This is a genomic window from Mycobacterium sp. FW102-FHT13B02, assembly GCF_058790275.1.
This window is the reverse complement of the sequence record NZ_JBYTCM010000006.1, coordinates 222346-280016: the sequence shown is the minus strand read 5'-3', so window position 1 is coordinate 280016 and position 57671 is coordinate 222346. Positions and strand designations below refer to the sequence as shown.

Annotated in this window: 27 protein-coding genes (2 of these 27 only partly in view); 11 read left to right on the top strand and 16 right to left on the bottom strand. The window is 68.1% G+C overall.

Features of this window, described 5'->3' with window-relative positions:
• A protein-coding gene (locus AC3WTE_RS13390) for a non-ribosomal peptide synthase/polyketide synthase (protein WP_492438105.1) crosses the window boundary here: on the top strand, nt 1–21029 show its 3' portion. The gene continues 10099 nt to the left of window position 1, outside the view; the window shows 21029 of its 31128 coding nt (coding positions 10100–31128); its start codon lies off the left edge, out of view; the stop codon is at nt 21027–21029.
• On the top strand, nt 21026–24019 hold the full coding sequence (locus AC3WTE_RS13385) for an MMPL/RND family transporter (protein ID WP_492438103.1): 2994 nt from the start codon (nt 21026–21028) through the stop codon (nt 24017–24019). Before AC3WTE_RS13390 ends, AC3WTE_RS13385 begins: the two co-directional genes overlap by 4 nt.
• Nucleotides 24020–24080: 61 nt before the next feature.
• On the opposite strand, the gene AC3WTE_RS13380 is transcribed toward AC3WTE_RS13385, so the two are convergent.
• The 3 genes from AC3WTE_RS13380 to AC3WTE_RS13370 are packed head-to-tail and all read right to left on the bottom strand — an operon-like array spanning nt 24081 to nt 26715.
• Entirely contained in the window at nt 24081–24866 is a 786-nt protein-coding gene (locus AC3WTE_RS13380; RefSeq protein ID WP_492438101.1) for a GntR family transcriptional regulator, read from the bottom strand.
• 24 nt (nt 24867–24890) lie between these two features.
• Entirely contained in the window at nt 24891–25667 is a 777-nt protein-coding gene (gene fabG, locus AC3WTE_RS13375) for a 3-oxoacyl-ACP reductase FabG (RefSeq protein ID WP_492438099.1), read from the bottom strand.
• Between the two features lie 19 nt (nt 25668–25686).
• Complete coding sequence (locus AC3WTE_RS13370) at nt 25687–26715, bottom strand: phosphotransferase enzyme family protein (RefSeq protein ID WP_492438097.1); 1029 nt, start codon at nt 26713–26715, stop codon at nt 25687–25689.
• Nucleotides 26716–27056: 341 nt separating this feature from the next.
• On the opposite strand from AC3WTE_RS13370, the gene AC3WTE_RS13365 reads away from it, so the two are divergent.
• From AC3WTE_RS13365 to AC3WTE_RS13345, 5 genes are read left to right on the top strand one after another with little or no spacing between them, the layout of a single operon-like run.
• Nucleotides 27057–28637 carry an APC family permease gene (locus tag AC3WTE_RS13365; RefSeq protein ID WP_492438095.1) on the top strand — a complete coding sequence of 527 codons (1581 nt, stop codon included), beginning with the start codon at nt 27057–27059 and terminating at the stop codon, nt 28635–28637.
• 50 nt (nt 28638–28687) lie between these two features.
• Nucleotides 28688–30013, top strand: a complete 1326-nt coding sequence (locus AC3WTE_RS13360) for an aspartate aminotransferase family protein (protein WP_492438093.1) — start codon at nt 28688–28690, stop codon at nt 30011–30013.
• Nucleotides 30010–31902, top strand: coding sequence for an AMP-binding protein (locus AC3WTE_RS13355; protein WP_492438091.1), 1893 nt, complete (start codon nt 30010–30012; stop codon nt 31900–31902). Before AC3WTE_RS13360 ends, AC3WTE_RS13355 begins: the two co-directional genes overlap by 4 nt.
• A gap of 30 nt (nt 31903–31932) precedes the next feature.
• Nucleotides 31933–32673 carry a GAP family protein gene (locus tag AC3WTE_RS13350; RefSeq protein ID WP_492438090.1) on the top strand — a complete coding sequence of 247 codons (741 nt, stop codon included), beginning with the start codon at nt 31933–31935 and terminating at the stop codon, nt 32671–32673.
• 35 nt (nt 32674–32708) lie between these two features.
• Nucleotides 32709–33608 (top strand): metal-dependent hydrolase, encoded by a 900-nt coding sequence (locus tag AC3WTE_RS13345; protein WP_492438088.1) that lies wholly within the window; start codon nt 32709–32711, stop codon nt 33606–33608.
• Here AC3WTE_RS13345 and AC3WTE_RS13340 read toward each other — a convergent pair.
• The 8 genes from AC3WTE_RS13340 to AC3WTE_RS13305 form a co-directional block, all read right to left on the bottom strand.
• Nucleotides 33602–42982, bottom strand: coding sequence for an SDR family NAD(P)-dependent oxidoreductase (locus AC3WTE_RS13340; RefSeq protein ID WP_492438086.1), 9381 nt, complete (start codon nt 42980–42982; stop codon nt 33602–33604). The genes AC3WTE_RS13345 and AC3WTE_RS13340 overlap by 7 nt on opposite strands.
• Nucleotides 42979–43509, bottom strand: a complete 531-nt coding sequence (locus tag AC3WTE_RS13335; RefSeq protein WP_492438084.1) for a chorismate--pyruvate lyase family protein — start codon at nt 43507–43509, stop codon at nt 42979–42981. The genes AC3WTE_RS13340 and AC3WTE_RS13335 overlap by 4 nt, the downstream gene beginning before the upstream one ends.
• A 74-nt stretch (nt 43510–43583) precedes the next feature.
• Nucleotides 43584–43757, bottom strand: coding sequence for a hypothetical protein (locus AC3WTE_RS13330; protein ID WP_492438082.1), 174 nt, complete (start codon nt 43755–43757; stop codon nt 43584–43586).
• Nucleotides 43758–43984: 227 nt separating this feature from the next.
• Nucleotides 43985–44725: a type 1 glutamine amidotransferase gene (locus AC3WTE_RS13325; RefSeq protein ID WP_492438080.1), complete on the bottom strand. Its 741-nt coding sequence runs from the start codon at nt 44723–44725 to the stop codon at nt 43985–43987.
• Entirely contained in the window at nt 44722–45948 is a 1227-nt protein-coding gene (locus AC3WTE_RS13320; RefSeq protein WP_492438078.1) for a Mur ligase family protein, read from the bottom strand. The genes AC3WTE_RS13325 and AC3WTE_RS13320 overlap by 4 nt, the downstream gene beginning before the upstream one ends.
• A gap of 56 nt (nt 45949–46004) precedes the next feature.
• Nucleotides 46005–47084: an SDR family oxidoreductase gene (locus tag AC3WTE_RS13315; RefSeq protein ID WP_492438076.1), complete on the bottom strand. Its 1080-nt coding sequence runs from the start codon at nt 47082–47084 to the stop codon at nt 46005–46007.
• A 4-nt stretch (nt 47085–47088) separates the two neighbouring features.
• Entirely contained in the window at nt 47089–47922 is an 834-nt protein-coding gene (locus tag AC3WTE_RS13310) for an SDR family NAD(P)-dependent oxidoreductase (RefSeq protein WP_492438074.1), read from the bottom strand.
• Complete coding sequence (locus tag AC3WTE_RS13305; RefSeq protein ID WP_492438072.1) at nt 47919–48818, bottom strand: alpha/beta hydrolase; 900 nt, start codon at nt 48816–48818, stop codon at nt 47919–47921. Before AC3WTE_RS13305 ends, AC3WTE_RS13310 begins: the two co-directional genes overlap by 4 nt.
• Before the next feature lie 85 nt (nt 48819–48903).
• Between AC3WTE_RS13305 and AC3WTE_RS13300 the strand changes: the two genes are divergently transcribed.
• From AC3WTE_RS13300 to AC3WTE_RS13290, 3 genes are all read left to right on the top strand, one after another.
• The gene (locus AC3WTE_RS13300) at nt 48904–49509 is read left to right on the top strand and encodes a TetR/AcrR family transcriptional regulator (protein ID WP_492438283.1); all 606 of its coding nucleotides are present in this window, start codon (nt 48904–48906) and stop codon (nt 49507–49509) included.
• Nucleotides 49510–49589: 80 nt separating this feature from the next.
• Nucleotides 49590–50588, top strand: a complete 999-nt coding sequence (locus tag AC3WTE_RS13295; RefSeq protein ID WP_492438070.1) for a DEDDh family exonuclease — start codon at nt 49590–49592, stop codon at nt 50586–50588.
• 109 nt (nt 50589–50697) lie between these two features.
• Nucleotides 50698–52098 carry an HNH endonuclease signature motif containing protein gene (locus AC3WTE_RS13290; RefSeq protein ID WP_492438068.1) on the top strand — a complete coding sequence of 467 codons (1401 nt, stop codon included), beginning with the start codon at nt 50698–50700 and terminating at the stop codon, nt 52096–52098.
• 97 nt (nt 52099–52195) lie between these two features.
• On the opposite strand, the gene AC3WTE_RS13285 is transcribed toward AC3WTE_RS13290, so the two are convergent.
• From AC3WTE_RS13285 to AC3WTE_RS13265, 5 genes are all read right to left on the bottom strand, one after another.
• Nucleotides 52196–53647 (bottom strand): carotenoid oxygenase family protein, encoded by a 1452-nt coding sequence (locus tag AC3WTE_RS13285; protein WP_492438066.1) that lies wholly within the window; start codon nt 53645–53647, stop codon nt 52196–52198.
• 99 nt (nt 53648–53746) lie between these two features.
• Nucleotides 53747–55027: a hypothetical protein gene (locus AC3WTE_RS13280; protein ID WP_492438281.1), complete on the bottom strand. Its 1281-nt coding sequence runs from the start codon at nt 55025–55027 to the stop codon at nt 53747–53749.
• Nucleotides 55028–55047: 20 nt separating this feature from the next.
• Nucleotides 55048–55458, bottom strand: coding sequence for a hypothetical protein (locus tag AC3WTE_RS13275; protein ID WP_492438064.1), 411 nt, complete (start codon nt 55456–55458; stop codon nt 55048–55050).
• Nucleotides 55455–55655, bottom strand: coding sequence for a hypothetical protein (locus tag AC3WTE_RS13270; RefSeq protein WP_492438062.1), 201 nt, complete (start codon nt 55653–55655; stop codon nt 55455–55457). Before AC3WTE_RS13270 ends, AC3WTE_RS13275 begins: the two co-directional genes overlap by 4 nt.
• On the bottom strand, nt 55652–57487 hold the full coding sequence (locus tag AC3WTE_RS13265) for a hypothetical protein (RefSeq protein WP_492438060.1): 1836 nt from the start codon (nt 57485–57487) through the stop codon (nt 55652–55654). Before AC3WTE_RS13265 ends, AC3WTE_RS13270 begins: the two co-directional genes overlap by 4 nt.
• Nucleotides 57488–57625: 138 nt before the next feature.
• Between AC3WTE_RS13265 and AC3WTE_RS13260 the strand changes: the two genes are divergently transcribed.
• On the top strand, nt 57626–57671 hold the 5' end (the start) of the coding sequence (locus AC3WTE_RS13260; RefSeq protein WP_492438058.1) for a TetR/AcrR family transcriptional regulator. The gene runs 620 nt beyond the window's last position; the window shows 46 of its 666 coding nt (coding positions 1–46); it begins with the start codon at nt 57626–57628; the stop codon falls past the right edge of the window.

The following is a 57671-nucleotide window of genomic DNA, read 5'->3' as shown; positions in this document are numbered from 1 at the left end:
GCACCGACATCTTCGACGCCGAGAGCATCCAGGCGCTCGTCGGCCGGTTCGAGCGAATGGTGTTGGCGTTCAGCACCGATCCGGAGCAGCGGCTGTCGTCGGTGGATCTGCTCGACGAGGTCGAGCAGGCCCGGCTGGACCGCTGGGGCAACCGGGCGGTGCTCGGTCAGCCGTCAGCGGTGACGACTGTGCCGGAGGTGTTCGCCGCTCAGACTGCCCGCACCCCGGATGCGGTCGCGGTGGTCTGCGGCGCCCGGTCCCTGACCTACCGGGAGCTCGACGAGGCCTCGAACCGGTTGGCAAATCTGCTCACGGAGCAGGGTGCCGGGCCGGGACAGATTGTCGCGCTGCTGTTTTCGCGTTCGGCGGAAGCGATCGTGGCGATCCTCGCCGTACAGAAGTCCGGCGCGGCTTATCTGCCGTTCGATCCCGCACTGCCTGCGGCGCGTATCGAGTTCATGCTCGGCGACGCCGCGCCGATTGCCGTGGTGACCTCCGGTGACCTGACGGACCGCTTCGCTGGATTCGGCGGCGCGGTCATCGACGTGGCCGATCCCAGGGTCGCGACGCAGCCGAGCTCCCCGCCACCGGGGCCCGCGCCCGACGACATGGCGCACCTGATCTACACCTCGGGCACTACCGGGGTGCCGAAAGGCGTTGCGGTCACGCAGTACAACGTCGTTCAGCTGTTCCAGGGCCTGGAGATCGGGATCGACCTGTCGCCGGATGCCGGGGCGATCGGAGCGACGGGAGATGTGCAGGTGTGGACGCAGTTCCACTCCTACGCGTTCGACTTCTCGGTGTGGGAGATCTGGGGTGCGCTGCTGCACGGCGGACGCCTGGTGGTGGTTCCCGACGCGGTGGCCCGTTCCGCCGACGACTTCCACGACCTCCTGGTCCGCGAACAGGTCACCGTGCTCACCCAAACCCCTTCGGCCGCAGCGGTGTTGGCGACCGAAGGGCTGGATGCCGCCGCCCTGGTCATCGGCGCCGAGGCCTGCCCGCCCGAGATGGTCAACCGCTGGGCACCGAACCGCACGATGGTCAACGTCTACGGCCCGACCGAGACGACCATGTGGCTGTGCAAGAGCCTGCCGCTGACCGCGGGTTCCGGTGCACCGCCGATCGGGTCGCCCACAGCAGGCGCCGCGTTCTTCGTCCTCGATGATTCGCTGCGCCCCGTTCCGCCGGGAGTGGTCGGTGAGCTGTACCTCGCCGGGCGGGGCGTCGGAATCGGCTACTGGCGCCGGTCCGGCCTGACCGCAACCCGTTTCATGGCCTGCCCGTTCGGTGCGCCCGGCACGCGCATGTACCGCACGGGTGACCTGGTGTCGTGGCGCCCCGATGGACAGCTGGACTACTTCGGCCGGGCCGACGAGCAGGTCAAGGTCCGCGGCTACCGCATCGAATTGGGCGACGTCCGTTCGGCACTGGCCGAACTGCCCGGGGTCGAACATGCGGCGGTGATCGCCCGCGAAGACCGGCCCGGCGACAAGCGCCTCGTCGGCTACATCGTCGGCACCGCGGACCCGGCCGAGGCGCGCACCGCGCTGGCGCACCGGCTGCCGGGCTACATGGTCCCAGCCGCCGTCATCGCCGTGCCGGCACTGCCGGTCACGGTCAACGGCAAGCTGGACACCCGTGCGCTGCCCGCCCCGGACTACCAGGACTCCGCGCGGTACCGCGCCCCGTCGGGGGCCGTCGAGGAAACCCTGACGGCCATCTACGCGGAGCTCCTCGGTGTCGAGCGGGTCGGTGTGGACGATTCGTTCTTCGATCTCGGTGGAGATTCGTTGTCCACCATGCGGTTGATCGCCGGGATCAACGCGGCGCTCGATGCCGAGTTGCCGGTGCGCACCGTCTTCGAGGCACCCACCGTGGCTCAGCTCGCGGCGCGGATCGGGGACGGCGCAGCGCGGCGCGAGGCGCTGGTGGCCATTCCCGCGGCAGAGCGGCCAGAACCGATCCCGCTGTCGTACGCCCAGAACCGGCTGTGGTTCGTCGACCAATTGCAGGGTGCCTCAGCGCTTTACAACATGCCGGTGATGCTGCGGCTGCAGGGGCAGCTCGATGCCGATGCGCTACATGCGGCGCTGACCGACGTGGTCGGCCGGCACGAGAGTCTGCGTACCGTGTTCACCGCGACCGACGGCACGCCGCACCAGGTGATCGTGCCCGCCGACGAGGTGGAGCTCGGCTGGGATGTGGTGGATGCCGAAGGGTGGACCGACGAGCAACGGGCCGCCGCCGTACGTGCGGCCGCACAGTATGCGTTCGATCTGGCCACCGAAATCCCGGTGCGCGCCAGCCTGTTCCGCCTCGGTGACGACGAGCACCTGTTGGTGGCCGTGGTGCATCACATCGCCGCGGACGGTTGGTCGTTGCAGCCGCTGGTCACCGATCTGGGCACGGCGTACGTCAGCCGGCGCGCGGGAGCAGCGCCGGGCTGGGCTCCGCTCGCGGTGCAGTACGTCGACTACACCCTGTGGCAGCGTAGGCAGCTCGGCGAACTCGAGGCACCCGACAGCGAGGTCTCGGCCCAGCTGGGTTACTGGGCGGACGCGCTGGCCGGCCTTCCCGACCGGATCGACCTGCCGACCGACCGGCCCTACCCCGCGGTGGCCGACCTGGCGGGTGCCACGATCGAAGTCGACTGGCCCGCCGAGTTGCAGCAGCAGATCGCGCGCGTCGCACGTGAGCACAACGCGACCAGCTTCATGGTGGTGCAGGCCGCGCTGGCCGTCATGCTGGCCAAGCTGGGCGCCAGTTCCGATGTGGCCATCGGCTTCCCGATCGCCGGGCGGCGCGACCCCGCGCTGGACGACCTGGTGGGCTTCTTCGTCAACACCCTGGTGTTGCGCGTCGACCTGGCCGGAAACCCCACTGTCGAAGAGCTTTTGGCGCAGGTGCGGGCCCGCAGCCTCGCTGCCTACGAGCATCAGGACGTGCCCTTCGAGGTGCTGGTCGAGCGCCTGAATCCCGCACGCTCGCTGTCCCACCACCCGCTGGTGCAGGTCATGCTGGGCTGGCAGAACCTGCCGTGGCAGCACGTCGACAGTACGGCCGGCCTGGCATTGGGCGACCTGACCGTCACTCCGCTGCCCGTGGAAACCCAGGCCGCGCGCATGGACCTGGCGTTCTCGCTGTCCGAACGCTGGACGGCCACAGGCGAACCCGCGGGCATCGGCGGCATCGTCGAATTCCGCACCGACGTGTTCGATGCGGCGAGCGTCGAAGCGTTGGTGCAGCGGATGCAGGGCGTGCTGGCGGCCATCACCGCCGATTCCACGCGGGCGCTGTCGACGGTCGACCTGCTGACTGCCGACGAGCGGGCGCGGGTCGAGGCGAACGGGCATCGTGACGTCCTGAGGCGGCCGCCGGACCAGCCGTCGATTCCCGAGTTGTTCGCCACCCACGTCCGTTTGGGCCCCGACGCGGTGGCGATCACCGACGCGGGCGCACCAGCCAGTACGGACGCTCGCGCATCGATGACGTACGCGGAACTGGACGCGGCCTCGAACCGGGTGGCCCACCTGCTGACCGGGCACGGTGTCGGTCCGGGTTCTGTTGTGGCGCTGTTGCTTTCCCGCTCGGCCGATGCCATCGTCGCGATGCTGGGTGTGCTCAAGGCCGGTGCCGCATACCTGCCGATCGACGTTTCGTGGCCGTCGTCGCGCATCGAGTTCGTCCTCGACGACGCGGCGCCGGTAGCGGCGATCAGTACCGACCCGGATCTGTTGGCCGGCTTCAGCGGCGCGGTCATCGCCGTCGATGATGCTGCCGGACAAGCGGATTCAGCGCTGCCGATGCCGAATGCCGAATCACTTGCCTACCTGATCTACACCTCGGGTACCACCGGCGCGCCCAAGGGCGTCGGACTCACCCACGCCAATGTGACCCAGCTGCTCGGCGCTCTCGACACGCGACTGCCCGCCGCCGGCGCGTGGAGCCATGCCCACTCGCTGGCGTTCGACGTGTCGGTGTGGGAGATCTTCGGCGCGCTGCTCCGCGGCGGCAGGGTCGTGGTGATCGGTGACGCGGTTGCCCGGTCATCGGCGGATCTGCATCAGGTCCTGGTGGCCGAAGGCGTCAGTGTCCTGACCCAAACCCCAACGGCCGCAGCCGTATTGTCACCGGCCGGACTGGAGCGCGCGGCGCTCGTCGCGGTTGGTGAAGCCTGCCCGCCCGAGGTGGTCCAGCGCTGGGCGACTGACGGGCGGCTGATGGTCAACGCCTACGGACCGACCGAGACGACGATGTGCGTCGCGATCAGCGCGCCGCTGACCACCGATTCGGCGTCGGAATCTGCGGTGGTGCCGATCGGTTCGCCGGTGGGGGGCGCAGCGCTGTTCGTGCTCGACGCCTCGTTGCGGCCGGTGCCGCCCGGCGTGATCGGTGAACTCTACGTCGCCGGTTCCGGGCTGGGTGTCGGCTATCTGCGTCGCGCTGGGCTGAGCGCCGCACGCTTCGTGGCGTGCCCGTTCGGGGCGCCGGGGCAACGGATGTACCGCACCGGTGACCTGGTGCGGTGGGGCGCCGACGGGCAGTTGACCTACCTGGGCCGGGCGGACGAACAGGTCAAGATCCGCGGCTATCGCATCGAACTCGGTGACGTGCAAACGGCGCTGGCGGCACTGGACGGTGTGCAGCAGGCCGTGGTGATCGCCCGCGAGGACCGGCCGGGCGACAAGCGCCTGGTCGGTTACGTGACCGGGACCGTTGACCCCGCCGCGGCGCGAGCTGAACTGGCGCAGCGACTTCCGGCCTACATGGTGCCCGCGGCGATCGTGACGCTGGACCGGTTGCCGTTGACGGCCAACGGCAAGCTGGACACGCGTGCCCTGCCCGCACCCGATTATGTGGCCGGCGACTACCGGGCACCGGCGACTGCGGTCGAGGAAATTCTGGCCGGCATCTTCGCGAATCTGCTGGGACACAGCCGCGTCGGCGTGGACGATTCCTTCTTCGATCTCGGCGGTGACAGCATCGCGGCGATGCGTTTGATCGCGGCGATCAACGCCGCGCTCGACACGGACCTGGCGGTACGCACGGTCTTCGAGGCACCGACCATCGCCGAGCTGGCCCCGCGGATCGGGGCATCCGCAACGCGGCGGGAGCCGCTGGCGGCGAGCGAGCGGCCGGACGTCATCCCGTTGTCGTTCGCGCAGAATCGGTTGTGGTTCCTCGAACAACTGCAGGGTCCGTCCGCCACCTACAATCTCTCCACGGTGCTGCGGCTCGCCGGACACCTGGACGCCGAGGCGCTGCACGCCGCGCTGGTCGACGTGGTGGTCCGGCACGAGGCGCTGCGGACGGTGTTCGTCGCGCCCGACGGCGTACCACAGCAGGTGGTGCTCCCGGCATCTTCGGCCGACATCGGTTGGGAGAGCACCGATGCCACCGGCTGGGCGGCGGACCGGCTGGACGCCGCCGTGGACACCGCGGCGCGATACGCCTTCGACATCGCCACCGAGATTCCCTTGCGGGCCAGCCTGTTCCGGGTTGCCGCCGACGAACACGTCTTGGTCGCCGCCGTCCACCACATCGCAGCCGACGGCTGGTCGATCACGCCGCTGGCGCGTGACCTGGGCGTGGCCTACGCGAGTCGCTGCGCCGGACAGGCACCGCAGTGGCCGGATCTGCCGGTGCAGTACGTGGACTACACGCTGTGGCAGCGTGTGCAATTCGGTGATCTGCGCGATGGCGACAGCCCGATCGCGGCGCAGCTCGGCTACTGGCAGGAGGCGTTGGCGGGGTTGCCGGAACGGCTGCAACTGCCCACCGACCGGCCCTACCCGCTGGTGGCGGACCAGCACGGTGCCACCGTCGCCATCGACTGGCCGGCCGAGCTGCAGCAGCAGATCGCGCACGTGGCGCGTGAACACCACGCCACCGGATTCATGGTGGTGCAGGCGGCGCTGTTGGCGTTGCTCGCCAAGGTCAGCGCGAGTTCCGATGTCGCCGTGGGCTTCCCGATCGCGGGTCGGACCGACCCGGCACTCGACGAGCTCGTCGGCTTCTTCGTCAACACCCTGGTGCTGCGCGTCGAACTGTCCGGTGATCCGACGTTCGCCGACCTGCTGGCGCAGGTGCAGCAGCGCAGCCTCGCGGCCTACGAGAACCAAGACGTGCCGTTCGAGGTGCTGGTCGAGCGGCTCAACCCCACACGGAGCCTGACGCACCACCCCTTGGTGCAGGTACTGCTGGCCTGGCAGAACCTGCCCGGACAACAGGGACGTGGCACCGGGCTCACCCTCGGCGACCTGGAGGTGACACCGGTCCCGGTCGACACTCAGACCGCGCGCATGGACCTGACGTTCTCGCTCGGTGAGCGCTGGACCGATGACGGCGCACCCGCCGGCATCGCAGGTACCGTCGAATATCGCACCGACGTTTTCGACGCCGCCACCATCGAGGCATTGGTCGATCGGTTGCAGCGAGTACTGACCGCCGTCAGCGCGGACCCGACAGTGCCGGTGTCCGCGGTCGAGATACTCGACGACACCGAGCGCGCGCGTATCGATGCCATCGGCAACCGGGCGGCATTGGCCCGGCGCACTCACGACGTTGCCATCCCAGAACTGTTCGCCGCGGTGGCAGGGCGCACCCCGGATGCGGTCGCGGTCAGTTGCGCCGGCCGCACCCTGACCTATCGGGAACTCGACGAGCACGCGGACCGGTTGGGGCATCTGCTCGCCGCACACGGCGCCGCACCGGGACAGACTGTGGCACTTCTGCTTCCGCGGTCTGCCGAGGCCATCGTGGCGATCCTGGCGGTGCTCAAGACCGGGGCGGCGTACGTTCCGCTCGATCCGGCGTTGCCGGCGGCCCGTATCGAGTTCGTTCTGGGCGATGCCACACCGGTCGCGGTGATCACCGCGGACGACCTGGGGGACCGGGTCTCCGGTCTGGACATCCCCGTCATCGATGTGGACGATGCTGCCGACGCGGCCCGGCCCGACACCGCACTGACGGGACCGAGCGCGGGCGACATCGCCTATCTGATCTACACCTCGGGTACCACCGGCGTGCCCAAAGGCGTTGCGGTCGCGCACCGCAACGTGACCCAGCTGATCGGCGCCCCCGACTCCGGCCTGCCGACATCCGGTGTCTGGAGCCAGTGGCACTCGCTGGCGTTCGACGTCTCGGTGTGGGAGATTTTCGGCGCCCTGCTGAACGGCGGCCGGTTGGTCGTCGTGCCCGAATCGGTGGCGCGGGCGCCCGAGGACCTGCATGCGCTGGTGGCCGCGGAGCAGGTCACCGTGCTGAGCCTGACTCCCTCTGCGGCCGGCGCGCTTTCGCCCGCCGGGCTGGACGGCGTCACGCTCGTGGTGGCGGGTGAGGCGTGCCCCACCGAATTGGTCGACCGCTGGGGATCCGGCCGCGTCATGATCAACGCCTACGGCCCGACGGAAGCCACGATCTATGCCGCGATCAGCGCGCCACTGACGCCCGGACAGCCGACGGTGCCGATCGGTTCGCCGGTGCCGGGCGGCTCGACCTTCGTGCTGGACAGCCACCTACGGCCGGTCCCGATCGGTGTCATCGGTGAGCTCTACCTCGCCGGTGGCGGCGTCGCCGCCGGATATCTGCGCCGCGGTGGGCTGACCGCCTCGCGCTTCGTGGCCTGCCCGTTCGGTGGGCCCGGCGCCCGCATGTACCGCACCGGGGACCTGGTGCGGTGGCGCGCCGACGGGCAGCTGGACTATCTCGGCCGGGCCGACGACCAGGTCAAGATTCGCGGCTACCGCATCGAATTGGGCGACATCCAAGGAGCTTTGGCCGACCTCTGCGGGGTGGACCAGGCCGCCGTGATTGCCCGCGAAGACCGGCCGGGGGACAAGCGCCTGGTCGGCTATGTCACCGGATCGGCCGATCCGGCGGCGATCCGCGCCGCGCTGGCAGATCGATTGCCGGCGTACATGATTCCCGCCGCGGTCCTCGTGGTGCCGGAACTGCCGTTGACGGCCAACGGCAAGCTCGACGTCCGCGCACTGCCGGCACCGGAGTACGCCGCCGGTGACTACCGCGCACCGGCCAATGCGATCGAGGAGATTCTCGCCAGCATCTACGCCGCCGTGCTCGGCGTCGAGCGCGTCGGTGTCGACGACTCGTTCTTCGACCTCGGCGGCGACAGCATTTCGTCGATGCAGGTGGTCACGCGAGCGCGGGCGGCGGGTCTGACCTGCCGGACCAAGGACCTGTTCGTCGAGCAGACCGTCGCCCGGCTGGCCCGGGTGGTCGGGGTCAGCGAGAATTCAGGCGGCGAAGCCGATTCGGGCGTCGGTCCGCTGCCGGCCACCCCGATCATCGAATGGCTGCGCGGCGTCGACGGCCCCACCGACCAGTTCAACCAGACGGTCCTGGTGCAGGCTCCCGCCAACGCCTCTGCGGCCGACGCGGCAATCTTGTTGCAGGCCTTGCTGGATCGCCATGCGACCCTGCGGATGCGCGTCGAGGAAGACGGTCATGGCGGCTGGGCGCTGGCTACCGCGGAGCCCGGCACCGTGGCTGCCCACCGCTGCCTGCACACCTCAGACACCTGGTCCGACGACGCGCTGGCGGCGGCCCGCGCGCACCTGGACCCTGCTGCCGGGGTGATGCTCAGCGCGCTGTGGGTGTCGGATACCCGGCAACTCGCGGTGATCATCCACCACCTGGCCGTGGATGCGGTGTCGTGGCGAATCCTGTTGGAAGACTTGAATATCGCATGGATGCAGCACCAGGCCGGACAGCCCATCGTGCTGCCGTCGGGCGGTACGTCGTTCCGGCGCTGGGCGGAACTGCTCGCTGAGCACGCGCGGGACGCGGACGTCGTCGAGCACGAGGTCACATGGCAGCGCGTCGAGCAGGCTGCGACCCTGTTGCCCGCGGTGCAGCCCGCTGCCGACACGTTTGCCGCTGCGGGGCACCTGGCCGCCGAGCTGGACGCCGATACCACTGCGACGCTGCTGGGCGCCGTCCCGGCCGCCTTCCATACCGGCATCAACGACATTCTGGTGATCGGATTCGCGTTGGCGCTGGCGGAGTTCGCCGGTGCGTACGGCAGGCCGATGGGGATCGACGTCGAGGGGCATGGGCGCCACGAAGAACTCGGCTCCGGTGTGGACCTGACCCGGACGGTCGGCTGGTTCACCACCAAGTCCCCGGTGTCGATCGCTCTCGGTGACATCACGTGGGCGCAGGTGACCGCCGGTGACGCGGCGCTGGGGGCTGTCGTCAAGGACGCCAAGGAGCAGCTCCGCGCGCTACCGCACCCGCTGACGTACGGACTGCTGCGGTACCTGAGTACCGATGCGATGGTGGCCGGGCCGGATCCGGCCATCGGATTCAACTACCTTGGGCGCCAAGGCGGTACCGCCGAACTCACCGAGGACCTCTGGCGAGTCGGGGATTCGTCCACTGCGGTGACAACGGGGGCCATGGCGATTCCCATGCCGCTGATGCACACGCTGGAACTGGGCGCCGGTGCCGTGGACACTGCGGACGGCCCACGGCTGCAGGCAAATTGGACCTGGGCGCCGTCGGCACTCGACCGGGAACAGGTGACCCGGTTGAGCCGGCTGTGGTTCGAGGCGCTGTCCGGCATTTGTGCCCACGTCTGCGGCGGTGGGGGCGGACTCACGCCGTCCGACATTGCGCCGGCTCGCCTGAGCCAGCAGCAGCTCGACGAGTTGGCGCAGCATCACGGCGTTGCGGACGTGCTGCCGCTCACCCCCGTGCAAGAGGGCTTGCTCTTTCATGCCGCCACGGCGCAGGGCAGTGACGGCCTCTATGCCGGGCAGCTGGACATCGGGATCAGTGGGCAGCTCGACGTCGACCGGCTGCACGACGCGGTGCGTGCCGTGGTCGCCCGGCACCCGCATCTGGTGGCGAACTTCCACCCGCGGTTCGGCCAGCCCGTACAGGTCATCCCGTCCGATCCCGTAACCGCTTGGCGTTACCTGGAACTCGACGGCGAAGCCGGGCTCACAGACATCTGTGCCGCCGAGCGCGCCGCCGTGTGCGACCTCACCACCGGCCCGGTGTTCCGTGCCGCCCTGATCCGGGTCGCACCCGGTCGGTACCGGTTCGTGCTGACGAACCACCACATCGTGCTCGACGGCTGGTCGATGCCGATCCTCCTGGCGGAGATCTTCGCGGGCTATCACGGCCACCGGCTGCCCTCGGCGACGCCGTACCGCAACTACGTGAGCTGGCTGGTGGACCGGGACCACGACGCGGCGACAGCGGCCTGGGGCGAAGTGCTCCGCGGCATCGACACGCCCACGCTGGTCGGACCCACCGGCCGCACCGAGTCGGGGCCGCGGCGCGTCGAGACGGTGACGTTGCCCGCCGAACTCGCTACGGCGGTGCACGAATTGGCGCGCGCGCGGCACACCACGGTCAACACCGTGCTGCAGGCGGCGTACGCCCAGCTGCTGTGCTGGCTGACCGGCAGCCATGACGTGGTGTTCGGCACCACGGTCTCCGGCAGGCCCGCGGAGGTCTCGGGTGTCGAATCCATGGTCGGCCTGTTCATCAACACCGTGCCGGTCCGCGCCCACCTCACCGCGACGACGACAGCGGCCGAGCTGCTCGATCAGCTGCAGGGCGGCTACAACGCCACGCTGGACCACCAGCACTTGGCGCTCAATGAGATTCATCGCATCACCGGCCAGGACCAGCTGTTCGACACCCTGTTCGCGTTCGAGAACTACCCCGTCGACACCGCGGCGCTGTCGAGCGACGCCGAGCTGGCGATCACCGATGTCGCGACCCATGAATCCACGCACTATCCACTGACCGTGCAGGCGCAGCCGGGCCGTGAACTGACGATCCGCGCCGAGTACGACACCACGGTGTTCGGTGCGGCCGATATCGCGGCGATGATCGAGCGGCTGCAGACAGTGCTGGCCGCCATGACCACCGATCCGGGACGGCCACTGTCAGGGATCGATGCCCTCGAGCCCGGCGAGCAGATCACCGTGGATCAGTGGAGTGGCCGGGCCGCCCTGGCGGAATCCGTTGCCGGGGAAACGGTTCCGGGTCTTTTCGCCGGCCAGGTGACGCGGACGCCCGATGCGGTGGCGCTGACCTACCAGGCGTCGTCGTGGACCTATCGCGAACTGGACGAAGCCTCTGGCCGGTTGGCGCATGCGCTGGCAGCCGAGGGCGCCGGCCCGGGACGGGCTGTGGCGCTGGTGTTCCCGCGTTCGGCCGACGCCGTCATGGCGATTCTGGCGGTGCTCAAGACCGGGGCGGCGTACCTGCCGATCGATCCGGCGCTGCCCACGGAACGCATCGAGTTCATGCTCGCCGACGCGGCACCGGTGGCGGTGCTCACGACCTCGGACCTGGCCGGCGAGATATCGGGACTGGGCGTGCCGGTGCTGGACGTCGTGGACGTGGCCCACCGCCGAAATGGCTTCGCGACAGCACTTCTCGGGCCACACCCCGACGACATCGCCCACATCATCTACACGTCCGGCACCACCGGGCTGCCCAAGGGTGTCGCGGTCACCCACCGCAACGTGACACAGCTGTTCGCCGGCCTCGACATCGGGGTGCCGTTGGCGCCCGGGCAGGTCTGGACCCAGTTCCACTCCTACTCGTTCGACTTCTCGGTGTGGGAAATCTGGGCCGCGCTGCTGCACGGCGGGCGCCTGGTGGTGGTGCCCGATGCGGTGGTCCGCTCGGCAGATGAGTTCCACGCCTTGCTCGTTCGCGAGGGCGTCACGGTGCTGGCGCAGACGCCGTCCGCGGTGAGCGTGTTGTCGCCGGAGGGCCTGGAGTCGATGGCGCTGCTGATCGGCGCCGAGGCGTGCCCGCCGGAGTTGGTCGATCGATGGGCGCCGGGGCGCGTGATGCTCAACGTCTACGGCCCGACAGAGACGACCATGTGGGTGTCCAAGAGCACGCCGCTGGCAGTGGGTGCCGGTGCGCCACCGATCGGTTCGCCGGTCCCGGGTGCGGCGCTGTTCGTGCTCGACGACTGGCTGCGGCCTGTGCGGCCCGGTGCCATCGGCGAACTGTATGTGGCCGGCCGCGGCGTCGGGGTCGGCTACTGGGGCCGATCAGCCTTGACCGCAACACGTTTCATGGCGTGCCCGTTCGGTGCGCCGGGAACGCGGATGTACCGCACCGGTGACCTGGCGAGCTGGGGCCCTGACGGGCAGCTGCGCTACCTCGGGCGCGCCGACGAACAGGTCAAGATCCGCGGCCACCGCATCGAATTGGGTGAAGTGCGTTCGGCGCTGGCGACCGTCGACGGTGTCGAACAGGCTGTGGTGATCACCCGTGAGGACCAGACCGGCGGCAAGCGCCTGGTGGGATACGTCGTCGGGTCTGCGGATCCGGCCGAAGTGCGCGCGGCGCTGGCGCAGCGCCTGCCGGGCTACATGGTCCCGGCAGCGGTTGTGGGCCTCGACGAGCTGCCTGTCACCGTCAACGGCAAGCTCGATACCCGGGCGCTGCCGGAGCCGGAATACGTTGCCGGCGTGTACAGGGCACCGGGCAGCCTGACCGAGGAGATCCTGGCCGGCGTCTTCGCGCAGGTGCTCGGGGTCGAGCGGGTCGGTGTCGAGGACTCGTTCTTCGACCTCGGCGGCGACTCGCTGTCGACGATGCGACTGGTCGCGGCGATCAATTCCGCACTGGACGTAGACCTTCCGGTGCGCGCCGTGTTCGAGGCGCCCACCGTTGCCCAGCTGGCGCCGCGGATCGCCGCGGGCGAGCGTGGCCTGCGACCTCTGACCGTGGCGGAGCGTCCCGACGTGGTGCCGTTGTCATTCGCGCAGAACCGGTTGTGGCTTGTCGACCAGGTACAGGGACCCTCACCGGTCTACAACATGGCCACGGCCCTGCGACTGGTCGGGAGCCTGGACGTCGAGGCCCTCGGTGCGGCGCTGGCCGATGTGGTCGGTCGGCACGAGATCCTGCGCACGCTGCTCGTCGCACCGGACGGCATGCCGCAGCAGGTGGTGCTTCCCGTGGCACAAGCAGATTTCGGCTGGGACGTCATCGATGCGACCGGGTGGTCGGGGAGCCGACTGCAGGACGCCCTCGAAGTGGCCGCACGTGGCACATTCGACCTCGCCACCGATATCCCGCTGCGGGCGCGACTGTTCCGCGTCGCCGATGACGAGCATGTCCTGGTGGCCGTTGTGCACCACATTGCCGCAGACGGTTGGTCGCTGCGACCACTGGTCGCCGATCTGGGCGTGGCCTATGCCAATCGGTGTGCCGGTCAGGCGCCGGACTGGGCGCCGTTGCCGGTGCAGTACATCGACTACACGCTGTGGCAGCGCGCCCAATTCGGCCGGCTGGACGACAGTTCGAGCCGGGTGGCCGCTCAACTGGCGTACTGGGAGGACGCGCTGGCCGGGCTGCCCGAACGCGTGCAGCTGCCGACCGACCGGCCCTACCCGCTGGTCGCCGATATGGCCGGCGCGACCGTGCCCGTGCAGTGGCCGGCCGAGTTGCAGGAGCAGGTGGCCCGGCTGGCCCGCGAGCACAATGCGACGACCTTCATGGTGGTGCAGGCCGCGCTGCTGACGCTGCTCGCGAAAGTCAGTGCGAATGCCGATGTCGCCGTGGGCTTCCCGATTGCCGGACGACGCGATCCGGCGCTCGACGACCTGGTCGGCTTCTTCGTCAACACCTTGGTGCTGCGCGCCGACCTGACCGGTGATCCGTCGTTCGCCGAGCTGCTGAACCAGGTCCGGACCCGCAGCCTCGAGGCCTTCGAGCACCAGGACGTGCCGTTCGAGGTGCTGGTGGAACGGCTCAACCCCGCCCGTAGCCTCACCCACCACCCGCTGGTGCAGGTCATGCTGTCGTGGCAGAACTTCACCGGTCTGACCGATCCGGCTGCCGGTTCCGGGTTGAAGGGTGTTGAGGTCTCGTCCATCCCCCTGGGTACCCAGTCCGCCCGCATGGACCTGACATTCTCGCTGTCCGAACGCTGGACCGAGACAGGGCAATCCGCGGGCATCGGCGGCGAGGTCGAGTTCCGCACCGACGTGTTCGACGCCGAAACCGTTGCGGCCCTCATCAACCGGATGGAACTGCTGCTGACGGCGATGACTGCCGACCCGCAGCGGTCGCTGTCGTCGGTCAGTCTGGTCGATGACGCCGAGCAGACCCGCCTCGACGAGCTCGGCCACCGGGCGGTGTTGACCGGGCCCGTCGGTACCTGCGAGTCGCTGCCCGAATTGTTCGCCGCCCAGGTCGCTCGCACGCCGGATGCCGGGGCACTCACGTGGGCGGGCCGGACTCTGACGTACGCGGAACTGGATGCGGCGGCAAATCAGTTGGCACACCGCTTGATCGGCCATGGCGCGGGTCCGGGGCAGACGGTGGCCCTGCTGTTCCACCGGTCGGCCGAGGCCATCGTCTCGATCCTCGCGGTCCTCAAAACCGGCGCGGCGTACCTGCCGATCGACCCGGCGCTACCGGATGCGCGTGTCGACTTCATGCTCGGCGACGCCATGCCGGTCGCTGCCGTCAGCACCGGTGATCTGGTCGAGCGGTTGACCGGATTCGGCGGCCCGGTGCTCGATGTGGCCGGCACCGGCATCGAAAACCAGTCCACCACAACGCCTCCGGCGCCGCAGGCGGGCGACATCGCCTACCTGATCTACACCTCCGGTACGACTGGCGTGCCCAAGGGCGTGGCCATCACACACCGGAACGTCGTCGGACTGCTGGGACAACTGAAAGACCAACTGCCTACCGCACGCGTATGGAGCCAATGGCACTCACTGGCGTTCGACGTGTCGGTATGGGAAATCTTCGGGGCGCTGCTGCACGGCGGACGTCTGGTCGTGGTGTCCGAGACGGTGGCCCGATCGCCGGAGGAACTGCACGAGCTGCTGGTGGCCGAAGGCGTCACGATGCTGACGCAGACACCTTCTGCCGCACTGATGTTGTCGCCGGCGGGCCTGGAGTCGACGTCGCTGGTGGTGGCCGGTGAGGCGTGCCCGACTGAACTTGCCGACCGCTGGGCGACCGACACGATCGCGGCGGCCCGCGTCATGATCAATGCCTACGGCCCGACCGAGGCCACGATCTACGCGGCGGTGAGCGCACCACTGAAGTCGGGATCACCCGCCGTGCCGATCGGTACCCCGGCTTCGGGTGCGGCGGCATTCGTCCTGGACGAGCGGCTGCGGCCGGTGCCGCTCGGCGTGGTCGGTGAGCTGTACGTGGCGGGGTCGGGCGTTGCGGCGGGGTACGTGCGGCGCGGTGGACTGACCGCTGCGCGCTTCGTGGCGTGCCCGTTCGGCGCACCGGGACAACGCATGTACCGCACAGGCGACCTCGTCCGGTGGGGCGCCGATGGCCAGTTGCAGTACCTCGGCCGCGCTGACGAACAGGTCAAGATTCGCGGCTACCGCATCGAATTGGGCGATGTGCAAACGGCATTGGCCGGTCTGGACGGCGTCCGGGAGGCCGCGGTGATCGTGCGCGAGGACCGCCCCGGCGACAAGCGGCTGGTCGGCTACATCACCGGCACCGCGGACCCGGCCGCGGCCCGTACCGCGGTGGCCAAACACCTTCCGGCGTATATGGTTCCGGCTGCGGTGGTGGCTATCGAGACGCTGCCGCTGACGCCCAACGGCAAGTTGGACCGGCGCGCGTTGCCGGCGCCCACGTACGGCAGCGCCGACCAGTACCGGGCTCCGGCTACTCCGGTCGAGGAGACGCTGGCGGCGGTCTTCGCCGATGTGCTCGGGGTCGAACGGGTCGGCGTCGACGATTCGTTCTTCGAACTGGGCGGCGACAGCATCATGTCGATGCAGGTGGTGGCCCGGGCCCGGGCGGCAGGGCTGACGTGCCGCCCGCGTGACGTCTTCGTCGAGCAGACGGTGGCCCGGCTGGCCTTGGTGGTCGGAACCGTCAGTGACGCAACCGATGTCATCGACGAGGGCATCGGCCCGGTTACCGCCACCCCGATCATGCGGTGGCTGGCGAACGTGGACGGCCCGACGGGCCAGTTCAACCAGACCATGGTAGTGCAGGCCCCGGCGGGCGTCACCGAGGCCAGTGTGGCAATGCTGTTGCAGGCCTTGCTGGACCGGCACGCCATGCTGCGGCTCCAGGTCGACGGCGGGGCGAGCGAAGCGACGGGAAATGGGACCGAATGGTCGATGCAGGTGCCCGACGCGGGCGCCGTCGACGCCAGGGACCGCCTGCGTACCGTTGACGAACTGACCGAAGACGCGGTGCGCGCGGCACGTTCGCGGTTGAACCCGGCGGCCGGCGTGATGCTCAGCGCTCTGTGGGTGGCGCCCGCCCGCCAGCTGGTGCTGATCATCCACCACCTGGCCGTGGACGGCGTGTCCTGGCGAATCCTGTTGGAAGACTTGAACGTCGCGTGGTTGCAGTCCCGCGCGGGGCAGCCGGTCGAGCTACCCGCGAGCGGCACGTCGTTCCAGCGTTGGGCTCAGGTCCTTGCCGAGCACGCCGCAGCCCCCGAGGTCATCGCGCAGGCGGACATCTGGCGACAGGTGGCGGCGACGCCTGCGCTGTTGCCGGCCGTCCAGCCGGAGCGGGACACCTTCGCCACCGCCGGGCAGTTGTCGGTGACGCTCGATGACGTCGACACCGTGGAGACGCTGCTGCGGGAGGCGCCGGCGGCGTTCCATACCGGCATCAACGACGTCCTGCTGATCGGATTCGCCTTGGCGGTGGCCGAATTCACGGGCCGCGGTGGCGCGATCGGCATCGACGTGGAGGGCCACGGACGGCACGACGAAATCGCCGACAACATCGACTTGTCGCGCACCGTCGGCTGGTTCACCACCAAGTACCCCGTGGCCGTCACCACCGGTGAGCTGCCTTGGGCACTGGTGGCGTCCGGCGATGCGGCGCTGGGTGCGGTGATCAAGGACGTCAAGGAGCAACTGCGGGCGCTGCCCGAAGGGCTCACGTACGGTCTACTGCGCTACCTGAACGGCGACGTCGATCTCGAAACACCCGACCCGGCAATCGGATTCAACTATCTGGGGCGCCTCGGCGGTGGACCGGAATTGTCCGAGGAGCTGTGGCAGGTCAGCCGGGACGGCTCCGCCGCGGCCGAGACCACCGGGGTGGCGACCGCGGTGCCGATGCCGCTGATGCACACCGTCGAGCTCAACGCGGGCACTATCGACACCGACGCCGGTCCGCAGCTGCACGCCAACTGGACATGGGCCCGGTCAGCGCTCGACGGTGAGCAGGTCGAACGACTCAGCCGGTTGTGGTTCGAAGCGCTGACCGGCATCTGCGCACTGGTCCGGGCGGGCGGTGGCGGTCTGACCCCGTCGGATATCGCACCGGCCACGTTGAGCCAGAAGCAGATTGATGAGCTGCAGTGCCGGCAGCCGATCGCCGACATTCTGCCGGTGACCCCGCTGCAGCAGGGCCTGCTGTTCCACGCCGCGCAGTCCGAGGCCGACGCCGACCTGTATGCGGTGCAGCTGGATCTGACGCTGGCCGGCCCGCTCGACCCGGGCCGACTGCGCGACGCCGTGCAGATGGTGGCCGAGCGGCACCCGAATCTCGCGGCACGCTTCCACGCCGAACTCGGTGTGCAGGTCATCCCGACGACGCCGGAAATCTCCTGGCAGGTCGTCGATCTGACCGCGGTAGGCGGAACGGATGCCGAGGTCAAGCGCATCTGTGCGGCGGAACGCGCCGCGGTCTGCGAGCTGGCCGACCAACCGGCATTCCGGGTCACGTTGATCCGCATCGACGAACACCGGCACCGGCTGGTGCTGACCAACCACCACGTCGTGATGGATGGCTGGTCGCTGCCGATCCTGCTGCGGGAGATTTTCGCCGGCTATCACGGGTACCGGCTGCCCGCCGCCGTGCCGTACCGGCGCTTCGTCACGTGGCTGGCCGAGCGTGACCTCGATGGGGCGCGTGCCGCATGGTCCGAGGTGCTGTCCGGATTCGACACCCCGACCCTCGTCGCGCCCCGACCGGGCACCGGTGGCCGCGGCGTGAAGTCCGTTGGGCTGTCGGCGCAGACGACGCACGCCGTCGGCGAGCTGGCACGCTCGAGCCACACCACCGTCAATGTCGTGCTGCAGGCCGCCTATGCCCAGCTGCTCATGCAGCTGACCGGCCGGCACGACGTGGTGTTCGGGACCGCGGTGTCGGGTCGCCCGACCGACGTGGCCGGGGCGGACGAGATGGTGGGCCTGATGATCAACACTGTGCCGGTGCGGGCCACCGCGACCGCAGCGACCACTGCGACGGACCTGCTCGACCAGATGCAGAGTGCCCACAACCGGACCCTCGACCACCAGCACCTCGCATTGTCCGAGATGCACCGGATCACGGGCCAGGACAGGCTCTTCGACACGCTGTTCGCGTACGAGAACTATCCCTTGGGCGCCGCCGCATCAGGGGGCGTCGGGGAACTGACCATCACCGAGTTCAGCAGCCACGAGCAGAACCACTACCCGTTGACGGTGCAGGCCATGCCGGGCGAGGAACTGGGCCTGCGCGTCGAATACGACACCGATGTGTTCGACGCGGCAGCCATCGACGCGCTGGTCGGCCGGTTCGAGCGGGTGCTCGTGGCGATGACCGCCACCCCCGCCGCGCGCCTGTCGTCGCTGGATCTTCTTGCTGCCGAAGAGCACTCGCGGTTGGACCGGATGGGCAACCGGGCGGCCGTGGCCGGTTCTGTCGCACCGGCGTCGATCCCGGAGCTCTTCGCCGTCCAGGCCGACCGCACTCCGGGGGCCACCGCGCTGACCGGACCGGACGGCTCGCTGACCTATCGTGACCTCGACGCGGCCTCGAACCGGTTGGCGCGCCTGCTGATCGAGCACGGCGCCGCGCCAGGACACACGGTCGCACTCGTGTTCCCGCGGTCGGTCGAGGCGGTCGTGACGATCCTGGCAGTCCTCAAGACCGGTGCGGCCTACCTCCCGATCGATCCGGCACTGCCGGGCGAGCGGCTGGCGTTTGTGCTGTCCGACGCGGCGCCGACCGTCGCGGTCACCACAGCAGACCTCGCGGACCGGCTCGCCGGATTCGACGGCCCGGTCGTCGTCGACAACACGGGCGAAAACCAGCCCGCGACAAGACTTCCGCTGCCCGATCCCGACAGCGTCGCGTACCTGATCTACACCTCCGGGACCACCGGGATGCCCAAGGGCGTTGCGGTGGCGCACCGCAACGCCGCCCGGCAGTTCGGCGTTCCACTCGCGGGCCTGCCGGCCGATCCGGTGTGGACACAGTGCCACTCGTACGCGTTCGACTTCTCGGTGTGGGAAATCTGGGGTGCGCTGTTGCACGGCGGCCGGCTGGTGATCGTGCCGGAAGCGGTCACCGCCGCTCCGGTCGAGTTCCAGCGGCTACTCGTGGCCGAACACATCAACGTGCTCACGCAAACACCCTCTGCCGCGGGGGTTTTGACCCCTGAGGAGCTGGCGCCGCTGGCGTTGCTGGTCGGCGGCGAGGCCTGCCCGGCCGAGCTGGTCAACCGGTGGACGTCGTGCGGGCACACCATGATCAACGCCTACGGTCCCACCGAGACCACGGTCTATGCCGCGATGACCGACCCGCTCACGGTGGGACAAGGTTCGGTGCCCATCGGCGTACCGGTGCCCGGTACGGCACTGTTCGTGCTGGACGGCTGGTTGCGCCCCGTACCGGAGGGCGTCGTCGGTGAGCTGTACGTCGCGGGCGATGGCGTGAGCGTCGGCTATGCCGGCCGCCCGGGGCTGACCGCTGACCGGTTCGTGGCCTGCCCGCTGCGGGCAGCGGGGGAGCGGATGTACCGGACCGGGGACCTGGTGCGGTGGGACGCCGACGGTCGCCTGCATTACGTCGGCCGGGCCGACGAGCAGGTCAAGATTCGCGGCTTCCGCATCGAACTCGGTGAAGTACAAGCGGCTTTGGCGACGCTCGACGGCGTGGACCAGGCGGCCGTGATCGCGCGCGAGGACCGTACCGGCGACAAGCGTCTGGTCGGCTACCTCACCGGCACCGCCGATCCCGCGGAGCTACGCACCCGGTTGGCCGACGTGCTGCCCGCGCACGCCGTCCCGGCTGCCATCGTCGTCGTGCCGGAGCTGCCCATGACGGTCAACGGCAAGCTCGACGTCCGCGCCCTGCCCGCGCCCGAGTACCGGGCCGGCACCTACCGCGCCCCGGGCACAGCCACCGAAGCCGCACTGGCGGCGGTCTACGGCGCGGTTCTGGGGATCGAACGCGTCGGGGTCGACGAGTCGTTCTTCGACCTCGGCGGCGACAGCATCTCGGCGATGCGCCTTGTCGCTGCAGTCCGCGCGGAGCTCGGGACCGAGCTGTCGGTCTCGACCGTGTTCGAGGCGCCGACGGTGCAGGAGCTCAGTGTGCGCCTGACGACGGACGGCGCATCCGCGGTGCAGATCGCGCCGGTGCAGGTTCTCAAGACCGGTACGGGCGTCCCACTGTTCTGCCTGCATGCGGTCAGCGGCGTCAGTTGGCCGTACCAGGTGCTCGGCGGCTACGTCGACGGCCCGATCATCGGCATCCAGCAGGCCGAGCCGGATGCGCCGCAGTCCATCAACGAGATGGCTGCGACGTACGCCGACCGCATTCAGAGTGCACAGCCGTCGGGCTCGTACCGCCTCCTGGGCTGGTCGTTCGGTGGCGTGGTGGCGCATGCGGTCGCCGTCGAGTTGCAGCGGCGCGGGGCCGTCGTCGACCGGCTGGTGCTGCTCGACGCCGAGCCGAGCCTGCGCGTCGCCAATCAGGCCGTGGACAGGGATCAGCTGACCGGCATGCTCGACGACGGGCTGGCCGACCTGTTGGTGCGCAACTTCGACATCAACGTCGCGCTGCACCGCGGGCACGAGGCCGGGCAGTTCGACGGTGATGTCGTGGTGGTCGCGGCCGCCCGGGACGACGCCGAGCGCGGTGCCTTCCTGGACCAGAGCTGGCGCCCGCATGTGGCCGGCGACATCACGGTCCACACGGTGGCGTGTGGGCACCATGAGATGCTCACTGTCGAAGCGCTTGCCGCGTACGGCGGGCATCTGGGCGGTGAGGCACGGTGAAAGTTCGTTCGGGCAAGGGTGTGTTCGCCGGGGCCTTCGAGCTGCTGGCGCGGGTGGTGCTGCGCCGGCCGTGGGCGGTGATCGGCGCCTGGCTGCTACTCGTCGTGGCGTTGTCGGTAGCGGTCCCACCGCTGATGAAACTGGCCAGCGACCGTAACCAGGAACTGCTGCCGAGCAACTCGGCGGTGATGGCCGCGACGCGCGACATGACGGCGGCGTTCCACGAACCCGGAATCCAGAACATCGCGTTGGTGGTTCTCACCGACGAGAACGGCCTCACCAAAGCCGACGAAGACGTCTACCGCACCCTGGTCGACAGCCTGCACCGCGACACTGCCGACGTCGTGATGGTCCAGGACTTCATCTCCCAGCCGCCGATGCGAGAGGTGTTGGCCAGCAAGGACAACAAGGCCTGGTTCATCCCGGTCGGGATCCGCGGTGAGCTCGGGTCACCGGAATCCAGCGAGTCGTACAAGCGCGTCGTCGGCATCGTCGACCACACCGTCGGTCAAGACACCGCAGGCTCGACGCTCAAGTACTACATGACGGGCCTGACCGCGACCGTAGCCGAACGCGAACAACTCGGGTTGCGCGATCTCCGGGTCATCGAGACCGCCACCATCGGCATGGTGCTGCTGATTCTCTTTGTGGTGTACCGCAATATCGTCACCATCCTGGTGCCGCTGGCGACCATCACCGTGTCGCAGGCCGCTGCGACGCAGGGCGTGGCAGCCCTGGCGACGTGGGGACTGCCCATTTCGCAGCAGACCGTCGTCTTCATGAGCGCCATGATGATCGGCGCCGGCGTGGACTACGCCGTCTTCCTGATCAGCCGCTACCACGAATATCTGAGGCAGGGACTGGATTCCGACGACGCGGTGGCACGGGCGCTGACCGCCATCGGCAAGGTGATCGCGGCGTCCGCCGCCACCGTCGCGGTGACATTCCTGGGCATGAGTTTCACCAGCCTCAAGGTCTTTTCGACGACCGGCCCGGCGCTGGCCGTCACGATCGCGATCGCATTCCTGTCGTCGATCACACTGCTGCCGGCGATCCTGACGCTCGTCGGACGGCGCGGTTGGGCCAGGCCCCGGAAAGAATTGACCAGCCGCTTCTGGCACCGGTCCGGGATCAACATCGTCCGCCACCCGGTGCGACACCTGGTCGGCAGCCTGGTGGTGCTGATCGCCCTGGCGGCCGGGGTGGCCTGGCTGCACACCAGCTACGACGCCCGCACCGCGCTACCGGCGACGGCCGAGAGCAACATCGGCATGGCGGCCATCGAGCGGCATTTCCCCGCGAGTGTGACTGCCCCGCAATACCTCTTCATCCAGTCGCCGCACGATCTGCGGACGACGAAGGGTCTGGCCGACCTCGAGCAGATGGCGCAGCGCGTCGCGCAGTTGCCCGACATCGCGGCCGTCCGCGGCGTCACCCGGCCCACCGGTGCCCCGCTGGAACAGGCCACGCTGAGTTTCCAGGCCGGCGAGATCGGCGACAAACTCGCCGAGGCCACCAACAAGATCAACGGCAGCGTGGATCAGCGACAGGCCCTGGTCGGCGGGGCCGGCAAGCTCGCCGACAGCCTCGCGACCGTGCGTACCCAGCTGACCAAGACCATGGGGGTGATGGACAGCCTGAACAAGAGCATGGCGAGCATCAAAGACCAGCTGGAGAGCTCTCAGGAATTCCAGGACGCGCAGCGGCAGATGGACAGCGTGCGCAATTCCGGTGATGTGCCGAACATCCCGCCCCGGTCGGGCAGTCAGAACTTCCAGGACATGGTCGCGATGGCCGATGCCCTGCTGGAACAGCGGAAGAACAACCCCAACTGCGACACCGATCCCGACTGTGCGGGGCAGCGGGACCAGCTGCAACGGCTGTCGGACGGCCTGCACAAGATGCAGCCGTCGTTGGACGCGGCAGCCAAAGCCCTTCGCTCCCTTGGCGGCAACGGCAGCGGCAGCGGTAGCGGTAGCGCGGGCGGGATGAAGCAGAACATGGCCTCCTTGCAGGAGGGCGCCAACGCACTGGCCGAGGGCAGCCGGAAGATCGCCGAAGGGCTGCGTGTTCTGGACGACCAGACCAAGCAGCTCGGTGAAGGCCTGTCGCACGCCTCGGCGTTCCTGTTGGCGATGAAGTTGCACGCGTCCGAGCCGGGCTCGGCGGGCTTCTACATCTCGCCGGAAATCCTGGACAACGACAAATTCAAGGACCTGGCCCGGGTTTTCATGTCGCCGGACGGGCATTCGGCGCGGTACCTCGTCGAGTCCAAGCTCAACCCGTACGACACCAAGGCCATGGACCAGGTGAAGGCGATCCTCGCGGCAGCGCAAGGCGCGCAGGCCAATACGTCGCTGGCCGACGCCAAGATCGCGATGTCGGGCATGACTCCGTACTACGCGGAACTGCGCGACTACTTCAACAAAGACCTGCGGTACATCGTGCTGATGACCGTCGTTGTGGTCTTCCTGATCCTGGTGCTGTTGCTGCGGGCCGTCGTCGCACCGCTGTATCTCGTTGGCACCGTGATTCTTTCGTGCCTGTCGTCGCTCGGCATCGGCGTCATCGTGCTGCAGATCCTCGGCGGCCAGCCGATGGCGGCGAGCACACCGGGCATGGCGTTCATCGTGCTGGTGGCGGTGGGCGCGGACTACAACATGCTGCTGATCTCCCGGATCCGCGACGAGTCTCCACACGGCATCCGGTCCGGCGTCATCCGCACCGTCCGAAGCACCGGCAGTGTGATCACCTCTGCCGGAATGATTTTCGCCGCGCCGATGTTCGCCATGCTGTTCAGCAGCATCGGCTCCATGGTGCAGGGCGGGTTCATCATCGGCGTCGGCTTGCTGATCGACACCCTGATCGTCCGCACCGTCACGGTGCCGGCGCTCGCCGTGCTGGTCGGCAAGTACAACTGGTGGCCATCGAGGTACAAGAGCGGGTCGAGTCGGCGCCCGGCGCCCGCCGTGAGTACCGTGAACGCCTAGCGGCCAGTTATGAGACGTCGCGTTTCTGTGATTTCTGCGCGGTGACCGGCCACCCGGCGGCTTACGCCGTGACGGTGAGCTCGACGCGGCCGTCGGTACCCAGACTTTCCCGCTCGGTCAGCGCGGAGGTCTTGGCGACAAGCCGGACGCGGTCGGCGCGGAACAGGTCTTCGGAGTATTCGAAGGGCCGGCCGGTGGCATCGGAGGCGACGCGCGTCATTGCCAGCAGGGGGGTGCGCGTGGGGATTTCGAGCCAGGCGGCTTCCCGGGGGTTGGCGCTGACGACCTCGATGCTCTCGACCGACGTCACGGGTCTGAGGTCGTAGCGGACGGCGAGAATGTCGTACAGCGAGCCGCCGAGAGGCTGCTCCAGCAGGTCGGGCACCCGGTCGGCGGGGAAGTGCGCGCAGTCGACCGACAGCGGGAAGCCGTCGGCGTAGCGCAGCCGCTGCACGACGACGAGCTCGGTGTCCGGCTCGACCCCCAGGCGCTGTGCCTCGATGGCGGTGGCGCCGCGCAGGGCCGTGGAGAGCACGCGGCTGCGCGTGGTGGAGTGCCCGCCCTGCCTGAGCCGGTTCGGCAGGCCGGACAGCTCGGCGACGTTGCGTTCCACGAGCACGGTCTTGATGAACGTGCCGCCCGCGCGCCCGCTGCGTCGCTCGAGGATCCCGGCGCGGCTCAGCGGCACCAGGGCACTGCGCAGCGTTGCACGGGACACTGCGAACTGCTCGGCCATCTCGCGTTCGGAGCCGAGGCGGTCACCCGGGCGAAGCGTGCCGGCGTCGAGCATGCTGACGATGCGGCGCCGCACATCCTCGGCTACCGGGCCGCCCTCGGACTCGTCCATGTGGTTCACCGTACCGACCTACCGTCACCCGGCGAGAGCGTCCAGGGATTCGGGGAGGATTTGCCCGCCGTCGACGACGATGGCCTGCCCGGTGAGATAGCGGGCCTCGTCGGTGGCCAGGAAGGCGGCGAGGTGGCCGATGTCTTCGGGAGTGCCCAGCGTCCCGGCCGGGATGGAGCGCGCCATGCCGGCGATGTAGTCCTCGCCCATCTCCTGCAGTCCCTCGGTGAGGATGTTCCCGGGCAGGATGGCGTTGACGGTGATTCGCTTGGCCGCGAGTTCGATTGCGGCCGTGCGCATGAAGCCCAGCTGGGCGGCCTTGGAGGCCCCGTAGTGCGACCAGCCGGGGAAGCCGGTGATCGGACCGGTGATCGACGACGTGATGACGATGCGTCCGGCGCCGCTGCGCGTCAGCGCCTCGAGGCAGGCCTGCACGCTGTAGACGGTGCCCTTGACGTTGACGTCGAGCACTGTGGACAGGTCGTCGGGCGTCATGGTTGCCAGGGGTGCCTCGGGGAAGATGCCGGCGTTGGCACACAGCACGTCGATACCGCCGAAGGCATCGACGGCGGCCTCGGCCATGGCCTGACAGGACCGAGGATCGGCGACGTCGACGGAGACGCCGATGACCTTGCCGGGCCCGAGCCCGTCGAGGCCGGCGACCGCGGTTTCAAGGTCGTGCAGCGACCGGGCCGCGACGGCGACGTTGGCGCCCGCGGTGGCGAAGACGGCGGCGATGCCGTAACCGATGCCCTTGGTGGCTCCGGTGACGACGACGTTCTTGTCGGCGAGATTGAACATGAGGCGCGTGTCCTGTCGGTCAGTGGGTGAGGGTCGGAGCGGCGGCAGGAACCTCTACCCGGAACCACGACGGGTCGGTGAGGTAGGCCTGTGCCAATTGTGCAGTGCCAGCGGCGTATCGATGCCCGAGTGTCTGTGCCGGTCCCGATTCTGGATGGCTGCCGATCCAGGCCGTCAGCATCAGCCGGCGCAGCATGACGAACGTGGGGATCTCGGCGAGGTCGGCGGCGGGGATGTCCCGGACACTGCGGTAGCCGGCGAGCCATTCGTCGATGATGCGCGCGGCGTCGGGGGTGTCCTCGATGAACGACACCACGGCACCGAGATCGGCGAGGTACCAGGACCAGCCGCAGTCGTCGAAGTCGATGACGGTGATCTTGCCGTCGTGGACCATCAGATTCGACATCCGCAGGTCGGCATGGACCAGCCCGAAGCGATCGGGCCCCATGCCGTACTCGGTGAGCCGCTCGATGACCTTGCGTTCGGCCTCTTCGATGATGGCGGCGTCCGCGGCGCTGAGCGCCGGGGCATCACGCCAGTTGCCCCAGCGACCGGCGGCGCCGAGCATCGTGTCCAGATCCCAGCGGAACCGCGTGAAGGTCTCGGGTCGCTGCCAGCGCTGGACGTGCTCGTGGAGCGTCGCGGTGATGGCGCCCAGCTCACTGAAGCTGATGTCCGAGGCGTCGTCCTCGGCGATGGTGCCCTCGACGAAGGTGAACATGTCGACCAGGCAGACGTCGTCGCCAATCCGGGCCTCCACCACGCGCCGGCCGTCGGGAGCGGGAATCACCTGAGGCGTCGTGATGGCGGAGTCGGACCGCAGGCTCTCCATCCAGTCGAGTTCGGATTCGATGGCCGCCAGCGAGTGGTAGCCGGGCCGGTGCACGCGCAGGACGTGGCGCCCGGTCTCCGATTCCACCAGGAAGGTGCCGTTCTCCGAGTAGCTCAAGAGCGTCACGGTCGCCGACTCGAGCTGGTAATGCGGCAGCGCGACGCGGGCGAAGCGTTCGTAGTCGGCTAGGGCTAGGTCGCGGGCCATGTCGCTCATTGTGGCTCTCCTGAACTGCGGTGTGGGCACGGTCACGTTTTGGTCTGGTCTGTTGTACCCCATGTCGGAACGAAAGTGAACCAAATCTGAAAATTGGTAACACCGGTTTTACGCTGTGGAAATGCTGGGAGCGCGACGGCGGTTCCGTCACGAGTGCGCAGGTAGTGAAGGTATTGACCCGATCGGACCGGTCTGGTAGCAATAGCGCTGTGCCGATGGCCTGGGGGTCCATTGGTCCAATGAATAGCTCAACCACTGCTCGATAGAGCAGACCAAATAAATCAAAAACCGGCCACCGTCGGCCGGGCCCATCTCCCATCAGATCGGATCGGTTAGCACCCATGAGTGAGATCGACGATTACCCACGAACCGCCCCACCGACTTCGGTGCCGCCCGGCAGCGGCCCCGGTGTGCAGCGGCTCAAGCCCAACGCCGTCGGCTTGATCGGTGTGCTGTTCATGGCGGTGGCCACCGCGGCTCCGATCACTGCGATGGTCGGCAATGTGCCCATCGCCGTCGGGTCCGGCAACGGCGCCGCCGCTCCTGCGGGCTACCTCATCGCCACCATCGTGCTGGGGCTCTTCGCCGTCGGCTATGCGGCGATGTCGAAGCACATCACCGCAACCGGAGCGTTCTACGGCTACATCTCCCACGGTCTCGGCAGGGTCGTCGGACTGTCGGCCGGGTTCCTGACCGCGATGGCCTACATGGTGTTCGAAGCCGCACTGGTCGGCATCTTCTCGTTCTTCTCCAGAGATCTGTTCGTCTCACTGTTCAACGTGCATCTGCCGTGGGTGTTGTTCGCGGTGGTGATGATCGTGGTGAACGCGGTCCTGACCTACTTCGACGTCAACCTGGCAGCGAAAGTGCTTGGCGTGCTGTTGATTACCGAGATCGTCATGCTGACTTTGATGGCCGGCTCGGTCGTCGTCACCGGCGGCGGCCCGGAGGGCTGGTCGTTCGGATCGCTCAACCCGGTCAACGGGCTGAAGGGACTGGACGCCGTCGTCCCGAATCTGAGCGGTGGCGGCACCGTCGTCGCCGTGGGCTCCGCCGGCGTCGGCTTGTTCTTCGCTTTCTGGTCTTGGGTCGGTTTCGAATCCAGCGCCATGTACGGCGAAGAGTCCAAGAACCCGAAGAAGATCATCCCCATCGCCATCATGTCGTCGGTGCTGGGCATCGGCGCCTTCTACGTCGTGGTGTCGTGGCTGGCGATCGTGGGCACTGGTCCCACCAAATCCATTGCCCTGGCGCAGAATACGAACACCGCCAGCGAGATCTTCATGATTCCGGTGCGCGACCATCTCGGCGGCTGGGCCGTGACGTTGTTCCAGATTCTGTTGACCACCGGCTCTTACGCGTGTGGCATGGCTTTCCACAACTGCGCAGCCCGCTACATCTACGCGATCGGCCGCGAAGACGTGCTGCCGGGCACCGCGAAGACGGTCGGTCGGTCACACAGCGTCCACGGTTCCCCGCATGTCGCCGGCTTCGTCCAGAGCGCAGCCGCCTTGGTGATCGTGCTGTGGTTCGCGGGCACCGGCCGCGATCCCTACGGTGACCTGTATGGCGTCATCGCGCTGCTGGGCACCGCGGCCATTCTGATCGTGCAGGCCTTGGCCGCGTTCTCCGTCGTCTCGTATTTCCATGTGCGCAAGCAACATCCGGAGACCGCGCACTGGTTCCGCACCTTGGTTGCCCCCGGGCTCGGCGGCATCGGCATGCTCTACGTCATCTACCTGCTGATCAAGAACGCCTCGTTCGCGGCGGGTACGGCGAAGGACGACATCGTGTTCGCCTCGATTCCCTGGATCGTCGGTGGTACCGGCCTCGCCGGCATCGTCGTGGCCCTCGTGCTGCGGGCCCGGTCGCCGCAGCGCTACGAACGGCTGGGCCGCGTCGTACTCGACGACGAACGCTGATAACCCGCCCGGACCCAGCGTCGATCGCTTCTATCGCAAGGACAACAAAGATGGCTTTCTCCACAATCATGGACTCCAACAGCTATACCGGCGGGGGAGAACTCGACCCCACCACCGATGCCATGGTCGAAAAGCGGCGATCGACGCTGGGCCCGTCCTACCGGCTCTTCTACAACCGGCCCGTCCACCTGGTGAGGGGCAGTGGTGCGCACTTATTTGATGCCGAGGGCAACAAGTACCTCGATGCCTACAACAACGTGGCGAGCGTCGGGCACTGCAACCCCCGCGTCGTCGAGGCCGTGACGCGCCAGATGGCGGAGCTGAACACCCACACCCGCTATCTGCACGGCGGCATCCTCGACTACTCCGAGCAGCTGCTCGCGACGTTCCCAGCCGAGATCTCGTCGATCATGTACACCTGCACGGGATCTGAGGCCAACGACCTCGCCGTGCGGGTTGCCGAGCAGTACAGCGGTGGTACCGGGGTCATCGTCACCGAGGAGGCCTACCACGGCAACAGCGCGCTGATCTCGGCGATGTCGCCCTCGCTGGGCGTCGGGGTGCCGCTGGGCACCAACGTCCGCACGGTGCCCGCGCCGGACTCCTACCGCATCGATCCGGCGCAACTGGGCCGCTGGTTCGCCGACCAGGTCAGCGCCGCGATCGCCGATCTCGAACGGCACGGGCACAAATTCAGTGCGCTGCTGCTGGATTCGATCTTCTCGTCCGACGGCATCTACGTCGACCCGTCGGTGCTGGGGCCGGCGGTCGAGGTGGTGCACCGTGCCGGCGGCGTGTTCATCGCCGACGAGGTCCAGCCGGGCTTCTCCCGTACCGGCGAGGCGATGTGGGGATTCCAGCGGCACGGCGTCGTACCCGATCTGGTGACCATGGGCAAGCCCATGGGCAACGGCATCCCGGTTGCCGCGATGGCCGCTCGCCCGGAGATTCTCGACGCCTTCGCGCGGGAAACCCCGTATTTCAACACCTTCGGCGGAAACCCGGTGTCGATGGCGGCCGCGCAGGCCGTCCTGGACGTCATCGTGGGCGACGGGCTCGCCGAACATGCCGTCGCCGTGGGCGATCAATGGCGATCTGAGCTCCGCACCTTGGCCAAGGACTACCCGTTCCTCGGCGACATCCGTGGCACCGGGCTGTACACCGGAATCGAGATCGTCACCGATCCGACGACCAAGGAGCACGACAGGGCCGCCGCCCAGCGCGTCGTCGACATGATGCGGGATAACCGCGTTCTGATCTCCGTCTGCGGCGGACATGGCAACATTCTCAAAGTGCGTCCTCCTCTGGTGTTCTCGATGTCCGACCTGGACTGGTTCATGACGGTGTTCGCGGCCGTCGTCAAGGAGCTCGCGTGAGCGCTTATCGCGAAGCGTTCGACGCCGCGGCCCAGCGGCCCGACGAGTTCTGGCTGACGGCCGCGCAGGCCATCGACTGGACCGTCCCGCCGACCCGCGCCCTGGACGATGCAGACGTTTCATCGGCGCCGCACTACCGCTGGTTTCCCGACGGGCAGCTCAACACCTGCTACAACGCCCTCGACCGGCATGTCGAGGCCGGCAACGGGGACCGCACCGCGCTGATCTATGACTCGGCGATGGTCGGTGTGCAACAGTCCTTCACCTACGCCGAACTCCTCGATCGCGTGGCGGGCTTCGCCGGAGTGCTTGCCGCACAAGGGGTCACCAAGGGTGACCGCGTGGTGATCTATCTGCCGATGATCCCCGAAGCGGTCATCGCGATGCTGGCGTGCGCCCGAATCGGCGCCGTGCACTCGGTGGTCTTCGGCGGGTTCGCGGCCAATGAGCTTGCCGCGCGCATCGACGACGCCCAGCCGGTGGCCCTGCTGACCGCCTCGGGTGGTCTGGAGCCGGGACGCACCGTCGAGTACCTGTCCGCCGTCGCCAAAGCACTGACGCTGACCAGCGCCGCGCCGGCCACGGTGATCGTCAAGAACCGCGGCGAGATCGCCGGCGACGCCACCGATTATCCGGGCTATCTGGACTGGGATGAGCTGGTGGCGGCTGCCGAACCCGTCGCCGCCGTACCCGTGGCCGCCACCGACCCCCTGTACATCCTCTACACCTCGGGCACCACCGGTAAGCCGAAGGGCGTCGTGCGTGACAACGGTGGGCATGCCGTCGCGCTGTCCTGGTCCATGAAGAACGTCTATGACATCAGCGCCGGCCAGGTGATGTGGACCGCCTCGGACATCGGATGGGTCGTCGGCAGCTCGTACATCGTCTACGGTCCACTGATCGCCGGTGCCACCACAGTGCTCTACGAAGGCAAGCCCGTGGGCACCCCCGACGCCGGTGCCTTCTGGCGGGTCATCGAACAGCACAAGGTCGACGCGCTGTTCACCGCACCGACCGCGCTGCGCGCCATCCGCAAGGCCGACCCGAACGCGGCAATGCTTGCCGGACATGACATTTCGACGCTGCGCAACCTCTTCGTCGCCGGTGAACGGCTGGACCCCGACACCTACGAGTGGGCGTCGACCGTCCTGCAGCGCCCCGTGGTCGACCACTGGTGGCAGACCGAAACCGGTTGGGCCATCTGTGCCAACCTGCGCGGGCTCGAACCGATGGCCATCAAAGCCGGCTCGCCGACCGTCCCCGTGCCCGGCTACCGCGTCGACATCGTCGACGCCTCCGGCAACCCCGTCGCGGCCGGAATCGAAGGCAACATCGTCATCAAGCTGCCGCTGCCGCCGGGCACCCTGGCCGGGCTGTGGCAGAACGATACGGGATTCGTGCGGTCCTACCTGTCCGCGTTCCCCGGTTACTACCTGACGGGCGACTTCGGTTACGTCGACGACGACGGATACCTGACGGTGCTGGGGCGCACCGACGACGTGATCAACGTTGCGGGCCATCGGCTTTCGACCGGGAGCATCGAGGCGGTCATCGCCGGGCACCGGGCCATTGCCGAGTGCGCCGTCATCGGCATCCACGACGACCTCAAGGGACAACGCCCCAGTGGCTACGTCGTATTGAAATCAGGGCAGTCCGTCGACCCTGACGTGCTGCAGCAGGAACTCGCGGGGATGGTCCGGGATCAGATCGGCGCCGTCGCCACCTTCCGTGATGTCACGGTCGTGGGCGCCCTGCCCAAGACCCGGTCGGGGAAGATCCTGCGAAAGACCATGCGGCAGATCGCCGAAGGAGCCGACTACGTCGTCCCGTCGACCATCGAGGACAGCTCGGTGATCGACGCGCTGATCCCGGTGCTGCGGCCGAGCTAGCGCCCGGCGACGCCGGGTAAGTTGGCGGCAATGTGGGGTTCTGTGGCGGTACTGGCGCTGCCTATCGCGTTCGATCCGGTGCGCCTCGGCGTCAATTTGTTGCTGATCTCGCGGCCGCGCCCGGCGCAGAACCTGCTGGTCTACTGGGTCGGCTGTGTGACCGCGAGCGTCATGCTGCTGTTGCTCCCGCTGCTGGCGCTGCACTTCACCGATCTTGCGTGGGTGCACGATCTGGCCAACCCGCGGACCACCGCCAGCGCGACCATGCGGCACATCCAGGTGGTCGTCGGCGTGCTGCTGCTGACCATCGCGGCGGTGACGGCAGTGCGGTTGGTGACCCGCCGGCGCACGCCGGATGCGGACGTCTCACCCATTTCGAAGTTGTTGCAGCGGGACCCGGACGCGCCGCCGCGGGGCGGATTGCTGGGACGCGCGCAAAGAGCCTGGGAGAGCGGGGCGCTGTGGGTCGCCGCCGTGATCGGTTTCTGGGCCGGCCCCAACCCGTCACTGGTGCTGTTCGCCCTCACGACCATCCTGGCGTCGGGTGCCGCGATCGGCACGCAGCTCGGCGTCGCGATGGTATTCATCGTGGTGAGCCTCGCCGTGGTTGAGGTGGTGCTGCTCTGCAACGTCGTCACCCCGACGAAAACCCAAGCGGCGCTGCGGAATGTGCACGACTGGGTGCGCGGCTACCGGCAGCAGATCGTGGTGGCCATCGTGACGCTCGTCGGCCTGGCGTTCGTGGCCCAGGGCGCCGGCCTGTTGGCGTAGGGTTGAACCCGGCTCCAACTGGGAAAAGAGTGGGGATGACTGATCACGAGGTCCACCACGACGGGTACCCGACACAGCGCAGAAAAGTTCGCTTCGACTGGTCGGATACCCCGCTGCACTGGGTTCCCGGAGATCCGTTCTCCACGCACATGCTGAACGTGTTGCATCTGATGTTGCCGGCAGGCGAGCGTTGGTTCATTCAGGTCGTCAACGAGGCGGAACCGCTCGTGGACGATCCCGAGATGAAAGCCGCGATAAAGCCGTTCGTGCAGCAGGAGGGCTGGCACGCCCAGGCGCACCAGATGGTTCTTCAGCATCTGGCGCAGCAGGGCATCGACACCACGCCGTTCACCGGCACGATGGAAGAGGAACTGCCCGCGGTGGGTGACAAGCAGTCGCGATTGCCGCGGGCACTGCAGCGCTGGTCGCTGTACCAGCGCCTGGCGGTTGCCGCGGCATTGGAACCCTTCAACGCGGCACTGGGCCAGTGGACCATCCAGAACCGCGGCCTCGACTACGCGGGCGCCGATCCGACGATGCTCGACCTGCTGCGCTGGCATGGCGCGGAGGAAATCGAGCACCGGGCGCTGGTGTTCGACATCTACCAGTATCTGTGCGGCAACTACGTCATGCGGGCGTTGACCATGCTGCTGACCGCGCCCGGCTTCCTGTTCACCTGGTACCGGGGCCTGCGGTACCTGATGGATACCGACCCGACCATCTCGGCGAAGCCACGCTGGCGCGACTGGTTGCGGGCCTCCAGGCAGTACCGGGTGCCGGGTCCGTGGCTGCTCATGGTGACGGTGCCGTTGCGCTACATCCGGCCCGGCTATCACCCCAACACCGAGGCATCGACGCAGATGGCGCTGGATTACCTGGCGTATTCACCGGTGGCGCGGGCCGCGCGGGAACGGGCCGAAGCCGCGGGTCAGTAGTCGAGCTGCGCCTTCAGGCCGAACTCCGCGAGGGTGCCGGATACGATGCCCCGCAGCTCATCTCGGGTGTTGGGCCGCCCTGGAAGATACGCAGAGATCCTGATCGACATCTTCCCGGCCGCCCGGCCCGAGGACAGGAACATCTGCCCGCCCATGGCCTCCAGCAAGCCCTTCGTGATGTCGGGCTCGACCGATCGCATGGACAGGTAGGCGGCATCGGTGCCGTCGGGCCGGTTCACCGCCGGCGGCACGTCGCCGACGTTGGAGCACGTGACCGGAAGGATGGTGCCGCCTGCTGCCATCGCGGCGATTTTCCGGACCGCCCACTTCGGCGTGATCGCCGCCAGTGCGGTCGGCGCCAGCGACTCGTCGTCGGGATTCTCGATGGTCTCCAGGGTGGCGCGGGTGATCTTCGCGCGGATGTCGCCGAGGTCCTTGGCCACATGCGTCGGGTCGACCACGACGTCGGCGCTCGTCAGCGCGTTGGCGCGGGTATCGCCGTCGGTCCGGCGCGACAGCACGAACCGTAGGGTGACCGTACCGTCCCCCTGGACGCGCCCGGTGGCCACCGCGAGTCGGCACGCGATACCGGCTATGAGCGAGTTACTACTGCCACCAAGGCTTTTCGCGCGAGCGTCCCACTCGTTCAGGTCGATCTGTGCGGTGAGTCCTGGTACGTCGACGGTCTGATCGGCATCGGTCCTGCTCGAGGCAGCCGGTGCCGCTTTGGCGGGCGTGCCGAGTTCGCCCCGTTCGCCCCGTTCGCGTCGGGCCATTCGAGCCACGGCGGCCACGGCGCGTGCCATGTCGGGCAGATCCTTGACCGTCTGCCGCAGATCCTCACGCAGTGCGCGGCCGCGCGGGCGTGCTCCCGCGGGCAGATAACCCAGGTCGGGTGTCTTGCCCTCGACAGCGTCGGCGACCGCCTGCCCGAAGGCGATGGCGTCGACGATGAGATGCGAAGCCACGAGACTGACAGCCGTCGCACCACCCTCGAGCGGCAGCACACCGAGATGCCATCCGGGGCCCTGCTCGGGATCGAGGGGCAACCGGACGCGTTCGTCGGACCACGCGCTCACCGCAGCGCGCGGCCGCGGCGTGGTGGCGAAATCGATGTCCTGCGACGCCGGAGGCAAGACCCAGCGATCCCGCGCGAACGGCAGCGACGACCGCTCGATTCTGCGGCCCAGCAATCCCGATCCGAGATTGCGGTGAAACCGCCGCAACGCATCGACGTCGACGGCCCGGTCGTAGATCCAGGTCATCTGCAGGATCGTGCCGTGACTCGCGCGAAGTGCGAGGAACGCGGTCTGGTCCAGGTAGGCGAGCCGGTCGTCCACCGGGGCACCGGCACCCGGGCCGACGTGCGCCACCGCCGGCGCCGTCGGAGCAGGGGTCTCGGTGAGCGATCCGGCAAGGTGATCGGCGAGCGCCCGGGGGCTCGGATGGTCGAAGATCAGGGTCGGCGGCAGAGCCAGCCCGGTCGCGGTTTTGAGGCGGTTGCGTAGTTCGACCGCCGTCAGCGAGTCAAACCCCAAATCCTCGAACGCGGCATCGCGGTCAATGTCCTCGGACGTGGGGTGGCCCTGGACCGCCGCCGCGTGCGAACACACCAGCGCGGTCAGCAGCTCGTGTTGTTCGCCCCGGGACAACGCCTTCAGGCGCTGGGTCAGCGCCGACGTCGACCCGCCGGCATCGGTGGGATTGGTGGGGTTGGTGGTCAACCGCCGCCGCGGGCTGCGCACCAGCCCGCTGAACAACACCGGCAGACCACCGCTGCGCGCCTTGGCATTGAGCGCTGTCCGGTTCAGGAGCGCCGTCACCGCGCTGGGGTGACCGATCGTCAGCGCGTCGTCGAACAACGTCAGGGCCTGCCCGGGGTTCATCGGAACGAGCCCGCTACTGCTGATCCGAGCCAGGTCCCGATCGTTCAGATGAGCCGTCATACCGCTGGGCTGCTCCCACAGCCCCCACGCCAGGGACGTGCCGGGCAATCCCAGGGCTTTCCGGTGCGCGGCGAAACCGTCCAAGAACGCATTCGCTGCTGCGTAGTTGCCCTGACCCGGTGCACCCACGGTGCCGGCGATCGAGGAACACAGCACGAACATCGACAAATCCAGCTCACGGGTGGCTACGTGGAGGTTCCATGCCGCGTCGACCTTGGCGCGCAGCACTGTCGTGAGCCTGTCGGGGGTCAGTGACGCGATCACCGCGTCGTCGAGCACCCCGGCGGCATGGATCACTCCACGCAATGGCGGGCAGCGCTGTGCCACGTGCGCCACCAGCGCTGCGACCGCGGCCATATCAGCCACGTCGCAGGCCAGCACGTGCACTTCGGTGCCGGCCTGTGCCAATTCGGCGGCCAGCGCGGCGACCCCGTCGGCACGGTCGCCGCGTCGACTAGCCAGTACCAGGTGGCGGACCCCGTAGGCGCGGACCAGATGGCGGGCCAGGTGTGCGCCGACCAATCCGGTGGCACCGGTGATCAGCACCGTGCCGTCGCCGAGCCGATCAGCCAGCGCTGTCGGCATGGTCAAGACCACCTTGCCGATATGGCGCGCCTGACTGATGAACCGGTAGGCCTCCACTGCGCAGCGGACGTCCCACGTGGTGACAGGAAGCGGCTGCAGTTGCCCGGTTTCGAAGAGCTTCGTCAACTCGCACAGCATTGCCTGCAGCCGCTGTGGTCCGGCCTCGGAGAGGTCGAACGCCTGGTACCGAACACCGGGATGGGTTGCGGCAACCGCTTCCGCGTCGCGGATGTCGGTCTTGCCCATCTCGATGAAACGCCCACCGCGGACCAACAACCGCAGTGACGCATCGACGAACTCACCGGCCAACGAGTCCAGCACCACGTCGACTCCGCGGCCGCCGGTGGTGGCCAGGAATCTGGCCTCGAAGTCGACCGAGCGGGAATCGCCGATGTGGTCTTCGTCAAAACCCATGGCGCGCAACGTGGTCCACTTGCCAGGGCTCGCGGTGACAAAGACTTCCGCCCCGAAGTGGCGAGCCAGTTGCACGGCAGCCATGCCCACCCCGCCCGTCCCCGCGTGCACGAGCACCGACTCCCCGGCACAGACCCCGGCCAAATCCGTCAACGCGTACAGGGCGGTCAGGAACGCCACCGGCGCGCCCGCGGCCTGCTCGAGCGACCAGCCCTGCGGCACCGTCGTCAGCAACTGCCCGTCGACCACCGCCACCGGGCCCGTGCCGGCCAGCACCCCCATCACGGCGTCGCCGACTGCGACGCCGGTGGCGCCGGGACCGGTCTCGACCACTACTCCGGCGCCCTCTGCACCCAGCACCGGGGCATGGCCGGGATACATGCCCAACGCCGCCATCACGTCGCGGAAGTTGACCCCGACCGCCGCCACTGCCACCCGGACCTGGCCGGCTTGCAGCGGTGCTTCGGCCTCGGGGCAGGGCCGGATCACCAGATTTTCCAGCGTTCCGCCGCTGCCGACCGCGAGCTGCCACGCCGATTCACCTGACGGTGGCGCCAAAAGTGCAGGGGCAGAGGCCAACCGGGCGGCGTGCACCTTGCCGGCCCGCACCAGCAATTGTGGCTCGCCGGCAGCGACCAGCGCGGCCACATCCAGCGTCGCGTCCGAGTCGAGCAGCACGATCCGGCCCGGGTTCTCGGCCTGCGCCGAACGCACCAGACCCCACACCGCCGCGGCCGCCAGATCGCTGACATCCGTCCCGGGCAATCCCACCGCGCCGCGGGTCGAGACCACCAGCGTGCCGGCCCGGTCCTCGGCCAACCAGTGCTGCAGCACCTCGAGGGCGGCGCGGGTGGCGTCATGCACTGCGCCCACCACGTCGTCACGGCCAGACTCGCACTCCCACACCACCACCGCGTCGTGGTCTGCCGCAGCACCGGACCGGAAGTCTGCCCAGGACCGCGTCGCATGCGGCAGAGCGCCATCAATAGTGTTGTGGTCCAACGATATCGGAGTCCAGATCACTTCCAGTGGCCCGTGATCGGGGCCACCGGCAGCGGTGGGCAATCGGCCGGCGCTCATCGGACGGGTGACCAGCGAGCGCACCGTCAGCACCGGCGAACCGGCACTGTCGGCCACTTCCACAGATATCTCGTCGTGTCCCAGTGCCGTGATGCGGGCCCGTACCCGCCCGGCACCGCCGGCATGCAGTGACACCCCGCGCCACGAAAACGGCAGCACCGTCTGCGTGGTGTCGATGGCCAGTCCCATGACGTGCAGCACCGCATCCAAGACAGCTGGATGGATTCCCATCTCATCGCCCGGCATTCCGATCTCGGCGGGTGCGGCGACTTCGGCGAAGAGGTCGGTGCCGCGTCGCCAGATCGCGACCAATCCTTGGAACGCCGGTCCGTACCCGTATCCGCGCTCCGCCAGCCGCGCGTAGCCGTCGGTGATGTCTACGCGCTCCGCCCCGGGCGGCGGCCACACCGACAGGTCCGCCGAAGGCTCCACGGCAGTGACCATCAGGGTGCCCTCAGCGTGCAGCAACCACTCCGCCTCGGATTCGTCGCGACGTGAGTACACCGAGACCGGGCGGCTCCCCGTCTCCGCGGCGGCGCCCACCACCACCTGAAGCCGGGCCCCGGCGTCTTCGTCCAGGACCAGCGGCGCGGCCAGCACCAACTCCTCGATGGCTCCGCAACCCACCTCATCGGCGGCCCGGATGGCCAGCTCCACAAAACCGGTCCCGGGAAACAGGATCACACCGCCCACCATGTGATCGGCCAGCCATGGTTGATCCGCCGGCGACAGCCGACCGGTCAGGACCACTCCGCCGGAGTCAGGCCGCTCGACGACCACGCTCAGCAACGGATGGTGTGCGTCACCCAGACCCAGATCGGCGGTGTCCCCAGGGCCGGTGGCGGCCGGTACCGACCAGAAGCGGCGCCGCTGAAATGCGTAGGTAGGCAATTCGATCCGGCGTCCACCCGATCCGGCGAGAGCCGCCGGCCACTGCACTGCCATACCGGTGGTGAACAGCCGGGCGGCGCCGCTCATCAGTGCATCCAACTCCGGGCGACCTTTGCCGAGTAGCGACACCACGACCGGCTCGGCCGGTGACAACGACTGTTCGATGGACGCAGTCAGGCCGCTACCGGGACCGACCTCGACGAAGTGGGTGACTCCATGTGCCTGCAGATTCCGGACGCTGTCGGCGAAACGAACGGGCCGGCGAATGTGCTCTACCCAGTACTGCGCCGAGCCGAAGCCACCGTCGGCGTCCACCGGCTGCGCCGTCACATTCGAGACCAGCGCAATCTGGGGCTCCCGCACCTGGACCCCGGCGGCAACCCGCGCGAACTCGTCGAGCATCGGTTCCATCAACGGTGAGTGGAATGCATGCGAGACCGCGAGCGGGTGCACCCGGCGGCCCTGGGCGGCCAGCCGCTGCGCGGTTGCGGTCACGGCGCTCCGCACACCCGAGATCACCACCGACTCGGGAGCATTGATCGCCGCGATCGCCGCTCCCTCTGCCAACAGCGGCGCCACGTCGTCTGCAGCGGCGCTCACCGCAGTCATCGCGCCACCTGAGGGCAGAGCCTGCATCAGACGTCCCCGCGTCGCCACCAGGAGCGCGGCGTCGGGCAGCGTCAACGCTCCGGCGACGTACGCTGCCGAAAACTCGCCCACCGAATGCCCCATGACGAAGTCCGGCGTCACACCCCAGCTCCGCAGCACCGCGAACGACGCGACCTCCACGGCGAACAGCGCCGGCTGCGCGAATTCCGTCAGATCGAGCAGACCGCTGTCGGAATCCCAGAGCACCTGGCGTAGCGGCAACCGCAGATGCCGATCCAGCTCATCGGCCACTGCGTCAAAAGTCTTGGCGTACACCGGCAATTGGTCATACAACTGCCGGCCCATCCCGAACTGTTGGGACCCCTGCCCGGGGAACACCACCACTGACTTTCCCACCGGCCCCGCGCGACCGGTCACCACGGCCGCGTCCGGCTCGCCGGCGGCCAACCGCGCCAGTCCCGCGGTGAGCGCCTGACGATCGGCGCCCAGCACCACCGCTCGATGCTCGAACGTCGAACGCAGGGCCAGCGAATACGCCACATCGACCGGCTCGAGCCGCGGATCAGCGCGCAGATGGGCCGACAACCGGGCCGCCTGTGCCGTCAGCGCCTCGGCTGACTTGCCCGAAATCACCCATGGGAGCACCGGCGGATCTCCCTGGGCCACAGGGGCGGTCTCCGGCTCGTCGACCGGGCCCTGCTCCAAGATCACATGCGCATTGGTGCCGCTGATCCCGAACGACGACACACCCGCCCGCCGCGGACGCCCATCCTGCGGCCAAGCCCGCGCCTCGGTCAGCACCGATACCGCGCCGCGGTCCCAATCGACTCGCGGGGAGGGCACGTCCACGTGCAGCGTCGCCGGCATCAGGCCATGGCGCATCGCCTGCACCATCTTGATCACGCCGGCCACGCCTGCGGCGGCCTGGGTATGCCCCATGTTCGATTTGATCGAGCCCACCCACAACGGCCGGCCAGGCGGGCGCTCTTGTCCGTAGGCAGCCAAAAGTGCTTGCGCTTCAATGGGATCGCCCAACGTGGTGCCCGTGCCGTGCCCCTCCACCACGTCCACGTCGGCGGCGGTCAACCTGGCGCTGGTCAGTGCTGCCCGAATGACCCGCTGCTGGGACGGCCCGTTGGGCGCGGTCAGGCCGTTGGAGGCGCCATCCTGGTTGACCGCACTACCGCGCACCACCGCCAACACCGAATGCCCCAACCGGCGGGCATCGGACAACCGTTCCAGCACCAGCACCCCGGCGCCCTCGCCCCACGCCGTCCCATCGGCGCCTCCCGCAAAGGCCTTACACCGGCCATCGGGAGCCAGCCCCCGCTGCCGGCTGAACCCGACGAAAGTCTCCGGCGACGTCATCACCGTCACGCCACCGGCCAATGCCAGATCGCATTCCCCCGACCGCAATGACTGCGCGGCCCAGTGCAGCGACACCAGCGAAGAGGAGCACGCGGTGTCCACCGACACCGCGGGTCCCTGGAGCCCGAGCACATACGCCACCCTGCCCGAGGCCACACTCAACGCCGAGCCGGTCAGCCCGTAACCTTCCAACCTGTCGGTGCCCGCGGCGCCGTATCGCTGTGCGAAGACTCCGGTGAACACCCCGGTGGCCGATCCCTGCAGCGACGTGGGGTCAATCCCGGCCTGCTCCAAGGCTTCCCACGAACATTCCAGCATCAACCGCTGTTGTGGATCCATCGCCAGCGCCTCACTGGGCCCGATTCCGAAGAACCCCGCATCAAAGCCGGCCGCGTCCGTGAGGAAACCACCCCAGCGCGTGTAGATCTTGCCCGCCGCATCGGGATCCGGGTCGAACAAACCCTTGGCATCCCAACCGCGATCGGTCGGAAAGTCCGACACCACGTCCCGGGCATTGGCCACCATGTCCCACAGGCCCTGTGGGGTGTTCACCCCGCCGGGGAACCGGCACGCCATTCCCACGATTGCCACCGGCTCATCGACCGGCGCTGACGGGGCCGGCGCGAGCGGGCTGCTCCCCGAGGCCAATTGAGCTTCCACGTGCTGAGCCAGTTGCGAGATCGAACCGTAGTCCCAGCCCACCGTGTCCGAGAGGTGCAGCCCGGTAACCGCCGCCAGTCGATTACGAAGTTCCACAGTCATTTTCGAGTCGAAGCCGAGTTCAGAAAACGCGAGATCCCGATTCAACGTCTGCGGGCCGGGCAGCCCAAGCATCTTCGCGACCTCAGCACCTACCGTATCGGCCACGAGCCGGTGCTGTTCCTGCCGCAGGCCGGCGAGCCGCTCGCTGAGCGTCACGTCGCCGACAGGAGTGGCCGGTGCCGTGACCGACGGTGGCACGACGCTGGGGAGGTCCCAAATCGGCGGCACCGGGCGCTCGGTGCGCAGTTCGGTGCGGAGAAGCTTGCCGGTCGGCGTCCGGGGCAACTGCTCGACAACGGCGAACCTGTGCGGCACCTGCACGGCGGAGAGCTGAAACAGCAACCGCTGGTGGAGGTCTCGGATGGCCGAGTCGTCGATGACGGCATCTTCAGCAGGGATGAGAAACGCCTGCAGGGTCGAGACGCCGACCGATTCCGCTACCGCGACGACCGCGGCGTGGGCGACTCTGTCGTCCTCGGTGATGAGCCGCTCGATCTCGCGCGGATTGACGTTGACGCCGCCGATGATCTCGGTGTCGTCCGTGCGGCAGCAATACGTGACCCACCCGTCGGTGTCGACGGACACCCGGTCCCGGGTGTCGAGCCACTCGCCGTCTCGCCGGAGAAGTCTCGCCGGACGGTTCCAGTAGCCCGGCGATATCGACGGGCCCCGCACCCAGAGGACGCCCTCGACACCGGGTCCGGCGGCGGTGCTCTCGGCGGTGACAACGCGAATCTCATAGGGCGGAAGGACTTTTCCGATGGTTCCCGGCCGCCAGCTCTCGACGGTGTTCGACACGAAGGTCTGCCCGACTTCGGTCGAGCCGATGCCGTCCAGTATCGGGATGCCGCCGAAGAACTCCGTCATCCGCTCGGCGAGACGGACGTCCAGCGCCTCGCCCGCCGACACCACGGCGCGAAGCGAACGGAATGAGTCCGGTGAGCACATATCGACAATGCGTGCGAAAAGTGTTGGTACGCCGTAAAGCACCGATGCGCCGAAGGTCGCGCTCAGGCCGGCCGTGGCATCCGCGGTCACCGGCCGGGGATTGATGACCGCCGAACCGCCTGTCGCGAGCGGGAACCAGACGGAGTTCCCCAGCCCGTACGCGAAATACATGGGGGCGCTGCACAGTCCGGTGTCGTCGGAGGTGAGCCGCAACGCTCGGTCGCACATGGCGTCGACGTAGGCCCGCACGTCGGAGTGCCGATGGAGAGCGGCCTTCGGTGCGCCCGTCGTGCCGGAGGTGTAGGTGGCGTAGGCGTGTGCATCGGCACTCACCTGCGCGTAGCCGGCCGGTTCGGCATCGGCGGCTTCAGAAATCAGCTCCGCGGCTTCGGCGCCGGCCGCCTGTCGAAAGTGGTCGAGGAGAGTGCCGGTGGTGATGACGAGCGCGGGCTCCGTGTCTTGTTCGGCGAATGCGTGATCGCGGCGATTGAGTTCGGGATTCGCCAGGAACACCACGATGCCTCGCCCGAGGCACGCCAGCATCAGCTGTACGAGTTCCGGCGAATCCGGCAGGCACAACAGGACGCGGTCTCCACCCGACAGGCCGCGGCGCTGCAGCACAGTCCCCAAACATGCTGCCCCGTCGTGGATTTGACCATGGGTGACGACGTGCGGCCCGTAGTAGGCCGGCAGGTCCCGCCATCCGGCGCGCGCCGCGCGTTCGGCCAGCAGCTCTGCCAGATTTCCATTCGGCATGGCGGGCTCCGTCATGACGTTTCCGGGGAGAAGTCGAGGAAGTACTCGGTGACGATGATGGCGGGATGTCCTCCGATGAGGATGCGGTACCGGCGGCCAACGGGTTTCGGTGCCGAGGTCTGTCCGGTGGCGGCCGCGAGCCAATCGGGTGGTTCCGCGATCCAGACGTCGGCCGGCTCCTTGAACGTTTCGAGGCGGCTGGCGGCCATGATTTCACCGATGGGCGAGTTCGTGGTCATCAACTCTGCCGTAATCGAGCCGGGCAGCAGATCGATGGCGATGAGCGACTCGGCCCCCACGAATCGGCGGCCTGAGCTGCGGCCGTTGAGCAGGATGCGGCGCTGCAGGATTCTGCTGTCCGACAACTGCTCCCACGCCGCCATGTCGCGTGAATGAATCTGCTGCTCGATGATCTGCACAACGATCTCTTCGTCGGTGACGACGCCGAGAATCCGGGTTAGGGTGCCGTTCGTCGCTATCAGTATCCGCAGGTCCCGATTGAGCTGGTGGATATCTTCACCAGCCAGAAAGCACTCAGTCATGTGGCCGTTCCTCGTCGTGGCTGTGCCGCCCGCGTCTGCCCATCAGAAAGTGCGCGTGGGTTCCTCTCTTTCACTCAGAACGTGCGGTTCATGATGCGCCACGAGTGCGCGCCGCGCATGGCGAACTCGCGGAAAATGATCTGGTTGTGCGACTTTCGCGGCGCGGAAGGATTGCCTAACCATAGCGGGAGGCTGCGGCGCAACGGCGATTGGTAGCGTGAAATAAGCACTGTGACAATGTTTTTCACGCAGCTGGAATAGGATTCGATTCTTTCGGGCCCTCGCAGCGTAGGCAGGTGACCGATTCGAAGGTGAAGTCGCCGCACCGGGGACAGAAGAAGTCGAGCATGTGCGTGCCTCTCTGAGGGGACAGTAGTGGCTCGTCTCTACCCGGCTGCCCGCACGGTGAAACCGCACGTGTGCTGGTTGACAGTCGGTTCACAGCAACGCCGCTGGAGCGCTCACGGCGCGCAGATCAAGCGCGACGGGGTGCGGCGAGGCGCTCGCGGCGCAGCAGCTCAACCTCGGGGAGGTCGAGGGGCGGTAGGTCGCCGACCACCTGGGACAGCAGGTAGTCGGCCAGCTCCGGGTTGCGGGCCAGGCACGGGCCATGGAGGTAGGTGGCGACCACGCTGCCCTGCACGACGCCGTCGTAGCCGGAACCCGCGCGATTGCCGGCGCCCTTCTCGACGCGTGCCAGGGGCTGGGCGAGCGGCCCGAGATCAGTTCCGCCGCGGTGGTTTTCGAAGCCGGTGAGCTTCTGGGTGAGGCCGTCGATCACCGGCACCGAGGCCACTTCGCCGATGGTGCGCTCGGGCTGCGGAGAGGTGGTGACATCCAGGAGCCCGACGCCGTCGACGCGCTCGCCCGACGACGTCTCATACCAGTGTCCGAGCACCTGGATGGCAGCGCAGATGGCCAGCACCGGGGTGCCGCGTTCGGCCGCGCGCTGCAGCCCCGGGTACTGCAGCAGGTGCCGGGTCGCCAGGCGCTGCGCGTAGTCCTCGGCGCCGCCGAGGGTATAGAGGTCCATCGAATCCGGCACCGGGTCGTTCAGCGTGATCTCGACGATCTCCGCGTCAATTCCCCTGAGCCGCAGGCGCTGTCGCAGGACGACGGCGTTGCCGCCGTCGCCGTAGGTGCCCATGACGTCGGGCAGGACCAGGCCGATCTGAACGGGAGTCGTTTTGCTCCTCACGTCCGCGCCAGTGCTCATGCCAGCTCCCGATTCAGCTGCAGGAACGCCGTGTAGTTCGCGATCACCTCGACGTGGCCGGGCGGGCACGACTTGATGGCGGCCACGGTGTCGTGTACCAACGTGTGGTCGACGCTCGCATAGCCCAGCCGCACCGCGAGATCGGTACCGCGCTCGCCGGCCGAAACGATGGGCGCCGGGAAGTCCACGAAGTGCTCGAAGTTCACGTCCCACAGCCAGGACAGGTCTTCGCCGTCGGGCACCTGGCCGTTCACCGAAATAACCGCTCCCGCAACATCACTGGAAACCATTGACAGCGCCTCCTGCCAGCCGGCGGGATTCTTGGCCAGCAGCATGCGCACGGTGTGCTCGCCGACCTGCAGGGTGCGGTACCGTCCCGCGACCTCGTCGACCGTCGACACCGCGGCCACCGCGGCGGCGGGCGACGCACCCAACGCGACCGCCGCAGCCACGGCCTGCGTGGCGTTGCCGCGGTTCACCGTGCCTGGCAGAGCCAGCATCATCGGCGCGGTAAAGCCTTCCGGCCCATAGATATTCGTTTCGTCGTACCACCACTGCGGGGTCGGCCTGGAGAAGTCGGTCCCGGTGGAGTGCCAGTGCCCGTTCTCCCGGACGATCACCTCGCCGCTGCGCGGGCAGCTCACGGAGTCGCCGGACCAGCCGCCACCGGCGGCCACCCACACCACGTTGGGACAGTCGTACGCTGCGGAAGTCACCAGGACGTCGTCGCAGTTGGCCACCACGACGGCGTTGGGGTGCCGCGCCAGCCCGGCGCGCAACGTGCGTTCGATGTGGTTGATCTCGCCGACGCGGTCCAGCTGGTCGCGGGACAGGTTGAGCAACACGATCACCGATGGATCCACCGTGTCGGACACGTGCGGCACGTGCATCTCGTCGACCTCGAGTGCGGCCAGCGCAGCCTTGCGTGACCCGGCCAGCGCGGCGATCAGCCCGGCGTCCATGTTGGCGCCCTCGCTGTTGGAGGCCACGGGCCCGATGGTCGCCAGCGCGGCGGCCGTCATCCGCGTGGTCGTGGACTTGCCGTTGGTGCCGGTGACGACGACGGAGCGCCGCCCGGAACCGAGCTGTCCGAGGATCGACGGGTCCAGCTTCATGGCGACGAGCCCGCCGATCATGGCGCCGGCACCGCGGCCCGTCACCCGCGACGCCCACCGGGCGGCGGCGCCCGCGCCCAGCGCGACACGTCCTCGTGCGGTGATCATCCCCGGAATTCTAGGAGGACGGCCCCGAATGTGACGACACGTGTGAGGGCGCCCACTTACGGCAGCCGGACACTCGGCCGCTTGCGCACGATGCCGTCGTCGAGCATCTGCTGGAAGTGGTCGGTGACGGTCTGGTCGATGGGCCGGTACACCAAACCAAGCTCGCTCTGGCTGCGGCTGGCGTCGAAGACCAGGGGGTAGCCCACGTTGGTATCGACGAAATCGCGCGTCAACCCGATGACCGGTGCGACGGCCTTTACCGCGACCTTGGGCACGTTCAGCCACGGGAACGGATAGAGCACGCCGAACTTCGCGCGCAGAATCTGGCCGATCTCCAGCAGGCTCAGCGAGGCGGCGTTGACGAGGTAGCGGCCGTGCGCTTCGGGGGTGTAGCCGGCCCGCAGGTGCGCATCGGCGACATCGCGGACGTCCACCACGCCCATGGTCAACTCGGGCGCACCGGTCAGCATGGTGCCGTCGGCGAACTGCTTCATGGTCGCCAAGCTCGCCGAGTCGCTGGCGCTGGTCAGCGACGGGCCGAGCACCAGGCCCGGGTGGATGGTGACCAGGTCCCAGCGGTCCTGCGCCTTCTGATAGCGCCATGCCTCCCGCTCGGCCACGGTCTTGGAGTACGAATACGGCTGGTGGTCGACGCTGCTGGTGGTGTTCCACTGGTCCTCGGTGAACACGCCGCCGGGGACGTCGCGGGATTCGCGGGCGTCGCCGTAGATCGCGACCACGCTGCTGGTCAGCACCACGCGCTTGACGCTCTCGGTGCGGTTCACCGAATCCAGCACGTTGCGGGTGCCTTCCAGCGCCGGCCGGACGAGCGACTCTGCCGGGTCGGTGACGCCCTGCAGCAGGAACGGCGACGCCGTGTGCATGACGAGCTCGCAGCCGGCCATCGCCTCGTCGAAGCTGCCGGTATCGAGCAGGTCCGCTTTGAAGAGCTTGAGCCTGCCGGGATGGTCGGCCGACAGCTTATGGAGGTGCTCCAGGCCGGTTGGCTTCTGCGGATTACGTACCGTGCCGTGCACCGTGTGCCCGGCTTCGAGGAGGTAGCGAACGATCCAGCTGCCGATATACCCGCTGGCGCCGGTGACGAGGACGGGGGCGTCTGGGGCGATCGTGGTCATGGTTTCAGGCCTTTCCTGCCAGCGTGATGGCGTCAGGGATCGTGCGGCCGGGGAATCCGATGCGGTCGACCAGCGGGCGGACCAAGCCGGGCACGCGGGCGACGACCGAGTTACGTCTCGGCGCGACGATCAAGGGGGCGCGGTGTTCGATGCCCGTGACGATAGCCTCGACCACCTCGTCGAGGGGGATCATCTTCCACAATCCAGATTTGTTGCCGCCCCACAGCGTGTGGCCGGCTGGGTCGTCGTGGACGTCGTCCATCATCGGCGTCTTGAAGAACGTCGGGTGGACGCTGCCGACGGTCACTCCGTAGTGGCGCAGTTCGAGCCGGGTGGCGTCGCACAGTGCCCAGACGCCCGCCTTGCTGGCGACATACGGACCATTGAGCGGCGAGTGGACGAAGGCGGCCATCGAAGACACCGCGAGCAGATGGCCTCTCTGCTTCTTGACGTGTGGGACCGCAGCCCGGAAGGTGCGCCACACCCCGCTGAGGTTGATGTCGATCACGCGCTCGAACACTTCCGGCTCCAGGGTTTCCAGCGGCGCCATGGACGCGATGCCCGCGTTGGCGACCACGACGTCGACTCGGCCGAAGTGTGCGGCCGCGGCGTCGACCGCCGACTGCAGGCTGCCGAGGTCGCGCACGTCCGCGGCCCAGCCGCGGGCGACGGTGTCCGGCCCCAGCTCCGCGGCTTGTCGCTGCGCCAGGTCACCGTCGAGGTCGAGCAGGGCGAGGTTGGCGCCGCGCGCCCGGAGTTGCCGCGCGACGGCGGAGCCGAGGCCTCCTGTCGAACCGGTGAGGACCACGGTGCGGCCGGCGAGGTGATACCGCGTCACGATGCGGCCGCCGGAACGTGGCGGGACAGGAAGTCGAGCTGGTCGGTGACGTTGCGTTCGAACTCCTCGCCGACGTAGATGTCGAAATGACCGGTGTCGTAGAGCTTGATCTCGCCCCGGGGTGCCTGCGCGGCGTACTTCTGGGTGGGCCCTGGCGGGGCGACGGCGTCCTGCTCGCAGATGGCGAAAAAGATCGGGCAGGTGACGTTGCGGGCCCGGCGGCCGGGGAAGTGACGCACGATCTGCAGGGCGAAGCGCGCGGCGACGTCGCGTTCGATGTCGGCATCCGGCGGCAAGAGGTTCTGGATCCCGGCGACCGAGTCGGGTGAGGTCATCAGTGCCGTCGACCCAGGCGGCCCGTACGTCGGGACCATGACCGGTTGGTGGCCGAGGAGGGCGCCGATCTGATCCCGCAACGCGCGGGCAGTGACCTTGGCCGACGTCAACGGCGGGATGGCGAACGACGACGCGAGGCCGTCGGTGAACGGACACTGCGCGATCGCCGCGGCAAGCCGCTTGTCCTGCGCGGCGGTGACGATCACGTGCCCGCCACCGAACGAGGTTCCCCAGACCACGACGCGGTCGGGATCGACGCCGCCAAGGGTGCGGGCGTACGCGACAGCGCTGCGCCAGTCTTCGAGCTGCCGGTCGATGTCGAGCAGTTGGCGCGGCTCGCCCGAGCTGGCACCGAAGTGCCGGTAGTCGAAGACGAGGCAGGCGTACCCGGCGGCGGTGAAGCGCTCGGCAAAGGCGTCGAGGCGCATTTCTTTGACGCCGCCGAGACCGTGGGCCATCACGATGATCGGCCGGTTTGCGGGGGCGGGGGTTGTGGGCGTGTACAGCCAGGCGGCGCAGGTGGCGTCGCCCGACGGGAAAGTCGCATCGGTGCGGGTCATGTAGCGAGAATATGTAAGTGAATCCAAAATTGTAAGTACTTCTAAAAGTGGTACCGGTTACACTCTGGGCGTGGCCGATCCCGGGATGACCAGAACGCAGCGACGGGCCGAGGCCAACCGGCGCTCCGTCGTCGACGCTGCCCGCGAGATCATCGCGACCGAAGGTGTACACGGGCTGAATCTCGAGGCCGTCGCCGAGCGGGCGGACGTCGCACTGCAGACCGTCTACAACCGCGTGGGCGGGCGGGCCGCGTTGCTCACCGCAGTCGCCGAGCAGGCGATGGAGGAGAACCGGGCCTACATGGACGCGGCATACGCGGCAGACGGGACGGTGGAAGAGCGAATTATGCTGGCGGCCAACGCGTATGCCCGCTTTGCCCGCGAACGTCCGCACGAATTCCAGATCCTCGTCGAACCGCCGGACGTCCCGGACGCGGTCGACCGCATCGCGGAGTTGACCCGTACCCAGAACGCGAAACTCGCGGCCGTGCTGCGCTCAGGTATCGAGGCCGGGCTGGTGAATCCCGCGCTCGACCCCGATGACCTCGCGACCGTGTTCTGGGCGACCTTCAACGGCCTGCTGGCTCTGTCCTGGCGTCCCGGCGCATTACGGTCCGGTCCGGAAGAAATCGACCGATTGCTCGCGGCATACCTGGCCACGGTCGCAGACGGTCTGCGCGTCCGGGTCTGATCCACGTCCGATCGGCGACACGCTGCGGGGGCCGCCGGGATCTGGCCGGACTTGTCGGCGGGCCGTGCCATTCTTGCCACGTGGACGAAACCAACCTCGGCTGGGGCCGACCGGCCACTGAGGCCGGGGCGGGTTGGGCTGTCGTCGACGTAGAGACATCAGGCTTCGATCCCGGCCATGCGCGCGTCATCAGCGTGGCGGCACTGGCCCTCGGAGACGACGGCAATGTGGAGCACTCGTTCAGCAGCCTGCTGAATCCCGGGGTCGACCCCGGCCCCACACACGTGCACGGCTTGACCTCCGAGATGCTGGCGGGCCAGCCGACCTTTGGTGAGATGGTCGGCGACCTGGCCGCCGTGCTGTCCGGTCGCACGCTGGTCGCCCACAACGCCGGTTTCGACTACGCCTTCCTGGCCGCCGAGTGCGAGCGCGTCGGCGCGGTGCTGCCCGTCGACAGCGTCATGTGCACCGTCGAGCTGACCCGCCGGCTCAACCTGGGCACCGAGAACCTGCGGCTGGAGACCCTCGCGACGCACTACGGCGCGACGCAGATTCGTCCGCACGATGCCCTCGACGACGCTATGGTGCTGGCCCAGATCCTCAAACCGGCACTGGCCGCGGCGCGCGAGCACCGGCGCTGGCTGCCCATCCGCAACGTAGGCCGCAAGCGCTGGCCGAGCGGCGCCATCACGCACGACGAACTCCGGCCGCTGAAAGTCCTGGCGTCGCGGCTGCCGTGTGCCTACGCCAACCCCGGCCGGTTCGTCCCGGGCCAGCCGTTGGTGCAGGGCATGCGGGTGGCGCTGTCGGGTGAGATGCAGCGCACGCACGAAGAAGTGATCGAGCGCATCGTGCATGTCGGGCTGTCCTACTCCGACAGCGTCGATGTCCACACCTCGCTGGTCATCTGCAACGACCCGGCGCCCGCCCAGGGGAAGGGTTACCAGGCCAGGGAGCTCGGCGTCCCGTTGGTCTCGGACGCCGAATTCATGACGCTGCTGGGCCACGTGGTCGGCGGCTCGGACGTCGAGGAGTTCGTCGACCGGACGCCGGCCGGCGACCAGTTCATGTTGTTCTAGCGGTCTCTGCTGAAAATCTTTAGTCACTTTGTTTGCGCTGGTCACGGTAGGTAACTAGCGCCCCACTTGTCGCGGCCATTTGTCGGTGATTCGAACCAGTGTTCGATATATGAGATTCGCCGATCCGGCCGCTGTCGAGGAGGCCTACGCCGCCTACGAGGCGGCGCAGGCCCGGCTCGCAGCCCTGGACTACACCGGCCTGGACGTGCCGACATTGTTGGAGTTGCAGTCGCGCCGCGAAACCCTCAAATGCGCGGCCGAGGCCGTCGATCACCGGATTCTTACCGCGGCACAGTCCCAGACCACGGCCCGGGAGCTGGGGGCGAAAAACTGGGCTGAGGTGCTGCGCATCCGATTGCACATCGACACCACCGAAGCCAACCGTCGGGTCCGCGACGCCCTGCATTTGGCGCCCCGCACCGGGTTGACCGGAGGGGCGCTGTCGCCCGTGTGGGAGTTCGTCGCCGCCGCCCAGGCCGAGGGTGCGATCAACCCCGAACACGTCAAAGTGAACGGCCAGTTCATCAACAAACTCCCCGGCTGGGTCGACCCCACCACCAGTCGGCAGTTCGAACAATCCCTGGTCGCCGGTGCCCGGCACCAAACCCCGGAAGAACTGCGCGCCGCCGCCGAGGCCCTGCTCTACCTGCTCGACCAAGACGGACCGCTACCCGATGATGCCGAACGTGCCCGCAAACGCGGTGTCACCGTGTCGAAACAACGACCGGACGGGATGTCGGATCTGCAGGGCACCCTGACCCCCGAAGCCCGCGCCTACCTCGACTCCCTGCTGGACAAGTACGCCGCCCCCGGCATGTGCAATCCGGCTGACCCGCAGCCCTGCATCTCCGGAACCCCGTCAGCCGAGCAGATCGCCGCCGACACCCGCACCCCGGCCCAGCGCCGCCACGACGCCTGCACAACGCTGTTCCAGATGCTGCTGTCCTCCGGAACACTCGGTGAGCACAACGGCGTCCCGGTCAGCGTCGTCGCCACCTGCACCGTCACCGAACTGGAGCAGCGCACCGGGACCGCACTCACCCACACCGGCAGCAAGCTGCCCATCAAGGATCTGCTGCAGATGGCCGCCACCAACGGTGCCGACCACTACCCCGGGGTGTTCGACCAGCACAATGAACAACCCCTGTACATGGGCCGGGCCCGGCGCACCGCCACCGTTGCTCAACGCTTCGCGTTGTTCGGCCGCGATCATGGCTGCACCAAGCCCAATTGCACCGCTCCCGCCTCGCGCTCGCAGGTCCATCACATCGACAATTGGCGCGATGGCGGTCTCACCAACGTCAACACAATGACCCTGGCGTGTGGCTGCGACAACGTTCTCGCCGACACCGGCGGCTGGAGCACCACCATGAAAAACGGCCGCACCCACTGGACCCCACCACCGCTCCTGGACGTCGGCCGACCCAGGACCAATCAGTACCACCACCCGACGCTCTACCCACCCGAGAGCGGAGGCGATGACGGTGAAACAGACAGTCCCGCAAGCTGATCCGGCGCCAGCGGCACCGGAAGGCCACGCCGACCAGCTGCGGCGGCGGTACCGCATACGTTGCGCGGCGCACGGCTGCCCAGCGCTGGCAGTGGCGTCAGCCCGCGACGCGCCGGCTGAATGTGCCGTGGAACCCGATCGGCAGATGGTGTTCCAGATGCGCGGTGGCCAGCGGTCCGTCTTCGATGGTCCGGGCATCGAAGATCACCAGTTGCGAATGATGGCTCCGCAGATCGTGATTGAGCACCAGTAGCCAGCCGTCGTCCTCGGCGGCAGTGCGGGAGCGGGGGACGAACAACGGCTCGCCGGTCTGGGCCAGCCCGAAATCGAAGGTGCTCTGCACGCCGGTGCGGTGGTCGATGCGCGTCACCGCGTTGTAGTGGCCGACATCCTCGGTGGCCTTGCAGGCGTAGGTGACATTGTGTTCCTGTGTCGAGCGGCGCCAGTCGTACTGCGGGAATTCCATTGGCGCCGTTGCTGATAGCACCGTCTCGGTGACGCGTCCGGACGTGCTGATCCGGAACCGCGACAGGTGTCCCCGGGGCCACTCGTCGATGGTCAGATGCGCGCGGGGATCGGTGGGGTCGGCCGGCTCCTGCCAGGCCTGTCCGAGCTTGCGCCAGACATCGGGCTCTTCGAACCGGAAGAACTCCACCACAGTGTCGGAGCCGTCTTCGAAGGCATTGGTGACGTGGACGTGGGTCAGGGCTTCGTGCTCGATGATGCGCGGCTTGGAGCCGTCGCGGGGCACCAGGGCGAAGCGCGTCGAACCGTTGCGGGCCTGATGGTCCAGGGCCTGTGCCAGGGATCGGGTGCGCAACAGCGTCGGGATGTTGGGCCGCAACGGATCCAGGACGAACACCATGTGGTTCTCGGTGAGCGCGAAGTCGTGGTTCCACACCATGTCCCACAGCTTCAGTGAGCTGATCTGGTGGCTGCGGCCGGCGCGATCCACCTTGAAGCACCGGAGTCGCGGCGTGGGCAGCAGGTCGAGGCCGAAGTTGTAGACCTCGCCGGTGTGCGGATCCCACTTGGGATGGGCGGAGAAGGAACCGAGGTAGCCCAGCCGGTCACCGTCAAAATGCTTGTAGCCCAAAGTGTCCAGTGAGTCGGGATCGATCTTGTAGGGCGCCCCGCCTTCCCACATGGCGAGCAGTTCGCCGCAGATGGTGGCCATGTTGGTGTTGCCGGTGTTGGCCGGCGGGAGCAGATTGCCGCGCAGCGTGGGGGCGTTGGTGGTGATGCCGCGCTGGCTCATCACGTCGCCGCCGCGGTACTGCTTGGTGCGCACGTAGCGGTTGGTGAAGCGGACGGTCTTGCCGTCGAGGACGAACCGGGACACCATGCCGTCGGCATCGAACATGGTCTTCAACACGGTATCGCCGACCTCGAACTTGCCGGGCCCGATGCGGAACAGCGTCCCGGTCAATTCCGCCGGGAGGGTGCCGTCGATGCGGGCGACCTGGTAGTCCAATTCGTCGTACAGGGATGCGAACGCGCGGCCATGGAGCTGCTTGAGCGTCGGTTCCGCGGGCACTGTGGCTGTCATGAAACCCCCATCTGATGACGTGTGTCCTCAGTTTTGATCCGCGGGGTCGTCGCTGTCAAGGGTTCGCGGCGAACGGTCAACCGGCGGGTTGCCGGCGAGTTATCCGCCGAACAGCAGATACAGACCGGTGAACGTGTAGCCGACCATCACCAGCATCATCGTCAGCTGGCCGGTGAGCTGATGCCGCTTGGGCAGCACGCGCAGCGCGCAGTCGTGCGCGGCGACGACGCCGGCGATGTGCCCGGCCACCACGAACAGCACCTTGGTCGTGGCCAGGACCGATGGATGCATGGACAGCAGGTAGTACACGTGCGCGTCGTGCCGGCCGAGCAGCAGGAACACGGTCTGCTGACCTTTCTCGACGAGGTAGGTCAGGTAATGCGCGAACACGTAGCCGATGACGATCGGGATGAGGGAGTGCGCCATCAGGCCGGGCAGCTGCCGGCGCCGGGCCTGGTCCACCCCGCCGGTAGCGCGGGCGGCGAGGCTGAACGACAGTGCCACGGTCGTGACAAACACCGCCAGGCCAACGGTTTTCATCGCGGTGACTTGCCACCCGCCATGCGTATGCGCTTCGACGAACCCCCGCCACGCCGGCGTCGCCGAAAAACTGTCGAAGGCCGTCGAGCCGAGCAGCACCGCGAGCACTGTCACCGTGGCGGGCCGAATCGGCAACGTGGGCAGGTGGTTGAACGGATTGCCGATGGCGATCTGTCCATCGGCGCCCCGCCGCACCGGAGCGCACCGCGAAGCCACGACGCTGTACACCTCGAACGGGTCGGCGTGCGAGCACCACCGGGTGCCGCACGTCGCGGCCCCGGACAGCGTCACCCCGAGATAGATCAGCAGCCAGATCCGCACGGCGTCAACCGAACCCGGGTCGGGGCTGGCCAGCTCGAGCCAGACGAAGGCGAACAGGCCGGCCGCCGCGGGCCAGTAGCCCAGCCGCGCGGGATACGCATCCCGGCTCAGTCGCAGCAGCCGGGTGATGGTCCGCACTGGAGACAGCACCCGCCATACCGGACCGAAAAGCACTGACAGCGCGACGATTCCGACCCACAGCAGCACGTAGAACACACCTGGCAGCGGGTTGCCGGAACCGGGCGGTCCGACCACCGAGGCCACCGCGACCCAGGCGGCGAACGCCAGGGCCAGCAGCCCGACCGTCCACCGGGTGGCGGGAGCGTCCACGGCCCTCGTCACCCACCGCGGCAAGGCCCGGCCCGGCGTCTCCGGATCGAACCGCGGCTTGCGCCAGGCCAGCGCCACCACTGCGAAGGTGAAGGTCAGCGCCCACGCCGCGCCGATGAGGGCGTACGTCAGCGGGATCGGAAGGTCACTGGACCCGCCAAGCCCGTGCGCCAGGACAGTTGAGGTCACTGCGTCGGGACGCACAACGTCTACTGCACCGTGATGGTGGCGACGGTCTTGTCCAGGTGGTGCAGTTCGACGTCAACCTTGCCCGGCACGTCCACCGTGAACTGGAACTGCTGGTCCTTCTCCGCCTTGATGTCGAAGGTGTGCTCGGGGTTCGAGTGCACATGCAGCTGGTCGGGGGCGTCACTGTTGACGCGGACGATGATCGGCTGGGACAGCTTGGCCTGCACCTGCTGGTTGATCGGCGTTGCGGTGCCGCCCGCGATGGTCACGTCGATGTAGACGCGCGCCGGCGGGGCCTGCGGATTGCTCAGTTGTGTTGTGCCCGTTGCGGTGGCGCTGGAAGAGCTGCCGGACGCCGACTCGTTCTTGCCGCAGCCGGCGAGCGCCAGCGCTACGACGCCGGCCACGGCGAAGGTCTTCACAAAGGTCACGGGGAACCATCCTCATCGGTCGAACCTGGTGTTTCCGAATCGGTTTCGTCACCGTCGGAAGTGGAGCTGTCTGATTCGTCCTGGCCTTGGGACCGCCGGTCCTTCATGGCCACCCAGGCCACCACCCCGGCCACGACGAACGCCGGGGCAAAGGCCGGCAGTGCCAACAATAGCGAGTGATCGGCCAGATAGGTCACGGCTGTCCGACGGGTTCCCTGGTCTCGGTGGTGCTGAACTGCTCGCGTGAATTGATCCGTCCCGCACCCCAACTCAGCAAGGCGATCAGGATCAGCGAGCACACCAGCACGATCATGGACGCCGCCGGGTACAGCCACGACGGGACGTCGAGGTTGCGTTCGCGCTGCAGAACCTTGATCTCTTCCATGAAGTCACGGGTCGTCGAGATCGCTGGCGTCTCTTGGGCGCCGATGCCGGGGTCGGCGGGCAGATAGACCGGCACCGCCGCCATGGTCCGGCCATCCTGCACGCGCAGCACGGTCTTCCAGGTGCCCCACACGGGGATCGGCCGGGTCGACCGGTAATGGCCGGGACCGACCTGCTGGAGGTGGTCGACCACCAGGCCGCGCTCGTGGTCGAGCTTGCCCTGCCAAGCCATCAGCGTCACCCATTCCGGGTCGTTGCCGATCAGGTTGGTGGGCGTGATCAGAATATCGGCGTTGACCAGGCGCTGACCCTGCGGGCTCGGCGCGTCGGTGAGGGTGAGCTGCGCGCGGGCGTGTTCGGGAACGGTGATGTGCAGGCCGTTGGCCACGCCACCGGCGATCACCAGCACCGTGGCGACCACGATGCCGATGCCCACCGGGCGTGCGGGCAGGCGCTGGCCGGTGAGCACGAGGGCCAGCAACGCACCACACATGCCCATGCCGATCGCGACTGGCGTCGACATCGTCAGCGCCTCACCCCACATGCTGTTCGGCCACGGGGTGCGGAACATGGCGTCGACCCAGAAGGACTCCAGCCACATGCCGACGGTGCCGACACCCAGACCGGCCACCGCGCCGAAGAGGATGGGCCGCTTGGCAATCGGGGTCAGGCCGATCAGTTCCACCACGACCGCCGAGCCCAGGTAGAGCGCACACCAGCTGTACGGAGAACCGAGGATGGGCCCGACCAGTAGAGCAACCAGACCGCGGATGAACAGCGCGAAGGCGATGGCGCCGAACGTGGAGTAACGACCCAGCGTGAGCCGCGTGGCCACCAGCGACATGGCGCCCGCGGCGGCGATCAGCATGGGGTGGAAGACGAGCCGGAACTGTTCGACACCGAAGTCGTATTCGACGGGGAACACCGACAGGCCGATGACCAGGCCGCCGAAAGCCAGGTATGGCAGCACCTTGCTCCGGGCGGGCGGGGCGTCGGCGCCCATCGCGATATCGCCCTCGCGCTCGAGCAGCAACGTGGCGACCAAGGACAGGCCGGCGCCGCCGATGAGCATCAAATGCGTTGGTCCCCAGAGCGTGACGTCCTGACCGAAGATCCGGTGCCAGATGTCGTCGAGAGGGAAACCGATCAGGGCGTACAGGCCGCAACCGGCCATCAGAATGCCGCCGACGGGCGCGTACCAGGTCTTGGTGATCTTGATGGCGGCCGGGCCGGGCTTGTCGTACGGCAGGATGATCGACAGCGATCCGGCGATGAACAGCAGGAACAGCCCGACCAAGATGAAGTAGTGCGCGGGGTTGGCCAGCGGGCCGGCGTCGCGGCCCTTGCCGATGTGCAGGCTGACATCCCAGATGAAGCCGAACATCGCGCAGATGATCGTCGAGATGAACAGCAGTGAGGGCAGGGCCACCCAGCTGGGCCGGTTCATCTTGCGGCCGGCCGCCTCGGCCAGGTCCTGCAGCCAGGTGATGCGGCGCTGCCGGTGCAGATAGCCGATCCACAACAGGCCCGCGGTGATGATGCCCGTTGCCACGGACATCCCGATGACCTGATCGAGGGCAGCGCCCCCGCCCTCGGTTCCGGCCGCGGCCACCACGGTGACCTGCTCGGCGAGCTGTGCTGCCATGTTCCACCCCACTATGTAGATGAACCCTGAACCTTACTCGTCGGTAATATTGCCAGAAGACCGCGTTTGAAACGGGAGTCCGTCTTCCTTCCCCGGATTTTGACATCATGTGGCAGTCGGAGGGAGGGGTTGCGCCAGATGGCTGACGACGGATCGCGCACCGGTTCGGGCACCGCGCCGCAGC

Excerpts from the sequence above, each read along its gene's own strand:
- fabG (WP_492438099.1), bottom strand. The coding sequence starts at position 25,667 with ATGTTCAATCTCGCCGACAAGAACGTCGTCGTCACCGGAGCCACCAAG.
- AC3WTE_RS13290 (WP_492438068.1), top strand. The coding sequence starts at position 50,698 with ATGAGATTCGCCGATCCGGCCGCTGTCGAGGAGGCCTACGCCGCCTAC.
- AC3WTE_RS13285 (WP_492438066.1), bottom strand. The coding sequence starts at position 53,647 with ATGACAGCCACAGTGCCCGCGGAACCGACGCTCAAGCAGCTCCATGGC.
- AC3WTE_RS13370 (WP_492438097.1), bottom strand. The coding sequence starts at position 26,715 with ATGAGCGACATGGCCCGCGACCTAGCCCTAGCCGACTACGAACGCTTC.
- AC3WTE_RS13325 (WP_492438080.1), bottom strand. The coding sequence starts at position 44,725 with ATGAGCACTGGCGCGGACGTGAGGAGCAAAACGACTCCCGTTCAGATC.
- AC3WTE_RS13315 (WP_492438076.1), bottom strand. The coding sequence starts at position 47,084 with ATGACCACGATCGCCCCAGACGCCCCCGTCCTCGTCACCGGCGCCAGC.
- AC3WTE_RS13340 (WP_492438086.1), bottom strand. The coding sequence starts at position 42,982 with ATGACGGAGCCCGCCATGCCGAATGGAAATCTGGCAGAGCTGCTGGCC.
- AC3WTE_RS13345 (WP_492438088.1), top strand. The coding sequence starts at position 32,709 with ATGACTGATCACGAGGTCCACCACGACGGGTACCCGACACAGCGCAGA.
- AC3WTE_RS13335 (WP_492438084.1), bottom strand. The coding sequence starts at position 43,509 with ATGACTGAGTGCTTTCTGGCTGGTGAAGATATCCACCAGCTCAATCGG.
- AC3WTE_RS13300 (WP_492438283.1), top strand. The coding sequence starts at position 48,904 with ATGACCAGAACGCAGCGACGGGCCGAGGCCAACCGGCGCTCCGTCGTC.
- AC3WTE_RS13305 (WP_492438072.1), bottom strand. The coding sequence starts at position 48,818 with ATGACCCGCACCGATGCGACTTTCCCGTCGGGCGACGCCACCTGCGCC.
- AC3WTE_RS13380 (WP_492438101.1), bottom strand. The coding sequence starts at position 24,866 with ATGGACGAGTCCGAGGGCGGCCCGGTAGCCGAGGATGTGCGGCGCCGC.
- AC3WTE_RS13350 (WP_492438090.1), top strand. The coding sequence starts at position 31,933 with ATGTGGGGTTCTGTGGCGGTACTGGCGCTGCCTATCGCGTTCGATCCG.
- AC3WTE_RS13365 (WP_492438095.1), top strand. The coding sequence starts at position 27,057 with ATGAGTGAGATCGACGATTACCCACGAACCGCCCCACCGACTTCGGTG.
- AC3WTE_RS13360 (WP_492438093.1), top strand. The coding sequence starts at position 28,688 with ATGGCTTTCTCCACAATCATGGACTCCAACAGCTATACCGGCGGGGGA.
- AC3WTE_RS13265 (WP_492438060.1), bottom strand. The coding sequence starts at position 57,487 with ATGGCAGCACAGCTCGCCGAGCAGGTCACCGTGGTGGCCGCGGCCGGA.
- AC3WTE_RS13320 (WP_492438078.1), bottom strand. The coding sequence starts at position 45,948 with ATGATCACCGCACGAGGACGTGTCGCGCTGGGCGCGGGCGCCGCCGCC.